Below are 56,041 nucleotides of genomic sequence, written 5' to 3'. Positions count from 1 at the left end.
TTGATGCTTAGCATGCAGTTTGAAAAACCACCAAACCGAACTTGAAAGGGCAGCTATGAGCCAGACGCCGAATGCTCAACCTTTTGCGTGGTTGTCGATGCGGGTGCGGCTTTGCCATCAAAGAACCGGGTCGCGCCGATTGGTGGGGCAATGAAATCGCCATCTGCTATTCCGGCCTCCTTGCGGGCCGCCGCCAACCGGACCGGCGGCTCATCCACCGGCTCGGCCGTCAGGACAAACGTGCCCCAATGAATGGCAAGCGCCTGTTTGACGCCCATTTTCTGCATGATCTGAATGGCTTCTTCGGGATTGCAATGTGCATTGCGCATGAAGTCGCGCGGGTCATAGGCCCCGATTGGGATCAGGCCGAAATCAATCCCGCCGTGGATTGCGCCCATTTCCGTAAACAGGGCTTCGTTCCAGCCGGTATCACCGACAAAATAGAACCGATAGCCGTCAGCGAATTCAAGGATATAGCCACCCCACAGCATTTCCTTTCGGTCCTTGGTGGTGCGGCTTGACCAGTGATTGGACGGCACGTGGGTGATTTTCAGATCATCGTGATGATGGCTTTCATCCCAATCCAGTTCGACATAGCGATCAGCACGAATGCCCGCCTTTTCGAGAAGTGCACCATTTTTCAGCGGCAGGACATAACGCGGCGCATTGCCAAGCTGCGTCAGGCTGGCCAGGTCGAAATGGTCATAGTGATTATGTGACAGCAACACCAGATCAAGCTTGGGCAACTGATCGATGGCAAGGCCCGGCTGTGTATAGCGTTTCGGTCCAACGCGTTTGAACGGTGATGCGCGGTCGGAAAACACCGGATCGGTCAGAATATTAAGCCCGCCATATTGCACCAGAACCGTGGCATGGCCGACCCATGTGACCTGCAGGCGTTTGGGATCTGGGTTGTGGATTGCGTCGTGATCAGGCGTTTCGGTGGGGATTTTACCGACCTGATGTTTGGCCTTCGGCCAGTTATCATCACCGAAATAGCGCCGCTTTAAGAAATGCCGGAACGACCGTTTAACCGGATCAGGCAGGGGGTGACGGTTTTCAAAGCCGCTATCGGTGTGATGGGCTGGTTTTGTTTGCTGCTGCACGTTTGGATCCTGATCCGGTTTGCGTATGATCGCCATTCTGCATTTTGTGCGGGTGACCATAAGGTAACTGGGAATTTGACCTGCGCAAGCGAAAGGCCGGAACGCGGGACACACATTCCGGCCTTTCTTGCTGGTCTGCCCATGCGGGGTGCAGACCAATGCTTTCGCAGTTGCTGGGGCGAGCCTTGCGAAAGCAGGGGGGGACTGAATTTTATTCGATCACGGTCGCATAGGTCTCAAGCGCCGGGCTTTCGGTGATCAGGCCCTGTTTGACCATGTAATCGGCAAAGCGGGCATAGCGCGCCTTATCAAGGGCGGCCGGACGCAGCGCAAAGCGCGGCAGGGTATCGGCCCATGCCTTGATATTGAGTTCATCATCAAGGTTCGGATAGGCGGCAATAAAGGCCTGCCAGCTGTCATCAGGATGGTTGATCAGGTACTGAACACCTTCTTCAAGAGCGGCCAGCATGCGGGCATAACGCGGGTCATCGACCTTGTCGTTGCGCACGGTCAGGATCAGCTCGTCATAGGGCGGAACGCCCTCTTCCTCGACATAAAATGCCTTGCCGGGTTTGCCTTCGATTTCCATCTGGTTGAGCTCGAAATTGCGATAGCCACCAATGATCGCATCGACCTGACCGGAATACAGCGACGGCGAGAGCGAGAAGTTCACATTGATCAGCTCAACATCATCGATCGAAACCCCATGATTGCCAAGCATGGTGCCCAGAAGCGCATCCTCAAATCCGGCCAGCGAATAACCGATTTTCTTGCCTTTCAGATCGGCAATTTCCTTGATCGGGCCGTCTTCAAGAACGATCAGGCTGTTAAGCGGGGTGGCAACCAGTGTGCCGATACGGGTCAGCGGCAGGCCTTCGGCCGCCTGAACATGAAGTTGAGGCTGATAGTTTACGGCAACATCGCCCTGACCGGCGGCAACAAGGCGCGGTGGGGCGGACGGATCGGATGGTTCGATCAGTTCGACATCCAGATCATGATTGGCAAAAAAGCCCTTTTCCTTGGCAACAATCAGCGGTGCGTGATCGGGGTTCACAAACCAGTCAAGAAGTATGACCAGCTTGTCCGCAGCAAAGGCGGTTGAAGACGTTCCAAGAACAAGTGCGCCCAGTGCGGTCGCGGTGATCATGGATTTAAGGCGTGACATGGATGAACCTCCGTAAGATGCGCCATATAAATAGTATGAGGATTAAAACGCTGCCAAACAGGCAGGCGTGTGGTGTCTTACCGAACCGGTTTCAGGCTGTCGGGTTGCCATGGCAGGGCTGCGCGCAGCACGCGATCCACAATGAAATATTGCGTGATCGAAAACGCGCACAGGATCAGAAGACAGGCAAAAACCATATCGATCTGAACCCGCGCATTGGCATGCAGCATCAGATAACCCAGCCCGTGACTGGACCCGACCCATTCGCCAATCACCGCCCCGATCGGGGCAACGGCGGTGGCAACGCGGAAACCCGATGCAAAGGCGGGCAGGGCGGCAGGCAACCGGATATGGGTCAAAAGCCGCCAACGACTTGCCCCCATGGTGCGCGCCAGATCAAGCCAGCCGGTTTCGGTGCGTGACAGGCCATCGAAAAAGGCGACTGTGACCGGGAAGAAAATGATCAACGCTGCCATGGCGATTTTGGAGGCCAGCCCAAAGCCGAGCCAAAGAACCAGAAGCGGGGCCAATGCAAAGAACGGGATCGCCTGCGAAACCAACAGGATCGGCATCAACCAGAAACGTACTGGCGAAAACAGCGCCATCGGAATGGCGGCCAGCGTGCCAAGGGCCGCACCGGCAAACAGACCGATCACGGTTTCCGCAATGGTGTATTTCGCATGATCGAACAGGACGGCATGACGCGCGATCAGCGTGTGCCAAACATCTGCGGGCGGGGGCAGCATGTATTTCGGCGCACCGGTCACAATCACCAACAACTGCCAAGTGGCAATCAGGGCAATGATAATGATCAGCGGCCGCGCAAGGATCAGCCAGCGGCGCTCCGACAGTGCCTTTTTATTTGTATGAGGATTGTTTTGCGTGCTCATGCCGCGCCCTCCGACCGCTCGGCACCGAGTTGGCCAAGCAGTTCGGCCTGCTGTGCCAGGATCTCGGGATCGGCAATATTGCGCGGGCTTTGTCCCTTGGGCGTGATGGCGTCTTGCAATTGTGCCGGGCTGCCAGTCAGGACATGAACGCGGTCGCCAAGGCGCAATGCCTCAAGCGGGTCGTGGGTCACAAGCAACACCGTCTTGCCGCGCAGCACCCGTGCGGCCAGTTCCTGCAAACGCAGGCGGTTGAGCGGATCAAGCGCCGAGAACGGCTCGTCCATCAAAACGACCGGGCGATCTTCCATCAATGTGCGGGCAAGGGCCGCGCGCTGTTTCATGCCACCGGACAGTTCAGCCGGGCGCAGGTCTGCCGCATCACGTAATCCGACTTCGGTCAGTAAATGTGAGGCTTTCTCATAATCGGGTTTTTCGTGGCGTAAAACTGCACCCAGCACCACATTTTCAAGAACACTGCGCCATGGCAGTAACAGGTCCTGCTGCGCCATATAGGCAACCCGACCGTCAAGCGCGATGTTGTCCGAACAGGTGATGGTCCCGCTAACATCGCCTTCGACGAGGCCTGCGAAATAGCGCAAAAGCGTGCTTTTGCCGACACCACTTGGACCGAGTAGGCAGGTAAAGCTTCCCGCCTGCAAGGTCAGGTCAAGATCATGGAAAATATCGACGCCGTTGAAAGCCACGCGGGCCGCACGGAGCGCAATATCAAATCTGGTTGGATTGTCTTGCGCCATCTGGGGCGCGTGTTCTGTGTTGCGCATTCGATCCTTCCTACGCCGGTCTTAACCGGTTCAGGTTCAAAGGGTCGTTCGGCAACACCGAACCTCTCAGCCGATTTACGATCGGCCCCCCCGGAGATCAGGGGACTATGCGCAGACAAATCGCTGACGTCAAGTTTTGTAACAGTTCTTGGACTTGATCCTGATCACAGCTTACCAGTGCGCACCATGACGATGCAGCTTTCCTGCCGGATGATCCCAATGATGTGGTGTTCCTGCGATACTGACCGGAAAGGCGATGCGTCGGGCTGAGCCCCAGTCTGTGACTTCTGGATGCGGGGCAATATCAGCATCGGTTTCCGCGGCGATCATTCCAATGCAATCAGGTGTTGCTGTCTTGCTTAACATATGGGCTGGTCGGGCCAATGAGTGGCGGGCGGTTGTGACTTCGCCATGCGTGGCGCGGCGGATCAGGGCGCGAACAGCACTGGCGGCCATCAAATATCCCGTCGCGTGATCAAGGGCCTGTACCGGAAGCGGTAGGGGCTTTTTCGAGCCTGAATGTGTCATGCCCCAATCGGCAATGCCGCAGCTCATTTGCACGAGGCTGTCAAACCCGCGTCGTTTGGCCCAGGGCCCGGTCCAGCCATAGGCAGACAACGTCACATCAATCAGCGCCGGGTTAATGGCGCGCAGCGTTTTGGCGTCATACCCCAATTCCGGCAGGGCGTCAGGGCGATAGCCATGCAGCAAGATGTCGGCATTCGACAGCAGTTCTTCAAACAGCTTTCGGTCTTCCCGGTCCCGCAGATCAAGTCCCGCGCACCGTTTGCCAAGTGTGACTTCGGGAATGGCCGCACCTTCGTCCCAGCCCGGCGGATCGATGCGCAACACATCGGCACCATAAGCCGCCAGAAAACGCCCGGCGACGGGGTCGGCCAGGATACGGGTCAGATCAAGAACGCGGACGCCACGTAGCGGTCGGGCCGGGTCAATTGATGCGGGGGTGACATTGGTGTTTGCGTGCTGGTCCCAGCAGATCAGTGGATCGGTTGCGATGGATTTTCCTTGCGGATGTGCCTGCCATTCCGCAAGGCTGTGCATGGTTGCGGCACAGCCATTGGCCGCAACAATTTCGTTTTCAAGCATATCACTTTGCCAATCCCTTACCGCCATCGCCAGATCATCGCGGGTTTCGTAATCGCCCAGAACAGAAAGTGCCGCCGCGCGGTGATGTGGCGCATTGGTATGTATCCGGATCCACCCGTCACGCGTTTGATAGTCGCCCGCCAGCGGGTCCCAGACGTTTGGCAATGTCCAGCCCTGTGGGCGGATTGTCATATTGAACCATTTCGACGCCAGCCGCTGATCAACCGTTACCGGTGCGCCTGATCCGGTTTCAAGGGCGCGCCAGTCTGAAATCATCGCGGCGGCCATCCCGATACTCGCGCAGGCGAGTTCGGTGACTGCGAAATAGGACGGCAAGGCATCTGTGCCGATGGTTGTGATTGCAGGTGTTTCAGAAAGACCAAGGGCACTGGCGATCTGGGGTGTGAACCGGTTGGGCATGATGGCGTTTCCTTTCTCAAGGGGCGGAACCAGTAAGGACCAAAGCATCATGCCGGACTGGACAAACCGTCAATCTTGATCAAGATAATCAATATGAAAAAAATCGATGACGGATCATTCTGCACATTGTCAGCAGCGGATGTGTGCGCACAGGTCGGCATATCGCGCGACACGCTTTACGCCTATGTCAGCAGGGGGATTGTGCGCGCTGTTGCCCATCCGGGTGATGCACGCAAAAGCCTGTATGACCGGCGTGATGTCGCCAAACTGCATGATCGCAAACGACGTGGACGGTCGCGGCAATCTGTTGCAGCCTCGACCATTGATTGGGGGGAGCCGATCCTTGTGTCGGGCATCACCCGCATTGCCGATGGGCAGTTTTACTATCGCGGTCAAAACGCCGTCGAACTGTCCCACACCATGACGCTTGAGGACGCGGCCGGTCTTTTGGCAGGGCTTCGATGCGATCCTGTGTTGAATGCCGTGCCGGACTTTGTTCCGGCCAAACATGATCTGGCGCTTCCGCGTATGGTGGCGATGTTGGCAGAGCTTATGACCGGATCGCCCCGTGGTGATGGTCGCCCGATCGCCGCACGGATCATTCGGCTTGGCGCCCTGGCCGCTGCCGGTATCTTAGACGACGGGAAAAGCCCGATCCATTTGGTCCTGGCAAATGCATGGTCAGATCATGAAAGTGCGCCGGACCTGTTGCGTCGGGCTCTCGTGCTTTGTGCCGATCACGAGCTTAATGCATCGGCCTATGCGGTGCGTGTTGCTGCATCGGCCGGGGCGACCATACCGGCATCCCTGATGGCGGGGTTGTCGACCCTGTCGGGTACGCGCCATGGCGGCCTGACACCGAGATGTCGGGCGTGGATGGATCAGGTCGAAAAAGCTGGCGGCAAGATTGATCCCGATCATGTGCCGCCGGGGTTTGGTCATCCGCTTTATCCCGATGGCGATCCGCGCACCCGTGCACTCATGCAGGCCTGTGGTCAGACTGGCGATGCGTTCTGGGCACGCATTGCAAATCTGGTCACGCAAAATACCGGGCAGCATCCCAGCCTTGATTTCGGATTGGCCTTGATCGAACGCGAACTTTGTCTCCCGAAGGGGGCAGGGCTTGGTATTTTTGCCGTCGGGCGCATGATAGGCTGGATCGCGCATCTTTTTGAGCAGCGCAAAAGTGGCAAGATCATTCGGCCACGCGCCATTGCAGGGTAAATCCATATCACTTTAAAGCGGGCCGAACGCGATCAGGCTATGCCAAATGACACGATCAATCGCCTTTAGTCTGTGCGCAGGACGATTGAGCCTGCTGATCGACCGGCCTCAAGATCGTCATGGGCCTGTTTGACATCTGACAGGTTATATTCGGAAGCTGCTGCAAAGTTTGACTGCCTCGCAAAGTCAAACCACTGGTTGGCAAGCCTGTGGTAGCGATCATTGTCTGACAGAAGTGCTAGGATACTGGGCCGGATCAGAAAGCGGTTTTTCAGAAGCTCTGGCGGGATTGGGGCGACGTTACCTGCGATTTGCCCGATACTCATAGTGACACCAAATGGTTTGGTGGACTGAATGGTTTTGAGAAGGTTATCGCCGCCAATGCCATCAATTGCGTAGTCAACACCTTCGCCGTTGGTCAGGCGCGCGACGGCCTTTTTAAAATCTTCCTGTTTATAAAGAACCGTATGGTCTGCGCCCAATGCACGCGCAAGATCGGCTTTTTCGGTGGAGCCAACGGTGCCGATAACCTTGAGGCCGAGATGTTTGGCCCAACGCACGAGTATTTGACCCAATCCACCGGCGGCGGCATGGATCAGTACGGTTTCGCTTGCCTTGGGGGAGAGGCATTCCGTTAACAGCATGCAGGCCGTAAGGCCACGCAAAAATGTTCCTGCGACTTTCTTATCACTCAGGTCATCGGGTATTTTGATCACATGTTGGGCGGGAATATTACGTTCGGTGACGTAACCACCAAGGGGGAAGCCCGCATAAATTACCCGGTCACCAGCAGAGAACCCGGTTATGTTTTTTCCGGCCTCCTTGATCACCCCAATCGCCTCAAGGCCGAGTGTGGCTGGCATTTCAGGCATGGGATAAAGACCTTTGCGAAAATAGATGTCGGCGAAATTAATGCCGATCCGTGATTGTTTTATCCGAACTTCATCATGCGAGGGGGCAGGAATGGTGATTTGCTCAACACATAACTGATCCGAACTACCAGCCTGATGAATTTTTACGGTCGTAACTGTCGTGACTGTAGTTAATGTCATGCGGGGGACTCCAATATAGCGATATAACTCGATTAACTTGATGGAGCTTATTTCGGGTTCGTTTTGTTTGGAATTCCATATATTGTCGACCTTAATGGGGAAAAATGCGCATTGAGGGATTGGGCGATGAATTGGGAAGATTTCCGATATTTTTTGAGTGTTGCCGAAACGGGAAGCTTTTCTGCCGCTGCCAGAAAGCTTTCTGTTGATCACAGCACGGTTGCGCGTCGGGTAGGGCAACTCGAAAAGGACCTCTGTGTCAGGTTAATTGATCGGTTGCCCAAGGCGGTGATGTTAACCGTCGAAGGCAAGCAGATTGCAGACCAAGGGCAACGGGCGCAGAATGAGATGCTGTCGGTTGAAAGATTAACCGCCGCGATGGGGGATACCGTATCGGGAACGGTGTGCATCAGTGTGCCGCCGGCGATTGCAAACATCATGATTGCGCCTCACTTGGGCGAACTGCGGCAAGAGCACCCGGGGATCGAACTTGTGTTATTGGGGGAATCCTCTTTTAGTGCCTTGGATAAACGTCAGGCAGATATTGCCTTGCGTTTGTCGCGTCCGACACATCAAGACCTGATCACGCGAAAGATCGGCAATCTGTCTTTTGGGTTCTATGCCGCCAAAGGATATTCCAAACCTGAAAACGAATGGGAATTTATCAACTGGGATGATGCCAATTCAGAGATCCCGCAATATGCCTGGTTGGAAAAGCATATGGGCCAACGCAGTGTTTCCTTGCGAGCCAATGATATCAGTATTCAGGCCGAGGCTGCGGCGACCGGGATCGGCGTTGCTTTGTTGCCATGCTATGTTGGGGATCATCATCCAATGTTGTCGCGCCTGCGCGAGGCTGAAAGCTTTCCACCACGGGAAGTCTGGATGCTTGTCCATTCCGATATTCGAAAAGCTCCGCGCGTTCGTGCCGTCATGAACTTTCTGATTTCAGTAGTTGGTAGGCATCTGTTTGATCGCGAATAGTTTCATCTGCGATGAATGACGTTGCGTTGCATGCTTTTTCACTCCCTCCTGGTTTCGTGTCGTGAATTCAACTTCTTTTATGTCGGATATGCCTGACAAACGCCCCGCGAATATCCCGCCGCGCATGATTGCGGCCGAGATTTATCGTGGCTCAAGCTATGGTCCCAAGCATCCGCTGGCGATCCCGCGTGTGTCGCTGGTGGTCGATATGGTGCATGCGCTGGGTTGGGTGGATGAAACCACCTATCTGACCGGACCAGTGGCAACGCCAGACCAGCTCGCGCGGTTCCACGACCCGGACTATATTGCCGCCGTCATGCAGGCCGAACGCGATCAGTCGCTGCCCGTCGAGCTGATGGAGCGGTTCGGGCTCGGCAAGAATGGCAATCCGATCTATCCGGAAATTTTCCGGCGTCCGGCGACTGCCGCCGGATCATCGGTGATGGCCGCCAACCTGATCAAGGATGGCGGGATCATTCATCATCCGGCAGGGGGCACCCATCACGGTTTGCGCGATCGGGCATCGGGGTTCTGTTACTTCAACGATCCGGTTCTGGGCATTTATGCCTTGCTCGATAGCGGGTTGGACCGGGTGCTTTATGTTGATATCGACGCCCATCATGGCGATGGCGTGCAGATTGCCTTTGCCGAGGATGAGCGCGTTCTGACCGTTTCCATCCACCAGGAAGACCTGTGGCCCAAGACCGGCGCAATTGATGACATTGCAGGCGGTATGGCGCGCAACCTTCCGATGCCGGGCGGCATGCATGATGACGAGATGCGTTTCATCCTTTTTGAATATTTGATTCCGCTTGGATTAAGTTTTGCGCCTCAAGCTATTGTTTTACAATGTGGATGTGATACTCTTGCAGAGGATCCACTGTCCAGACAGCTTTTGGGCAATCAGTCGATCTGGGAAGTCGTGGGGGCGATGACCCGATTGGCGCCCCGAAGTCTTGTTCTTGGCGGCGGAGGATATAGTCCATATGGCGTTGCACGCTGTTGGTCCGGGGTGTGGGCAACCATTAACGGGATCGAAATACCTGATGTGTTACCCATCACAGCGGAAAATATCCTGCGTGTCATAAAATGGGCGCATAGTCGTGGAAGACAGCCGGCAAGTGAGTTGTTCACAACGCTTGCGGATCCATGGCGGGGTGGCGCCATCCGGGACGAGGTCCGGGAGCGCGTCAAAAGACTAAGAGGATATGGGGTATGAAGTCGTTCTTTCAGATGGCTTTGGTTGTGTGCTTTGTCAGCGCGGCGGTTGTTGCCGGGCTGAATGCAAAGGCAACCGGTTATGAACGGTCGCGTCTTCTTGTTGATGGCGAAGTGTTCAATGTTGAACTGGCCATCACACCCGAAGAAAGGTCGCGCGGACTTATGTTCCGTACCGAAATGGCTGAAGACGCCGGAATGCTGTTTGATTTCGGCGGACCACGCGACATTTCGATGTGGATGAAAAACACCTTTATCTCGCTTGATATGCTGTTCATCGCGGCCGACGGCACTATTGTCGGCATTGAAAAGCGCACCGTGCCGCAATCAGAAACCATCATTCCATCGCCAAGGCCTGTGCGCTTTGTGCTTGAACTGAATGGTGGCTCGTCTGACCGGATGGGGTTTGAGGTTGGCGAAAAGGTCGAAGGACTGCCGCGCTAGGCCGCGCAATCGATACGCCACACAATCAATCAGCAATAGCAAGGCCGCAGGTGATATCTGCGGCCTTTGGTTTTTGCGTCGGTTTTTGTGTCATATTTTCGAGAAAAACACGCAATGCGGTCTTGCCCACCCAGCAAGATGGTGCTAAATCCACATCCGCGTCGGGGAGTAGCGCAGTCTGGTAGCGTACCTGCTTTGGGAGCAGGGGGTCGCGAGTTCGAATCTCGCCTTCCCGACCATTTCCCCTTTTATCGTTTTTCGGATGCCCAACGGGATTTCCAAGTCACGATAAAAGGTGTAAAAGATGAACTGATAGCAGGGGGTAGAGAGACCCGTTTAACTGCCATCATCATCTTATCCCGAAGGTCAAGACGAGGGTCCCGATGAAGGTCCGTGTTTACAAACCTGCCAAGAACGCCATGCAGTCCGGTCAGGCTGCGACCAAGCACTGGGTCATGGAATTTGAACCGGGTGCGAAAAAGGTCGCGGATCAGCTGATGGGCTGGATCGGATCGACCGACACCCGTGGTCAGGTCCGCATGTATTTCGAAACCCTCGAAGAGGCGCAGGCCTTTGCCGCCAAGCACAAGCTGATCGCGGACATCGAAATGCCGAAGCCGCGCAAGCTGCAGCTCAAGGCCTATGCCGATAACTTCGCGTTCAAACGCGTCGTCTGATCTGGCAATCGCCAGCGTAATTGACCAATTCTCGGGGCGGATTTCCGCCCCGTTTCGTCTGACAGGGGACGTTAAAACCTGTGAAAACAGTCGGGCAGGCGCCCAATGCCATGCCCCGGGGTTCGTAACCACCCCACCCAGCGGTCCCTTAGCTCAACTGGATAGAGCAACAGACTTCTAATCTGTAGGTTGCAGGTTCGAGTCCTGCAGGGATCGCCATTTTTTCTAAGAAGAATGCTAAATATATGGTGTTCTTAACGGTCGCGCAGATAGGTTTTGTATTCCTCTTTCTCCTCCCAAAGCTCAGCAAGACGCTTTCTGCAATCCGCAATATGAGATTCTAAGGTTTCAAAGGTGGTCACCGGACCTGCAGCAGGATCATCGGGATAAGTTGTACGCAACATTGGATTTAGCCCATTGTGAGCATTGACGGCCAGCCTTCGGAGTTTGTTCGGTAGGTCTAAATCGTCTGAAATAAGATATGAGAGGTTGGCGTCGCCTAGATAGCGCTTCTTCTTCTCAAGGTCCTGTTTGTTGTTATTCGGTGTCCAATCACGTTGATCTCTATAGCTCTTGCGGAAGATTTTCACATGTCTTTCAAGCTCGTCGCATCCATCCGCAAGTTGCTTGTAAAGAACTTCTACCTTGTGAAGTTGGCGGTTAATTTCCGCCTCTTTCTGAGCTCTTATCTGCCATCTAGTTGCAGTAATTACTAGTAGACCGCCAGCTAAGCCAAGGCTGCCTGCAAGAACAGTTTCCCAACTAAAACCTCTCCACGCTGCACAAGCAGCCCCAGAAATAGGCGTGCAATAATTGTCCACTAGCATAAACGCAACAGAGAGCGATGCTGTGGCGACCATGGCCCAAATGATGGATTCTAGACTATATAGGCGCCTCAATTTTATCTCTCTTCTTAGTTGCTGAATGTTGTCAGCTTATGGAAGAGTAAGTTGTAGGGCAAAGCAATTAAGAGACGTGCCTTTGGTGGTTGCCTATCTCGCAGCCAAATAGCGTCCCGGACGATGGTTGAGTGCGATGATCAGGTTGAGGATGACTGCACCGAGGATCGAGAGCAGGACCTTGTCGAAGGGCAGGGTCAGGAAGGCGCAGACGAGGATCACCATGTCGACCGCGAGCTGGAAATAGCCTGCGCGGATGTTGAAGTTTTCCTGAAGGTACAGGGCGAGGATATTGACCCCGCCAAGGCCGGCGCGATGGCGAAACAGCATGAGCAGGCCAATCCCCATCAACGCACCCCCGGCAATCGCGGCATAGATCGGGTTGAGATTGTTGAACTCTACCAGCATCGGGGTCAGCTTCGAGAAGGCCGAGACAAGACCAACGGCGATGAAGGTCTTGATGGTAAACGCCTTGCCCATGCGTTTGAAAGCCAGCCAGTAAAACGGCAGGTTGATCACAAAGAAGATCACGCCAAACGACAGCCCGGTAGCATGTTCAATCAGAAGGGCAGCCCCGGCGGTACTGCCGGTGACAAGGATGCTTTCACTATAGAGCGTGACACCAAGCGACACCACCATGGTGCCCAGCAACAGGGCCAGAACGTCCTCATACGGGCGATGGGCGATATCGTCCTTTTTGGGTGTTTCGCTGGTTGCGGCTGGTGCGGTTTTATCGGTGGTGTTTGTGGTGCTCATAAGCGGTTTGCTGCCAGTTGGTTGATTAGATTAGGGTCAGGGCCTTGATAAAATACGCTTTTCGCAGGTGCGAAACAAGCGGTGGGCAAAACCGGGCCGTAAATCGCGTGTTTTTGATGTAACGGTGTCGCCAAACGCAAAAGACCGGCTTAAAGCAAGCCGGTCTTGGTAATTTTGTATGTTTGTTCGCCGTTACGCCGGATGATGATCAGGCGGCCTTGTCCCATTCCGGGGCGAAGGACGGATCAATCAGGCGGCCATTTGGATTGGCAAGATCATGGATTGCTTCCATGTCGTTTTCCGAAAGTTCGAAATCAAAGATATCGAAATTGGCCGCGGCATTTTTCGGTGAGCCCGATTTCGGGATCGCCATGACGCTGTCTTGTTGCAGCAACCAGCGCAGGGTGACCTGTACGGGCGACTTGCCGTATTTTTCACCGATGGCCTTAAGCGTTGCGTCCTTCATGACATTGCCACGCGCAATTGGGCAATAGGCGGTCAGCAGCATGTTGTGTGCGCGCACACTTTCGAGCACCTTGGACTGGTCAAGATAGGGGTGATATTCGACCTGATTGACCGTCAACGGCGCATCGGTCAGCGACACGGCCTGATCAATCAGGGCGGTCGGGAAGTTTGAAATCCCGATCAGGCGCGTCATGCCAAGGTTTTTGACCTCGTTCAAGGCTGCCATGGTTTCTTCAAGCGGCACGTCATCATTGGGCCAATGCAGAAGCAACAGATCAACATGGTCAAGATCAAGCTTGCGCAGGCTTTCGACCACGGAGGTCTGCAAATCACCGCTTTGGAATTTGTCGTACCAGACCTTGGTGGTCAGGAAGTAGTCATCGCGTGCAAGGCCGGAATTTTTCAGGCCCTGACCAACGCCCTGTTCGTTGTGATACATCTGGGCGGTATCGAAATGGCGATAGCCGATCTTGGCGGCCTCGGCGATCATTTTCGCCGCTTCATCGTTATTGAGCTCGTACGTCCCAAAGCCAAGGGCCGGGATTTTAGTGTCCTGCCAGTTCCGGTAAATCATACTGGTGTACCCCCTTGTTTCGTTTGATTGTTGTGATTTTGGGTCTTCGCGGTGTCATGTGCAAATGACGATCCGGTGTCAGTTTGCCCGATTTGCGCCAGATTTAGTGCGCATGTCGCCGATCGCAACCTGTACATCAGGATGGTACAGGCTGTGCAATTGGCGAGAGGCCCGGGGTTGCCCCGTGTGCGGGTGGGGATTTTCAGGCAAAGAAAAAGGGCGACCAAATTAATGGGTCGCCCGAAGTTCAGGACTTAGAGTGAGGCTGTATCAAGCCAAGGACGAGATTGCCGCAATTGCTGGTGATGATCCTTGATGTGGCTCAAATGCGGTCGATTATTCTTTGACCGTGTTGCCATCATTGGTTTCGCTGACCGCGGCATTCAGGTGATAAAGCGATTCACGGATCACTTGGGGCCCAAGATCCTTGGTGATGAAGACGATCTTGGATCTATGATCATCGCTTGGCCAGGCGGGCAGGGATGCCGGCGGGTGGAAAACATGCTGCACGGCATGAATGGCCACAGGCGCATCTTCGCCGACCAGATTAAGGATGCCCTTTACGCGCAACAGGCTTTCGCCGCGCATCTGGGTAAAGATTTCGGCCCAGGTGACAAAGGCATCCCAATGGATCGGTTCGTCAAAGGTGATGCAAAATGATCGGATGTGGTCGTCATGGCGGTTGACGTCGTGGCTGTGAGCGTGGTGGTGATCATGGTCATGATGCTCGTGATCGTCGTGATGATGCGCATGATCATCGCCATGTTGCTCGTAGGCTTCATCACGCAGCCATTTCTGCACATCCATGCTTTTGGTTGTCGGATCATACAGCCCGGCATTAAACAGCTTTGAAACCGCAATATCGCCATTGACCACCGGATAAATCGGCGCGGCCGGGTTGAGCGCCCGCAGGCGGGTTTCAAGGGCTGTGCGCGCGGCCTCGTCGGCCAGATCGGCCTTGGTCATCAGGATGCGGTCGGCAACAGCCGCCTGCTTGACACTTTCGGGATGATTATCAAGCTGGCCTGCGCCGTGGATGGCATCGACCGTGGTCACCACGCTATCAAGGCGGAACTTGGTGGTAAGAAGCGGGTCGGTCATCAGGGTGTGCAGGATCGGGGCCGGGTCGGCAAGGCCGGTGGTTTCAATGATCACCCGATCAAATTCCGGGATTTCACCGCGCGTGCGTTTGACAAACAAATCACGCAGACCCGAAATCAGATCACCGCGCACCGAACAACAGATACAGCCGGAATTGAGCAACACCACATCTTCGGACACTTCACGGACCAGAAGGTGATCCAGCCCGATTTCGCCGAACTCGTTGATCAGGACCGCTGTCTTATCCATGCCATCCTGTGTCAGCAGGGCATTCAGCAGCGTGGTCTTGCCACTGCCCAGAAAGCCGGTAATGACGGTGGTGGCGATGCGGTCAAACTGTTCGTTGGAAAGGGCCATGATCAATCAGGTCTTTTGCGCTGGGCGTGGGATTTGGGGTGGGGGCTATTTCTTGCCGTAAAGCTCTTCGGCCGAGATTTCCGGTTCGGAAATCACGACTTCCTTGCCGTCACGTGCGGCGAAATAGAAACAGTTGCGCCGTCCGGTGTGGCAGGCAACGCCAATCTGATCGACCTCGACCAGAATGGTGTCCATGTCGCAGTCATAACGGAAATCGACAAGTTTCTGCACCTGGCCGGAGCTTTCACCCTTGCACCAGAGTTTCCCGCGGGAGCGTGAGAAATAGCACACCCGACCGGTTTCAAGCGTTTCAAGCACCGCATCGCGGTTCATCCACGCCATCATCAGGACTTCGCCACTGTCATGTTGCTGGGCGATTGCCGGGATCAGGCCGTTTTCGTTGAATTTCAGTTTGTCGGCAATCTGTGCATTTGAGCCCGTCATGGGGAAGCTCCGGTCGATGGTGGTTGACTTTTAACGTTTCGCACGTCAGAAAATGATATATTATAACATTTCATCAGATGCCACGGCTTTTTGAAATCGGTTGGGCCGAAACCGCCGAAACCAGATGGCCGTCGATACGAGATATTCAGCTATGAGCGATCTTTTCCCCAAAAAGGGCCATGATCACGACAGATGTGTGCATAGCGCACTTGCGCAGGCAGAGAAAGTCTGTGACAGCGAAAATGCGCGCTTTACCGACATGCGCCGCAAGGTCTTTACCCTGATCTGGCAATCGCACAAGGCGGTTACGGCCTATGAACTGCTTGATGCGCTGACCGCTGAAGGGCAGCGGGTGCAGCCGCCAACGGTTTATCGCGCGCTGGAATTCCTGACAGAGCTTGGTCTGGTGCACAGAATTGAATCGCTTAATGCCTATTTCGGCTGCGACCGGCCTGATTGCGAACATCTGGGGCAGTATTTCATCTGTACTGATTGTGGCCGCGTGGCCGAGGCGGTCAACGAAGATATGAGCAACGCGGTGCGCAAGGCAGCCCGCAGTGTCGGCTTTACCATTCAGGCGACCACGGTCGAGATCAAGGGGCTGTGCCATGACTGCGCCACTCATTGAAGGTCGTGACCTTGTTCTGTCCTTTGGCAATGAGCGCGTGCTTGATCAGGTGTCGCTTGCCATTCATCCGGGCGAGATCATTACCCTGATCGGGCCAAATGGCGCTGGCAAATCCACATTGGTCAAGACGCTTCTGGGTTTGCAGAAAGCCGATAGTGGCGAGGTCGTACGCAAACGCGGGCTTACGATTGGCTATGTGCCGCAAAAGCTTGCCATCGATCAGGTCTTGCCGATGACGGTGAAGCGGTTTCTGAGCCTGACCCGATCCGTGAGCCGTGCGGATTGCGAAGGCGTTCTGGCGCAGGTCGGGGCAGGGCATGTGATCGATGCGCAGATGAGCCAGCTTTCAGGCGGCGAGACGCAGCGTGTGATGCTGGCCCGCACCCTTTTGCTACGCCCGCATTTGCTGGTGCTTGATGAGCCGACGCAGGGCGTCGATGTTTCCGGGCAGGCGGAGCTTTATCGCCTGATCGACGAGATCCGCCGTGAACTTGATTGCGCCGTTCTGATGATTTCGCATGACCTGCATCTGGTGATGGCCAAGACCGATCAGGTGGTGTGCTTTAATCGCCATGTCTGTTGTTCAGGCATTCCCGAAACCGTGCGCCAGCATCCGGAATACCGGTCGCTGTTTGGTGTGCGCGAGGCCGATGCGATTGGCATCTATCACCACGAACATGATCACGAACATGATCTTTCGGGGCATGTTGTTGGCGGATGTGGTCACGATCATTCGCATGATCATCATGCACATGGCCATTCACATGATCACGGAGATGATCACAGTAAAACCGTCAAAGAAGGGGCGGGAACAAACCAATGATGGATGATTTCCTGTTTCGTGCCGTTTTGGGCGGTGTTTTGCTGGCCGTTGTCTGCGGGCCGTTCGGCGCCTTTATCGTCTGGCGACGCATGGCGTTCTTTGGCGACATGCTGGCGCATACCGCCCTTCTGGGGGTGGCGCTTGGCCTTCTGATCGGGGTCGATGTGCGGATTGGCATGATCGCGACCTGTCTGGCGGCCGCGCTTATTCTGGCCTATGGCCAACGGCAATCGCGGATTGGCAGTGACACGGTGCTGGGCATGCTGGCGCACTCCACGCTGGCACTGGGCATGGTCGCGCTTGCCTTTGTGCAAGGTGTTGCTGTTGATCTGATGGCTTATCTGTTTGGCGATATTCTGGCGGTTAATACCGGGGATATCTTGCTTTTGGCGGTTGGCGGGGCCTTTGCACTTGGCATCCTTGCCTGGATGTGGCGGCCTTTGCTTGCGCTGACAGTCAGTCCTGAAATTGCCGCGGCCGAAAGCATTCCGGTTGAACGGCTGCGTTTGATCTTCATGCTTCTGATGGCGCTTGTGATCGGTATGGCGATCAAGATTGTCGGGGTTTTGCTGATTACAGCCCTTCTGATCGTGCCAGCGGCCAGTGCGCGTTTCTTTGCCCGCACACCTGAACAGATGGCGATTGGGGCCGGGCTGTTTGGCGCGGCGTCGGTTCTGGCGGGGATTTCCCTGTCCTGGCATGTCGATACGCCCGCCGGGCCGAGCATCGTGATTTCAGCCGCTGCGATCTTTGTTGCCAGCGGCATTGTGATGACTGCCAAGCGCCACTTTGCAGGCGGTTAAAGCGTTATCACTGCAAACACGGTGATCAAAGTGGCACCCGATTCCGTAAAGCGCAGATAGAACCGCGTGAAAGGATATCGGCGTGCCGCAGCAATCATCAACAGATAGTAACCCGCAATACACATCTGGCCCGCACGCGGATGAGAGCTTCTTTGCGTCCATCCCCGTGCCGGCGCGCTGGTTCGGGCTGACCGGGGCGATCCCGTTTGTTGCCTTGTCGATAGGCGGGGTGTTCTTATCCGCTGCGCATCAGTCGTTGGCCTATTTCACCCTTGTTGCCTATGGCGCGGTGATTTTGTCATTCTTGGGTGGCGTGCATTGGGGACGGGCGATCAAGGTCTTTGATCAGGGAGCTGTTGCCGACAAGTTCCTGTGGGTTTCACTTGGCATCAGTGTGGTGCCGTCGCTTATCGGATGGTTGGCACTGCTTGTGCCGCTGGCGATTGGGTTACCCGTTTTGGCGGCAAGCTTTGCGGCCATGCTGTTGATCGATTTGCAGACCGTCAAGGCCGGGCAGTTTCCGGCGTGGTATGGCAACTTGCGCGTCATCCTGTCGGCGATTGTGATTGCATCGCTTTTGTTTGCGTGGCTGTGAAGCAGCGCTGGTTTGCAGGCTTGAACGGAAAAGGGCGCTGAAAGTTTAGCGCCCTTTGTCATTTTCGGGTTCAGGCCGTTTTAAGTCGCGCGAACCCGGCCGCAAGATCGGCGATCAGATCGTCGGGGTCTTCAAGGCCGATATGGAGCCGGATCAACTGACCATCGTCGTCCCAATTGGTGGCGGTGCGTATTTTGGTTGGATCAGACGGCAGGATCAGGCTTTCAAAGCCGCCCCAGCTAAAGCCCATGCCAAACAGTTCCATGTGATCGACCATATTGGCGAGCTGGGCTTTTTCAACCGGCTGCATGACAAAGGAAAACAGGCCGCAGGCACCAGTGAAATCGCGTTTCCAGATGGCATGGCCCGGATCATCGGGCAGGCCCGGGTGGAGGGCGCGTTTGACTTCCGGTCGGGTTTGCAGCCAGTTCGCAACCTTAAGGCCGCTTTCGTGGTGCTGCTTCAGGCGCACGGCAAGGGTGCGAAGCCCACGCTGGGCGAGGTAGCAATCATCTGGACCAACCGCGTCACCGGAAATCAGGACCTGCTTCTTGATGGTCAGAAGGTCTTCCTCGGTCGCGGTCGTGATGGTGCCCAGCATAACATCGGAATGACCAACAATGTATTTGGTCCCGGCCTGAACCGACACATCAACACCCAGTTCAAACGGGCGGCACAGGATCGGGGATGCCCAGGTGTTATCAAGCATCACCTTTACATTGCGCGCGTGCGCGGCCTTCGCGATTGCCGAGATATCCTGCATTTCAAAGGTCAGCGACCCCGGGCTTTCGCACCAGACAAGGGCGGTGTTATCGCGAATAAGGCCGGAAATGTCGCCGCCAATCGTCGGATCATAATATTCCGTCTCGACCCCGAACTTCTTAAGAAACGTATTGCACAGGTTGCGAGTCGGGAAATAGGTGCTGTCGGTGATCAGGATGTGATCGCCGGGCTTCACAAAGGCGAGGATGGCATTGGTGATCGCCGAAACGCCCGATGACACGCAAAGCGTGCCATAGCCGCCTTCAAGTTCGGCAACGGCTTCTTCCAGCAAAAAGCGCGTCGGCGTCCCGTGGCGGCCATAGGTCGTTTTCCCGGGGACCGAGGCACCAGCCTTTTCCAGTTCTGCCAGGCTGTCAAACAGGATGGTCGAGGCATGCAGAACCGGCGGGTTGACCACGCCGTGATACTGGCTGGAACGGCGACCGGCATGGACCAGTTTGGTTGCGGTATGTTTGGGGCTTTGCGATGACATAACAGGCGGTTCTCCTTGGGCGCGACGTCTTATGCCTCAAAGACAAACCACCTTGGCGGCGGGCGTTCAAGGCTTTTTGCGTCAAAGCCATTGTTAATGCCTGATATCAGGCTATTTTTTACAGGCAATAACAGCAACGAATGACACAGAATACAGCAAGGGGGCCCCGTGATTGAACTTCAGGATTTTCGCACTGCGCGCAAGGCGATATCGGACCATATGCGCCTGACCCCGGTGTTTGAGGTCAGCAATTTTGGCGATACATCGTGCTTTGTCGCGCGTGGTCGCATCCCCGAGATGTTCCTGAAACTTGAAAACATGCAAGTCAGCGGATCCTTCAAGGCACGCGGGGCCATGAATGCCGCACTGGCCCTTGACCCCGAACAAAGATCTGCCGGGCTGTGCACGGCATCGGGCGGCAATCATGGCATGGGTGTGATCAATGCGGCCCGCACACTGGGTGTACCGGTGAAAATCTTCCTGCCGACCAACACCCCGCAGCCCAAAGTGAAGAAACTGCGCGCGCAGGGTGTTGACGTGGCTTTGATCGGGGCGGTTTGGGATGACGCCAACCGTGCCGCGATGGAGCACGCACATGAAAGCGGGATGGCCTATATCCATCCGTTCGCCGATCCCAAGGTGATTGCCGGGCAGGGAACCATCGCGCTTGAGCTTTTAGAACAGCAACCCGACCTTGATACGCTGGTCGTTGCGATTGGCGGTGGTGGACTGATTGCCGGTGTGGCGACAGCCGCACGCTTGTTGCGCCCATCGATCCGGGTGATCGGTGTGGAGCCGACCGGGGCGGCAACCCTGTTTGAAAGCCTTAAGGCCAACGAGGTCGTGACATTACCCAGCGTGAACACGGCCGCCACCAGTCTGGCACCGCGTCAGTCATCCGCTCTTAATGTCGATCTGATTGGCAAGAATGTGGATCGCATTGCGTTGGTCAGTGACGAGGAAATGCAAAAATCTGCCAAGTGGCTTTGGAAAGAGTTCGGCATTTCGGTCGAACTTTCCGCCGCCGCCGGTATTGCCGCCGTTATGAACAATCGCCTCGGTGATCCCAATCCGGGGCGGGTCGGCGTGATCGTGTGCGGGACCGGTATGGATGGTTTTGAGTAGGGATAAATAAAAAGGGATGAAACCAAACGGTTTCATCCCTTTTTAAACCAGACGCCAGTCCGATAGGACTGGCGCGGAAATATATAGCGTCGCAAACCGCCAAAGAGCAAAAAGCTCTCCGGTGCGGAATTACATCTTCGGCTCGACCACCTGACGACCACGGTACATACCGGTGTTCGGGTCAATGTGGTGCGGGCGATGCAGTTCGCCGGTCTCTTTGTCTTCGCGGTACGAGCCCTTGGCGAGCTTGTCATGCGAGCGACGCATGCCCTGACGGGACTTGGTCACTTTTTTCTTTGGCACTGCCATGGGTCATCATCCTCTGGCTTGGGTAAACTCAGGCGCGCTTGTTACCGTGCGCGGTCGGGAAAGTCAACGATCAAAGTGTCGGAATCTGCATTATTTGCATTTTCCGGATCACTTTCGCGATCAGGTGTATCGCTCGCGGGATGACCATCATGATCGACATGGTGATCGATATGCGGGATCAGTCCTGTGTCGCGCGGATCATCGACAATATCGGTTCGGCGATCATATATAGCAAATCCTGCCTTTTGGTAAGCCCCAAGTGCACTTGGATGATCAAGCGTGCAGGTATTGACCGTGATACGGGTGGGCTTGAAGCTCCAGGCGGTATCAATCGCCCAATCCAGCAGGTATTTGCCAAAGCCCTTGCCGATGAATTCCGGCATCAGGCCCATATAGTGCAGATCAATGACGTTGTCAGATTCAAAGTCCGTCAGATCAAGCTCGGCAAAGCCGGCGGGCACACCAGCAACATAAAGCACATAAACATGTGTTTCCGGCTTGGCGAGGATCGCAGAGAGTTCTTCGTCGCTCATCAGGCGGCGTTGCCACCACAGCCAAGGTTCGCCGACCGTATTATATAGGTAGCGATAAAATGACAGGGTCGGGTTTTCAGCCCGGATGATAGCGACCTTGCCGGGCGGGACGATGGCCGGTGCGCGTTCGGGCGGGCTTTGCATTTCAAGGAAGCTGATAACAACTTCCAGCTTGCGCGGATTGGATGGGGTCATTGGACTAAACTCTTGCGCATTATTTTGTTTTGGTGCGGATCAGGATCAGCCTGATCGGTGACGCTTGCTATAAAGTCATAGCCGAGTTTGGCGTAAAAATCACCCGCTGCGGCATTTTCAATCGTGATCCGGATTTCACTTAAGCCCGAAAGACGCAGGATATCCTCGGCCAAACTTACCAGTTCGCGGCCAATGCCGCTGCCTTGGGCGTGCTTGGCGATTGCCAAGTAATGAATCCAGCCAAAGACAGTGTCATGGCCGGTCATCATGGTGGCAAAGATTTGCTGATCATCTGGCATGCGCGCGACAATCAGGCTGCCGTTATCGGCCGCAATGCAGTTTTCGATATCCTGCCGTGCATCGCGGATCGCCGGGATCAGTCCGGTCGCAATCCAAAGGCGGGTGATGGCGGCAATATCGTCGTTAGTAGGGGCTTTAATCTGTTCAAGTCTGATGCCCGCGCCATCGGCGGTATGGTTGGTCATATCCGAACCGAACGGGGATGGGGCGGGCATCGGGTTTCTCTTTTTAAATGTGTGATACGGACGGGGCCAGATGTTCAGGCCGGGCCGGTATCAACCGGGCTGTCTTCCGTGGTGGCCCATTCCGCCCAGGATCCGTCATAGACCGCGACCTGTTTGTGGCCGGAAATATAGGCCCCCATGGCAAGAACACAGGCGGTAACGCCCGAACCGCAACTTGCAACAATCGGTTTGTTAAGGTCGACGCCTGCTGCATCGAATGCAGCCTTGATTTCATCCGCCGACTTAAACGTGCCATCCGCATTCAGAAGTTCGGTAAAGGGCAGGTTGTAGGAGCCGGGAACGTGGCCGGATTTGCCCCACGGATCGTCAACCTCACCACGGAACCGCTCGCCTGCGCGGGCATCCACCAGCTGTTCGCGTTTGGTTTTGACGTTCGAGAGAACCTGATCATATTCACGCAGCAAAAAGCTGTTGGCGCGTGCGGTAAAGTGGCGTTCGCGCGGCGGGGTCGGTGCATCGGTGACCGGGCGGCCTTCCGCGATCCATTTTGGCAAACCACCATCAAGCACGACGACATCATGATGGCCGAAATGACGCAACATCCACCATGCACGGCAGGCTGCAAGGGCGGAGCCCTTCTGGCTATAGACAACCACACGGACACCATCGCCGAGGCCAAGTTTGCGAACCTTGGCGGAAAACTTGATCGCATCGGGCATCATGTGTGGCAGCGGGGCGCTGTCATCGGCGGCAATATCATCAATATCAAAGAAAACCGCGCCCGGAATATGTTCGGCATCGTAGAAGTCGCGGGCATTCTTGTTTTCGGCCGGCATGTACCAGCTGGCATCGACGACGCGCACATCCGGTGCATCAAGGTGATCCGCAAGCCATTGGGTGGACACAAGGGCGTCGGAAAGTGGGTTGGTCATGGACAAGCTCCGATTGACGGTGGTGGATTTCCGGTTGGTTCCGGGATTGTTTTAAATTTGGTCCTGAATCTATTTAAATTTGTAACGGTCCTGCTGCTTGCTGGCAACTGGCTGTCAAACCGGATGGTGATGATCCGTATGTTTGCCGGTTGCCAATTACAAATGGCATCAGTCGTCAAATACGATATTGATCCGGCGGTTCTGGCGGCCTTTCTTTTCGATCTTGGAAACCATGACCTTGCCGATCTCGCCGGTTTTGCGCACATGGGTGCCGCCACAGGGTTGGAAATCAATGCCCTCGATGGTGACGGTCCGGATGGAATGTCCATCCATTGGCGGCTGTACCGACATGGTGCGCACCAGTTCCGGGTTGGCTTTAAGCTCGGCGACGGAGATTTCCCCGTCATAGACATCGGCATCGCGTGCGATCAATTCATTAAGTTTTTCGCTGATTTCATCCTTGTCGAGCGTGACTTCTGGCAGGTTGAAGTCAAGCCGCGCCTTGTGGGCGGCGATATTGCCGCCCGTGACATCGCCTTCGATCACGGCACACAGAAGATGCAGGCAGGTGTGGAAGCGCATCAGCTTGTGGCGATTGTCCCAATCAAGTTCGGCTGTGATCGTATCGCCAACTGCGGGCAGGGGATGGTCATCGGCAATGATGTGCAAGATACGCCCGGTTTCGCGATCCTTGACCGTGGTGACGACCGGAAGGGCTGTGCCATCGCCAAGCGTTAGTGTGCCGATATCGCCCGACTGGCCGCCAGCGGTTGCGTAAAACACCGTTTGATCAAGTTCGATCCCACGATCCGAAATGCTGGTGACGATGGCGTTGCAATTCTTTGCATAGGCGTCTTCGCGAAACATCAGGCGTGTCATGTTTTCTGGTCTCCCGTTGGTGGCGGTTGATGGCGTTCTTGATTTTACCGCCCGGCGTTTGGTGCCGGGGCGTCCGTTCGTCGCGCAGCATTGGTGCGAATGGAATGATTGCCGGGATTATGGTGCGGTGGCGGACCGGCAATTGTCGAGACCAAAGTTAGGGTAATCCTTCGGCTGAAATGTAAGTTAGTATACATAAATGTAATATTGATGTTGAAAATTGTACGTAATGTATGGTATCGCTGCAGTGCAATTCAGGAGTGATATAGCCGTGCCAGCCATTATTCATGTCAAGCTTTCCGGCGAAGGGGACTTCGGGCCAGTCGATCTCGAATGTGCGATTCCGCCTGCGCGTTTGCCGGTGGTGATGGCTGCTTTGTTCGGGCAGGCACCGTCAGTGCCGGGAATGGCTGTTGGGGCGGTGCGTGGTTCTGTACCTAGTGTATCGGATGGCGGTCGCCCGCGCGATAACGGCGCGGTTGATGGCTTCGCCAAGGAAGGTGCGGGGGGCAAGGCGAATGATCGCGCCCTGACCGCAGTCAGTGGCGTGCAGGGGGCAGGCGAGGCATATTTTGCCAATGGAAATACAGGCGATGCGGCATTTTCCGGCGCAATAGATCCCGGCATGTTCATTGCGGGGTTTGTTGGCAGTTTTGCCGATCTGGTCGGACGCCTTCAACCACGTGGCTTTGCCGAGATAATCTTGTTGGCGGCAATCTGGCTGCAATATCGCGATGGCAGGAGTTTTGTAACGCGCGGTGATGTGCGCCGCCTTTTGCGCCGCCAAGATCACCTGCGGATGCCGCGCAATTTTAGCCGGGATTTCCATGCGGCCGTGGCAAGAGGCTACCTTGAAGAAGTCGAGGGCGAAGACGGTTACACCGTTGCAACTGACGGCTTCCGCTGGTTTCGTGATGAGTGTATGAAATAATACAAAAAGTCGAAAAAGATATTGACGTTATGTATGTTTGTTGTATCTTTTTTGGCAGGGACAAACAAAAACGGGTGGGACCAAATCATGAGCGCGTGGGAAGTCAGAAGCAGCTGTCGGGTATGGCGGGGCCGTTATGTCATTCGTGGTGATGTTGATCGTATTGCCAACGACATTGTTGAACTTCAACAAAACCGGTTCCCGGGGCTTGATGCGGAAAAGGTTTCGCTTCGGGTTGTGACCATGGCGGTGATGTCGGTTCTGGCCGAGGAATGCTGTGAAGACGGGGTGACCGCAGCCGAACTTTCCTTCCTTTTGACCACCTGCCTGGGGATGCCGATTTCGCCGACCCGGATTGAACGGGAAATGGAAGGTCTTTCTGGTCTTGTCTGGACCGGACAATGGGGTGGTGAAACCCTGTATGTCATGGAAAAACGTGGTTTGCGCTTCTTTGAAAGTGCACGTGCCAGGGCGCTTTGCGAAGATGGCAATGTAAACGCCAAGGACCGCGAAGGTGTGGCCGCCAGCGAAGCACAGGACGCGGTGAATGCCATGATCGATCCGGCCATCATCAGCGAACCGGCAGTGCATGCACGCTATCGGGTTGTCAGCTAGGATCTTCGCTTTCAGGTCAGGCTATAAATGTTTCGTTGCACCCGCCGGTTTGCTGGCGGGTGTTTTTTTTTGGCTTGGGGTGTGGTCAACAAGCGGCTTGACCAAACGAAAAAAGCGCCATATGCATAAAAGCATGGAAAACATTGTTACACATCAGAACGCCTATTTTACGTCGTGCACATAGCGCGGCGCCTGTTGATGTGTTTGTAAATTAAACCAAGACCGGCTGCCCCAGGGCGGCCTTTGTTTTTTCCATAAACCGGTTTGCCCGAGGTGGCTTCACCAACAAGGAAACCGGAAAATGACCCATATCTCTCTTGCTGATCGCATGCCGACACTCGACTTCACGCCCAATGCCCTGAAAGACGGGATCGGGGTGGTGCCACTTATTCTGATGGCCGGTTTTGCCGAGACCAGTACTGCGGCAAGTGAACTGGTCGCATGTGGTGCTGTCACCATCGAAGGCAAACAGATCATTGATCCCGACCATCATATCCTGAGCTACGCCTTTGATGATGGCGAAGTGCTGCGCCTTACGGTTGGGGGCAAAAGCACGATGCTGATCCGGCGCGCGGACTGAACCGGATGGGGTATCTGTTGCGGGATATGGGCAATGTTGCCGTTGATGTCAGAACAGCGACATTTGCCCGTTCGCGCTGGGACGTTTGAAGCCGCCGCAATCAAGGTTGAGAGACCGGTTGTTCAGGCCGTGCTTTTTGCGCGCAGCGTCAAAACGTTTGGCAATAAGATCGGCAATCGGGCCGGTGCCGCGCATGCGGGTGCCAAATTCCGATTGATAGGTTTGACCATCGCGCATCTGACGGATCAGCGACATCACCTTTGTCTTGCGGTCGGGGTAGTGCGTTTCAAGCCATTCTTCGAACAGATCGGCTATTTCAAGCGGCAGGCGCAAGACGATGTGACCAATCGATTGCGCCCCGGCGTCCTTGCAGGCCGACACGATCTTTTCGATCTCCGTATCATTGAGGCCCGGAATAACAGGCGCACACAGCACTGTGACCGGAATGCCGGCATCTGACAGCTTCCGGATGGCCTCAAGCCTGCGGTGCGGGGCAGAGGCACGCGGTTCCAGAAGGTTTGACAGCCGGTGATCGAGGCTTGTGACTGATACTGCCACCGATGCCCGATTTCGGGCGGCCATCGGGGCGATCAGGTCAATGTCACGGGTGACCAGTGCGCTTTTGGTGATCAGTGAAAACGGATGTTGGCAATCGGCCAGAACTTCGATGATCGACCGCGTCAGTTTCTTGTCACGGTCGACCGGCTGATAGGGGTCGGTACTTGTGCCAATCACGATCGGGGCGGGTTGATAGGCCTTTGACGACAGCTGCTTGCGCAGAAGCTGGGCGGCTTCCGGCTTCCAGAAAAGCCTGGTTTCGAAGTCAAGACCGGGGGACAAGCCCAGATAGGCGTGGGTCGGACGGGCAAAGCAATACACACAGCCATGCTCACACCCGCGATAGGGGTTGATGGACCGATCAAACGGGACATCCGGGCTTTGATTGCGGGTGATCACAGAACGCGCACCATCTATGCCAAGGGTGGTTTTGGTGCGTGGGGCGTCCTGATCTTCCATCAATGTGCCCAGCCATCCGTCATCAACCGCCTGATGGATATGACGTTCAAATCGCCCGTCAATATTGGACACCGCACCGCGTCCCTTTTGTTCGCGGGCGGGCAAGATGTTCAGATCAGATTTCGCGTTTGACCATCCATCATCAAAAATGACAGCGCGGGCGTGGGCATGGGGTTGGCTGATATTGTTCTTCATACACTCACAATAAAGAACAAAAGAAGAACATTCAAGCCAAAGCCGATATGTCCATGTTTCTAAGGTATCACGTTATGGACAGGCGCTGCCGTCTACCGCGGTGCCGTCTACCGTGACTGAGCCAGTAACGGTGGGAAGGGTTCCGCCGCCGTCACCACATGGGTTGAGGTTATTGGTGGTGTTACCTGTCCCTGACAGGTTGTTTATGGTTGATGAATTGGCGAAGAATACAAATCGCTTGTCGAAGCCTGCTCCGCTCACGGAAAGCTTGTTGTCATCGATGCTGATGTTGGAATTGTTGCCGATAATCGCCAGGAATCGGGCACCATTTCCATCGGAGGTAATGGATGAAACATTATTCTTGATAGTAACATCCTGGCTGTCTCTGATTATGATAGCGCCTGCGGTTGAGGTGCCGTTCTGCGTTGTCAGGTTGTTGTTCCGAATGGTAACATTTTGCTTTCCTTCGATGTGGACGATGTATGCTGACCCGGTCGTGTTAACGTTCGCGGTCACACCAACCAGACTGCTGTTATCGGCCATGTTAAAGAGACGTGCACCACCGCCGGCGCCGCCATTGCTGCCGGTGCCCGAGATCGATGCATCCGGAATGGTGACCGTAACCGACCGTCCTGTCCGGGTTTTGATGTCGAGTGCGCCACCCCCGACAATTGTTTGTCCACTCTGAACCGTTGTGACGGAATTGATTGCGGTGTAATTGCCGCTCAGGATCACGGTTGAATTGGCACCTGCATTGGCAATGTCAGTGGCAAAGTTCGCCGCCGATGTCGAGTTGCTGTTCAGAACTGTGATCGTTTCCCCGTCGGCAGTCTGGGTGATTTCAGTTGCTTCTGAAAACTGTCCGGCCTGACTGACCACATCAATGTCGCGAATGATGGGATCGGTCATGCGCCGTTCCATCGCGCTCAGGCGGGGTTTCGGAGTATCGCCAAAGCCCTGCAACGGGATACGAAGGCGGAAGCTGGCAAAGCCCTGCGTGCCCCGTGGGCTGTCATGCTGAATTTCCGCCCCGAGCGAAAAGCGCGACCCTTGCCACAAAAAGGGAACTTCATCAAAGGTCAGATCCAGTCGCCCACGCGGACCCTGTACCGTATCAACACCGTCTTCCGTAAAGCGATAACCACCGGCATAAGCACGGAGTTGCTGTCCTGCATCAGCCTCAAATAACGGAATGCGCCAGCCAATTTCCCCGTCAAAGCCACGTAATGCGCGTTCTTCACCTTGATTATACATCAAGGAGGTACCGCTCACATCAACAGTACTCAGACTGTCTTCCATGTATTGTGTGGTGCCGATTGGGACATAGGCATTGGCGCGAAAATCCCAATCAAGCGACAGGGCCTCTGCGCCGAAGGTCAATTGGTTGAATTTGTTGCCATAGGGGCTGTGGCGGCGGTCAAAGTAACCATAGCCACCAATGTTCCATCCCGAATCAAGCATCTGACGGATGCCAAGACCGAAGTTCCCTTCGTGGCTGTTATTGTCATCCATCCGGGCGCGAAGGCTGGTGAAGGTCAATGTGTCCTCATCCTGCCAAAGCGGAATGAAAAGATCCGTCTCGCCAAGGTTACGATCCGTGCCGCCTTTGCCTTCGAGGTCAATATGCGGTCCCCATTTTGGGCCGGGTGGTTCTGCGGCGGCATGGACAACGGGTGCAGCTAGCAGGAAGGGGGCGCTAAGAAGGATAGAAAGGATGGATCGGGTAACGTGCATGTTTAACCTAGTCAGCAGGGCTCACATTGCGCCTGCTGGGGCAGGCACATTGCCAAGACTTCAGAAGATTTTGCTCGTGGGGAGTTTCGTGCCCCGCCGTTGCATAGCTTTTGCCATATTGATTTTTATTGCACCGACCGTAGTGCCGCCTGATGCTGGCGGCCACTTCTATTCTTTATCATTTTCCCAGAAGTTATCATTTTCCTGATCCCGGCAGGCTGACCGGACCGGGCAGGGAAAATGTATGGTCACAATGATTTTCTTGTTGGTTGATCAAGGCGGGATATAGTCAAGGCAAGGTGCGAAACGTCATCAGTCAATGCGTACCGTTTGATCATTTGCAAAGGATCGCCCCATGGATTGGTCACAGGTTTTGAGTTTTGCGCTGGTTGCGTCACTGCTTGTCATGTCGCCAGGTCCCAATGGCGTGCTGGTCGCCAAGACTGTGCCGACATCCGGGCGCGCGGCCGGGATGGCCAATGTGGCCGGATTTGTGACGGCCTTTTACCTGCACGGGACTTTGTCGATCCTTGGTATTTCTGTGATTCTGGTGCAATCCGCACAGGCCTTCATGATTGTGAAGTTCCTTGGTGCGGCCTACCTCTGCTGGGTCGGTTTTAAGGCATTGCGCGATGCCTGGCGCGGGGTGAAAACGGTTGCCGAAGTATCACCGGCAAAGCGCAAACGCACCCTGATCAAGGCTTATGGCGAAGGATTTCTGACCAATGCGCTGAACCCGAAAGTCTCGATCTTTTATCTGGCAGCGTTTCCGCAATTCATCCCGGTAGGAGAGGGAGCGGTGACATCGGCCTTTATGCTGGTCTGTCTGCACGGGGCGATCAACGCGGTGTGGTTCGGGGCAATGGTCATGTTGCTGGCACGCCTGACGCGTTTTGCCGGGAGTGGTCGTTTCCAGCGTGCGCTTAAGGCAACCACCGGGGCAGTATTCATTGCCTTTGGCGTCAAGCTGGCGGCCCTGCGCCCCTAAGGTTTGCCCAAGATATTTTTGTAAGCCCGTCGGTCAGATTGATCGGCGGGCTTTTTATTTGCGCACGACAATCAAGGCCATGACTGCACAGAACAGCGCAAACAGGATGTCGCTTGCAGCGACGTTGTCTGTCACCAGGGCCTCAAACGCCGCAATCGGTAGAATGATCGAGGTCAGGACCAGAAAGACCGGGTTAAACAATTTCTGTTTCATCTTATGCGCCCCCGTTCATCGTCGTGATCAGAAGGATACCCAGCGCAATGAAACCGCACAGTGCGGTCAGGATGACACCGGTTTTAAGAACTACCGACAGCACTGGTCCTTCCTTGCCTGACAGGCCCACTGTTGAACAGCCAACCAGAATTTTTGACGGGGCCAGCATGCTGCCAAGTGATGCGCCCGTTGCTTGGGCGGCCAGAACAAGGGCAGTTGAAAGGCCGGAAAGTTCGGCGGTGTGGCGCTGGAACATGCCAAAGACAACGTTGGAATTATTCGTGCTGCCGGTCATGAAGGCACCAAGGGCACCAATTGCCGGTGCAATCACCGGATAGGCAATGGCAAAGGCCCCGGAGAAGACCGCAGCGCCACCTTCGGCCAGGGCATAGGTCATGCCCGCATGGTCCATGATGATGGCAAGACCGATCACCGGCACCATGCCGATACTGGTCGGAAGGCCGCTTTTCAGCGTGCGTTGCCAGATGCGTTTGCCAATGCCGTTATCGTAATGACCGCGCAGCTTGAAGAACGTAAAGCTGATGGCGGCGGTATAGAGCAAAAGTGCTCCGGGATGACCAAAGATCGCAATGGCCTTGGCACTTTCAGCCTCGATCACCCAACCGGTTGCGGTGGCCGTTTCCGGGAAATCAAGCGTGAAGCGGATCTTGCCAAGCAGCATTTCGACTGCTGGCACAAAGGTCGCCATGGTGACCAGCACGATAAACACCAGATAAGGTGTGAGTGCCTCGATCAAGGGCATATGCTGATGATCATCAGCTACCTGTTCGGCGACATCATCGGGATGCGGTTTCCAGAACCGGGTCACAATGATGGAAGCAACGAGCCCGGCGATCCCGGCAGTCAGCCCCCCCAGCGTCCAGACACCGTAATTGGCCATGAAATACTGCACCACACCCATGACGCCGGAAATCAGGACCAGCGGCACAATGCGACGGCGAATGGTGCGGAACCCGCCATCGAGCCACAAAACAGCCGCTCCGCACATAAAGCCCGACAGGCCAAGAAGGATTGCCGAATAATGGGTCAGTTCGGTACCCGGAATGCCGGTAACACCAATCAGTGCCTCGAAAGAAGTCGCCATATTGCCAAACAGCACTGACCAGCTATGGCCGATCATCGGGGCGGCAACGGCCAGAACTGGCGAGAAACCCATACCTAGTAAAAGCGGTGCGACAACGGCAATCGGAACGCCAAATCCTGCGACGCCCTGAAGGAAGCTTGCGAACACATATCCCAATATCAAAAGCTGTAGAGGGCGGTCATCGGTGAGTGATCGAATGGCACGCCCGATGGTCTTGATCGCGCCGGCTTCTTCGGCCGCGAAATACAGGATCAGTGCCGCCCAGACGATATAAAGGATGTACAGGGCCAGCATCACGCCCTTAGCCTGGGCGATGATCAGCATGTCGGTTGGCGCACCAAAGAAGAATACTGCCAGGATAACGGTGACAAACCAGGCAGCCGCACCAGCACGCGCAGCGCCCCAGTTGACCTTGATCATCAGAAACAGAATGGTCGCAATTGGCAGGGCTGCCAGCAGGAAGTTGGTCATGAAGGGCGCACCATAACCTTTTGAAACAAGGGGCTATCGTTGAAGTCTTCAACGGGACGCGCATATTGTCCGACCAATGATGCAAGCGCAAGTGGTGTGTTCTGGTATTTCGTATGATGAAAGCAAAATGCCGGATTCACTCGGGAATCCGGCATTTGCAAAAACAAGGTGTCGCTTGGTCTTAGGCGCAGTCTTTGTTCTCGGACTTTGCGTTCATTTCACCGAATAGCTCGGCAGCGATTTCAAAGGATTTCAGGCGTGCCGTCTGATCATAGATGTTGGCGGTGACCATGATTTCGTCCGCCTTGGTCATATAGGCGAATTCGCGCAGTTTCTTGCGCACCGTATCGCGCCCGCCAATCGCGGCATAGCGCATGGCGTGATCAACGCCAGCTTTTTCGACGCGGTTCCAGATTTCGCTCATATCCTTGACCGGTTTTGGTAATTGGCCCGGTGTCCCGCGGCGCAGGTTCAGGAACTGCTGCTGCATCGAGGTGGCCAGATATTCGCCTTCCTCGTCGGTGTCAGCGGCAAAGAAGCCCATCGCGGCAACCGCATAGGGCTTATCAAGCGCTTCGCTTGGCTCAAACCGGTTGCGATAAAGGGTCAGCGCATCCATCAGCATGTCAGGCGCAAAGTGCGATGCAAAGGCAAAGGGCAGGCCAAGGCGTGCGGCAAGATCGGCTGAAAACAGGCTGCTGCCCAAAAGCCACATCGGGACCTGCGACCCATAGCCCGGTACGGCCCGGATCGGCGGATTGCCTTCAAGCGGGGCGAGGAAGGCCTGAACCTGCAAGACATCCTGAATAAAGCGTTCCTCGGATCCATGCATGTCACGGCGAAGGGCGGCGGCGGTCCGTTGATCCGTGCCCGGCGCACGGCCAATGCCCAGATCAATACGGCCCGGATGAAGCGCATCAAGGGTGCCAAACTGTTCGGCAATCACCAGCGGCGCATGGTTGGGCAGCATGACGCCACCTGACCCAACGCGGATGGTCTTGGTACCCGCCGCGACATGGGCCATGACAACGGACGTCGCCGCACTGGCAATGCCGGGCATATTGTGATGTTCGGCCAGCCAATAACGATGATAGCCAAGCTTTTCGGCGTGTTGGGCGAGTGTCAGCGTATTTCGCAACGCATCGGAGGGATGTTCACCCGCATTTACCGGGCAAAGATCAAGAAGGGAATATCTTAGCATAGCCAGACTTTCGGTTTGGCGCGGACATCACAGAAGTCAAATGTCTGCGGCGCGCCTGATTTCACAGTTGGCATTAATCTAGCGTGAAATTGCCCACATGCCAGCCCTGAAAGCCAGAACAGTTGATCCTGTCAGTTCTGATGAGCGGCAAGGGTGCGGCTGACGAAATTACGCAATGCGGTGGAGATATCATTGCTACGATAGGCCAGTGACAACTGCGCAATGGGCACTTCGCCTTCTATTTCGCGATAGGCGACACCCTTTGCCTGAAGCTGCATCATCGGTTTGGGAACCAGTGAAAAGCCAAGTTCGGCAGCAACGAAATTGATCACGGATCCGAGCTGTGGCGCGATCTGACCCATTTGCGGTTCAAACCTGGCTTCACGACAGGCGGTGACAACCTTGTCATAGTGGGTTGGGCCGACCGCACGCGGGGTCAGGATCAGGGCCTCATCGCGCAGTTCTGACAGGGCGACCTTTTCACGTTGGGCAGCCGGGTGACCGGAGGGGAGCACAAGCACCATCGGTTCGCTGGAAATCAGATGCAGGCGAATGCCATCGCCCGCAATCGTATCTTGCCGCAGAAATACAGCATCAAGACGTTCATCGCGCAGGCCGGCGACAAGCTGTGCCGAGTTGGCTTCTTCGAGCGTCATTTCAACGCCGGGATAACTGCGCCGGAAATCACGGAATACGCGTGGGACAGACGGGCTGAAGGCTGCAGAGGCCGTGAAGCCAACCCGGATTGATCCGACTTCGCCGCGCCCGGCGCGTTGTGCGGCACGAATGGCGCGCTCTGCCAGATCGGGGAACTGTGCAACGATTTCAAGAAACGCCGTTCCGGCCTCCGTCAGTTCGGCGCCATGGGGAACACGATGAAACAGGGCCGTGCCGATTTCATTTTCCAGATCGCGGATTTGCTGACTAAGCGGTGGCTGCCCGATGCCGATGCGTGCGGCAGCACGGGTAAAATTTCCCTCGCGGGCGACGGCAAGGAAGTAGCGGATATGGCGTAGTTCCATTGATGGTATATCCAAAACATATCAAAAAAGACACTTCCATATATTGGACGGATAGACGCGATGGTGCAATCATAAGCGTCACCCCACGAACCATTCCAAAAGAGGTCGCAAATGTCTGTTTCCCGGGACACTGACCCAGAAGAACATTCTGATAGTGCTGCTGATACGGCGTCATCTGATGCAACGCCCCCCATACGTTCGCAAGGCCCGCTCGCGTCCACCAACGCAAATGCGTCTGCCGATCCGGTTTGGATTAAACCGGGATCGGCTGCATTTCGCCGTATCAGCATTGCACTGTTTTTGGCCGGATACGCGACCTTTTCGCTGATTTACTGTGTGCAGCCACTGTTGCCGGAACTTGCAAACCACTTTGTGGTCGGGCCGGCTGAAAGCTCGCTTGCACTTTCACTGACCACCGGGTTTCTGGCCTTTGCCATTTTACTGGCCGGTGCTGTGTCAGAAGCCGTCGGGCGCAAGCAATTGATGCTGATTTCCATCTGTGTGGCATCGGTTTTGAACCTGATCGCGCCGTTTCTGTCCGACTGGCACGCCTTTCTTGTGGTGCGCGCGCTGGAAGGTCTGATGCTGGGCGGCGTTCCGGCCGTTGCCATGGCCTATTTGGCCGAGGAAATAGATCCCAAGGGTCTTGGTATGGCGATGGGCATCTATATCAGCGGGACGGCGATCGGCGGCCTGAGCGGCCGTGTCGTGATCGGTTTCCTGACCGATCTTTTCGGCTGGCATGTTGCGCTCGGCGCGATGGGGGCCTTGGGTCTGATTGCCGCCCTTGGTTTTGCCGTTCTGTTGCCGGCATCGCGCAACTTCGTGAGACGTCCCGGCTTTCAGGTGGGCTATCACCTGCGGGCCTGGGGCGGGCATCTGAAACATGCAGGCTTGCCGTTCGTGTTTCTGATCGGGGCCTTTGCCATGGGCTGCTTTGTAACGGTGTTTAACTATGTCGGTTTCCGTCTTTCGGATGCACCCTATGGCCTTTCGCAAAGTCAGATTGGGTTGATCTTTGTGGTCTATTTGTGCGGGTCGGTGACCTCATCGATTGCCGGTGCGTTGTCTGACAAGATCGGACGTGGCCCGGTCCTGGTGGTGGGGCTGTTGTTGGCGGCCCTCGGTGTCGGACTGACCGTATTTGACAGCCTGCCGGTGATCATTGGCGGGATTGTCATCCTGACCAGTGGCTTTTTCGTTGCCCATTCGATTGCCAGTGGCTGGGTCGGGCGGCTTGCCGAAACGGCCAAGGGGCATGCATCATCGCTGTATCTTCTGGCCTATTATCTGGGATCCAGCATCATGGGATCGGTTGGTGGCTGGTTCTGGGATCAGGGCGGATGGAACGCGGTGGCGGGCTTTGCCGGATCGTTGTTGCTGTGCGCACTGTTCTGTGGGCTTTATCTTTGGGCGCGGGCGGCGCAGGACATCCGCCAATCCCGAAGCGAGGTTGCCCGCGCGACCTGACCAAAACAAAACCCCCGCCGGAAACCGGACGGGGGTTTTATCTTTCCACATGGTCTCTGCTTAGAGCCAATCAGGGCTCGGCAGGCCTTTTTCCTTGAGGAACGCAGGGTTCCAGAGCTTGCTTTGATAGCGGGTGCCAAGGTCACACAGAATGGTGACGATGGTTTTGCCCGGTCCCAGTTCACGTGCAAGACGCACCGCACCGGCGATGTTAATGCCCGTGGAGCCACCCATGCACAGACCTTCTTCCTTGAGCAGGTCAAACACGATTGGCAGCATTTCCTCGTCCGAGATCTGGAACGGGTGATCGATCTCAACACCTTCAAGGTTGGCGGTGATACGACCCTGACCGATACCCTCTGAGATCGAGCTGCCTTCGGATTTCAGTTCACCGAATTTGTAGTGGCTGTAAAGGGCTGCCCCCATCGGATCGGCAAGGCCGATCTGGATGTTTTTATTGCGATCCTTTAGTGCCATCGAAACACCGGCCAGCGTGCCGCCGGTACCAACCGCACAGATAAAGCCATCGACCTTGCCGTCTGTCTGTTCCCAGATTTCGGGGGCGGTGGTGTCGATGTGACCCTGACGGTTGGCAACATTGTCAAACTGGTTGGCCCAGATGGCACCATTCGGTTCGGACTGTGCGAGTTCTTCGGCCAAACGGCGCGAAACATGCACATAGTTGTTCTGATCGCGATAGGGGACAGCCGGAACTTCGCGCAGATCAGCACCGAGAAGCCGCAGCAGGTCTTTCTTTTCCTGGCTTTGGGTTTCCGGGATGACGATCACGGTGCGATAGCCCAGCGCATTGCCGACAACGGCAAGACCGATGCCGGTGTTGCCAGCCGTACCTTCGACGATGACGCCGCCCGGTTTCAGAAGGCCGCGCGCCTCGGCGTCGCGAATAATGGCAAGGGCGGCACGGTCCTTGACCGATCCGCCCGGGTTTGCGTATTCCGCCTTGCCAAGAATGGTGCAGCCCGTCAGCTCGGAAACCTTTTTAAGCTTCACAAGCGGGGTGCGGCCAATGGCTTCGATGGTGCCATTGCGAATGTCCATGACAGACTCCAAACATGGTGATTTCAAATGTGTTTGATAGTTGATTGGTCTTTTTGCACACAAAAGTCAAGGCAGATTAAAAAATATAACGTAAAGTTTGTGTGATTATTGTTTTTCTGAATAATTGCTTCGGCTTCCTCAAGCCTCTGAATTCTGCCGAAGTCGGTCGCGGTTTAGCATCAACCACTGAACGGCGATGGTCGTCATTGCATTGCAGAGTTGTCCATTCTGCAACATGGCAAAGCATTCTTCGGCCGTTACTGTGAAGACCCGGATATCTTCACCTTCCTCGGCGACACCATGCAGCCCGCCAACATTGGTGGTATCGACCTGGCCGTAAAAGAGATGGACCGTTTCAGTCGAACAGCCCGGTGTTACGTAATAATGCGAAATCAGTTCTGGCGATCCGATAAGTTCGCATCCGGCTTCTTCAAACGTTTCACGGCGTGCAACAGCTTCTGCCGTCTCGCCGTCTTCTATGATGCCTGCAACGATTTCGGTCAGCCAGACCGGCATTGTTGGGTCGCTGTCGTTGACAGAAATGGCACCGGGGCGGAATTGTTCAATCAATACAACTTCATCGCGGACCGGATCATAGGGCAGGACGGCAACAGCGTGGCCGCGTTCAAGGACTTCGCGTTGCAGGACAGGGCTTTGACCACCATCAAATCGGTCATGTTGCAACTGATAGACATCAATCTTGCAGTAACCGTCCCAGCTTCGATTTTTGGCAATTATTTTAAATTTCATTTCTGTCACGGCGTTTCTCCCGAAAAATGTGACATTGTCGATCTATTCAGTTGATTTATCGTTGCTCTTAATATTTTGTAGTTCTTATATATTCGGGCTGATCTGCTGTTATTTGATACCATGATGTTTCTCATCGTGACCATATTTGCCGGGGCGAGGGTGGCATCCGTCGGTTTCAATTGCATCAAAACTGATGTAATCTTTCGAATATGGTGCGCAGAGAAACAAGTCTTAGATAACTGTGCTTTCATTCAGGGTTTAGATGTGTCGGGGGATACAGGACGTTGATGCGGTTCGAACCAACAGAAATCGCACGTCTGTATGGGCGGTCACGCGTAGGCGTTGTTGTACACAAGGATCTCGAAGCTGTGTATGTCAACGATGCCTATGCGAAAATGCTGGGCCGTCGCGATGTCTCGGACTTTATGAGCGACCCGGACATGCGCCAGTATATTCCGCCAAGTTTCCATCACGAGGCGGACAAGCTTTCCGACAGTTTCCAGAAAAGCAGCGGTTTCCACGGCTGGAAGAAAGTCTACAACATCCGGACGGATGGAACGCCGGTCTGGATGGAAATCAGTGACGAGACCGTCGAATGGGAAGGCGGTAATGCGGTCCTTACCACAGCACAGATGATTGACAATGGTACGACTGCGATGCAGGTCGACCATATGCTGGGTCGGTCTTTCATTGGTGTCATGGTCCATCGCAACATGACAGCATTGTACGTTAATGAAAGCTTTGCCCGCCTGATGGGGGCAAAGGACGTCAGTGCCTTTATGGAAAATCCCAATATCCTTCGCTTTATCCCCGACGAAAATCGTCCGCGCGCAATTCGCCATGTCGCGGCAATTCTAAGCGGCGAACGACGCGGCGACCGGCACCGTGTGCGCGATATTCTCGATGATGGCAGTTCGGTTTGGCGTGATCTGACCGATGAACGCATTCTTTGGTATGACGGCAAGCCAGCGATCCTGACGACTGCCCATGATGTTCGCGACGAAGTCGAAATGCATCAGCAACTTGTCCGGGCCAAAGCAAGCCTTGAACAGGCGGTAACCGAAGTGATCCGGATGGTGCCGTCGGCTGTCGCGATGCTTGATGACAAGCTTGAGGTTATTCATTTCAATCACGAGTTTTCCCGTCTTTTCGGTGGAGAAACAACGGATGGCTCCGAACCGGTATTTGATATTTCGGCACTGCATGAATGTTGTGCCGAGATGATGCGAAACGGGCATGGCCATGCCAATATCGACGAAATGCAGACACCATCGGGCCGTCTGGCCGACATCCGCATGAACATGATGGATGATGGCGGCGTCATGGTATCGGCGACTGATATTACCGATCACAAGCGCAAGGAGCAGATGCTAGACACCTTGGCATCGACCGATGCGTTGACCCGTGCGCTTAACCGTCGCGGTTTTGAAAGCGCGGTTAGCAGATTGCGCGAAATTCGCCATCTCAAGGATAAAAGCTGGCTGTTCGGGTTGATCGTTCTTGATCTTGATTACTTCAAGATTGTCAATGATACCCATGGGCATGCGGTGGGCGACCGGGTTCTTGAAAGGGTTGCAGATACCTTGCGTCAGGCGTTGCGTGACGATGATCTTGTCGTTCGTTTGGGTGGTGAGGAATTTGCAGTATTGCTGCCATCTGCGACTGCGGCGGTCACCAAGCGCATTGGCGAGCGTTTGTCGAACATGATCCGCGAAATCAGGGTGCCAATCGACAAGTCCGGTACGGAATATGTCAATGTCACGGCCAGCTTTGGCGCAACGGTCGGCGGCGAGGGTCGGCAAAAATTCATCGAACTATCAGAAGCGATGAAGGTCGCAGACGAAGCAATGTACGCCGCCAAGGATGCCGGACGTGATCAACTTGTCTTTCGCTTCGCCGGGCAAGAACAAGATAGCTGATCACCGGATCATCGATTATCATCGCTTTCCATAATGTTTTCCTGACATTCGCTGCCGCACCTGTTTGGTAGTTGCGTGGCAGTTTCTGTGCGAGGCCGTAATGCGTGTTCGTTCCATGACCGTTTCTGATGCTGATCGTGTTGTTGAAATCTATGGGCAGGCCATCAAATCGGGCCATGCCACATTTCAGGAAAATCCAGGAACCTGGGAAGACTGGGATCAGGGGCATTTGCCGGAATGCCGACTGGTTGCCTGCGATGATAACGACATCGTCATTGGCTGGGCCGGGTTATCTGGCGTTTCAAATCGCTGTGTCTATCGCGGGATCGCCGAGATATCGGTCTATGTTGACCCCAATCATCACGGGAAGGGTATTGGCAAAGCGCTGCTTTCAGCCTTGATTGCTGCCAGCGAGGAAAATGGTATCTGGTCGCTTGAGGCCGGTATTTTTCCGGAAAACGAAGCAAGCCTCGTCCTGCATAAGGCATTGGGCTTCGAGATCGTCGGCCGTAAGCGTGGGCTGGGGCGCATGGGCTACGGGCCGCTGGCCGGTCAATGGCGTGATGTCATGCTGTTGCAGCGCCGCAGTCAGGTCGTTGGTGTCGACTAACTTAAAATCATATTGCGCATTTTTCCGCTTTGCGTGCGTAAACTGCACGCGGAATGCGGTTTTTTCGAATTTGTATGTGGCTTGGTCGAAAACGTCCTTGGCACGCTTTAAATTCGCGCGGCAATAAGGTAATCAACTGGTCTGGGTAAGTGAGAACCCGTAGACGAAAATTTGCCAGGAGCGCCACCGTGAACGAGATCCGTAAAATTGCGCCTGTCGCAATCTGGGACAATTTCCAGAAACTTTGCGATACACCGCGTCCGTCCAATAAAGAAGAAGCTGTTTTAAAGCTTCTGGAAAAGATGGCCGATGACAAGGGGCTTGCGCATTTCCGCGACAGCGGTGGCAACCTTGTTGTGTCCGTTCCGGCGACTGTCGGCTTTGAAGACCGCAAAATGGTGATCTTGCAGTCCCATGTCGACATGGTGACCCAGGCCAATTCCGGATCGACCCACAATTTTGACACCGACCCGATCCGCATGGTGATGGATGGGGAATGGATTACTGCCGATAACACCACCCTTGGTGCCGATAACGGTATCGGTGCGGCAGCAATGATGGGTTTCATGACCGAAGACGGTCTTGAACACGGCCCGCTTGAACTTCTGTTCACGGTTGATGAAGAACGCGGCCTGACCGGTGCGATGAACCTTGAGCCGGGCCGCCTTAAGGGTGAAATCCTTCTCAACCTTGATACCGAAGACGAGTACGAGCTTTGTGTCGGCTGTGCTGGCGGTGGTGATCTGGTCGCAAGCTATGACTACACCGAAGAAGCGGTTGGCGCAGGGCAGGTGGCCCGTGATATCGCGCTGACCGGTTTGAAAGGTGGCCATTCTGGCATCGACATCATCCTTGGTCTTGGCAATGCCAACAAGCTGATGGCGCGTTTCCTGCGCACCGCGATCCGTGATTTTGATGCGCGTATTGTTAAAATCAATGCTGGGACCGCCCGCAACGCCATCCCGCGTGAGTCGTTTGCGACCATCGTTCTGCCGGAAGGCAAGGTTTCTGATTTCGATGCGGCATTGAATGCTTTCGCCAGCGACATCAAAGATGAAATCGGCGCGATTGAGCCGAAATTTGCCATTGCCGCAACCAATGCAGATGTCCCTGCAAAGGCTATGAGCGCAAAAGACTCCAAGGCGTTCAACAATGCCTGTGTTGGTGCTCCGAACGGTGTTCAGGCCATGAGCACCTCGGTCGAAGGCGTTGTCGAAACCTCGATCAATCTGGCCATCGTCAAGCTTGGCGAAGGTAAAGCCAAGGTGACGCTGTCAGCACGTAGTTCTATCAATTCTGCGCGCGATGCCATGCGCGAGGTCGCAACAGCGGTATTTGAGAATATCGGCGCATCTGTTGCCTGGGGCGATGCCTATCCGGGCTGGAAGCCTGATGCCAACAGCGAAGTGGTCAGCCTGATGAAGGCGGTTCACAAGGACATGTTTGGCAAGGAGCCGGAAATTCGCGTCATTCACGCAGGCCTTGAGTGCGGCGTACTGGGATCGAAATACCCGCATTGGGACATGGTATCGTTCGGTCCGACCATCAAACGCGCGCACAGCCCGGATGAATGCGTCCATGTGCCAAGCGTTGCGCGCTTCTGGGATTATCTTCTGGCTGCGCTTAAGGCGATCCCGGCCAAGGGATAAGGTCTTATTCGAATGTGATGAAGTTGATGCGACTGATCGGGAAACCGGTCAGTCGCATTTGTTTTCAGCACACCACGCATCGCGGGCATCAGAACCATTTCCCGGAACCAGTGCGTCAAGGTTCACAAAGCCGTTTTCACCAATGCTGGTTTCGATTTCGATCCAGAAGCCCTGACTGTCGCCTGCGACATAGACAGTTTCAAAGCGGGTCAGGCGGCGAATGATGGTGTCATTTACACTTGGGCCGTCGCGAAGGTTTAAAAGTTCGCGGTCGACATAATAGGGTTCGCGTTCTTCACCAATCAGGTCCTTGACCTGACGGGTGATTTCCGTGCCTTGGCGGGCAACCAGTTCTGGGATGTCACGGGTGACAAATCCCTGGCCGGGGCCAAAGGCAATCAGGGCGGCAAAGATTAGCAAAAACAGCGGGCTAAGATGGAGCAGGGCATCGAACATGCCCGCACGCTTCCACTCGTCACGAACGCGCCGTGGCGGTTGTCCGTCATCGAGGCGGCGCTGGGTTGCGCGCACCTGTTCAGCAAGGGCAGAGCGGTTTGAGCCGATGAAATCAAGCGCCTGCATCAGAACTGCGCGTGCAAGCGGCTTGTTGCCAGACCGTTCAAATGCATTGGCTTGGGTAAACAGCATTTTGGCGTTGCCTTCCGGCGGGAAAGTGCCGCCGCGCATGTTGCCAACAATCGCCTTCCAGGCCGGCAAAAAGCTCTTCCACCCCCAGAAGCCCCGAAGCCAGGTCTTGAAACTGGCCTTAAGTGCCATGCGCTTTGCGCCCTTGGGGGCGAGGTTGGCGGTGATGGTTTCAATGTTGCAGGAATTCAGAAAACCGCGCACGACCTTGAATTCGACCTGACGCGGTTGGGCTGATACCACGCCTGTGACCGCGCACTGAATAAAGCCTTGTGCATTGGGTTCGGTCTTTTTGCCTTTGTGGCGACGCGCGCCTGGATGAATGTTGCTTTTGCGCGCATTGGCCTTGGCCTGCTGTTCGCGGTAGGCCTGATTGGCGCGGGCAAACTTTTCCTCGGCAGTTTCTTTGGCTTTTTCCTGTTTGCGCCCTGCGCCGGCAAAGCCCTGTTTCTGGCGGTTCGCGTTTTGCGGACCCGCTGCATTCGGGCCATAAGCGGTCGATGTCCCGTTGCTGGCAGTGGAGGACTTTTGGGCTCCCGAGGGCGCATTGCCTGATTGTTTGGGCGGTTTGCGTTCGCCAATCAGGATTTCATAGGCTTCGGTAATGTCCTTGAACCTGTCCTCGGAGTCCGGGTCTGTGTTGCGGTCCGGATGAAATTCAAAGGCCAGCTTACGATAGGCCAGTTTGATTTCCTTTGCGCTCGCCCCCGGCGCAATGTTCAGCATGCGATAATAAATGCCGAGGTTGTCGGTGTTCATGATGAATGAAAATTCCTGTCAGGCATGCTTGTCAGCGCAGTAATCCAGCAAACGACAATTTTATCGATTGTATTTCGCGGTGCAATCATATGCTGGAAATCTTAACACGTTGTCACTTTTGGCTAATTGCCATATTTTCAGGAATCGCAAGTGCACGCGATGCGAACAAACAGGTAAACGCCTTGAAACTGAAATTTTGGCAACGCAAGTCTGATGCGGATGGTGATGCGCCCGAAAAGGGCGGAGGTTCCGTTGGCGTCGCCCAAGGCGAGGCACCCGAATTCGAAATGCCGCCGGGACATCACCTTGATTTCGGCACGCGGATGCGCGCGAAGTGGGAAGGGTACGACGACCCTGTTGAATACTATCTTCTGCAGCTTGAAATCGATGCCTATGCCGACTGGTTGCGCAAGATGCGTGTCTGGCTTGCCCGTCCGGTCGAGCCGGAGCTCAGTGAACTTGCGCTTGATGACGAAATCGGGCGCTGGCCGCCGGATCGTATCCGGCTTTATGACAAGCTGTTTGATCACGGGATCATGATGCCGGGCGGTCATGAATACGCCCTAGAGCTTGCCAAGCCGCTGGCACTTGATGAAACACTCAGTTGTCTTGAAATCGGTGCAAAGCTTGGCGGTGTGGCCCGCTTGCTGGCGGATCGTCTTGGCGTTTGGGTGACGGCGCTGGAGCCGGACGGCGAGCTTGCGCTTCTGGGCATGGAGCGATCTGTTCAGGCCGGTGTTCAAAAGAGAGTCCCGGTTCAAACGCTTGACCCGCTTCAGCCAGAGCTTCGCAAGGGCTATTTCAACGTCGTTTATTCCTATGGCGAGCTTTATAAGATCCCGGAAAAGGAAACCTTTCTCAAAGCTTTGGCCGAGACGCTGCGCGATCACGGGCAGCTTCTGGTTACGGATTATGTTCTGACGCGTGATCTTGATGAAAATGAGTTGGCGAACTGGGCCAGGCTTGAAGGTGAAGAGCTGTTTCCGTGGACAGCACAGGAGTACAAATCCCGTCTTGGTCAGCTGAAATTCGATATCCGTATTGCCAAGGATGAGTCGGAAACGCACCTGAAGCATATCAAACTGGCGTGGATGACGATGCTTTCAGACATCCAGAAAGCCGGTCTGGACCCCGATATCATGGATTATCTGGAGCCAGAGATGGAAATGTGGATGAATCGCGTAAAAATGCTTGAAAATGGCAGCCTGGCCTTTTATCGGTTCTACGCAACGATCAACTGAGTGCTCAGGTTTAAGATCCTGAGCCGAGACTGCTGCTGGCGACGCAGAGGGGATTTGTTCCACTTTCTGTCGCCGCAACCTGTTTTAGGTGTTGACAGGGGCATGTCGTACTTCTATTTTCCGGCTTCCTCGAAGGGGCCAAGTTTCTAAGGTTTAAGATTATGAAGATCCGGAACTCATTGAAATCCGCGAAGCTGCGGGAAAAAGGCTGCCGTATCGTGCGCCGCCGTGGCCGCGTATACGTGATCAATAAAAAGAACCCGCGTTTCAAGGCGCGCCAGGGTTAATTCCCGGTACCTTGTTCTACGGTTTTACAAAACGCCGCATCGGTTTATCCAATGCGGCGTTTTGTTATTTGTATTCCTTGAATGATGAAGGGGGCAGCGAGTGCCCCCTTTGCTTATTTGTCGGGCCGGGTTGTAAACAGCTCTGTCTTGGTATGACGTCCGCGCAAAAGCACATCGCCTGCCTTGGCAACACGATCAGGATCAGCCAGCAGGTTGCGGGTTGTCTCCGAGATCAGGATTTGTGTTCCCAGAACCTTGTTTTCCTGTTCAAGGCGTGACGCCGTATTGACGGCATCCCCGTGAACAGTGAATGACAGACGGGCTTTCGCGCCGACATTCCCGGCAACCATCGGTCCGGTATTCACACCACAGCGAACCTTTAACTCAAGACCCTCGAACTTGCGCTTTTCGACTTCGCTTTGCAGGGCAATGGCGCTATCGACAGCGGCATCTGCGTGGTTTTTTAGATCATCAAACACGTTATAGACCGCAAGGATCGCATCGCCCTGAAACTGGGTGATGATGCCGCCATGGCGTTCGATGATCTGCGTCGCACAGTCGAAATAGTCATTAAGCATTGCAATGATCTGTTTCGGATCAAGGCTTTCGCACATCGAAGTGAAACCGACGATATCGACAAAAAGGACGGTGGCTTCGGACGTTTGTGGCGGCAGAACGCCGGAATCATTGCCCGATGCCAGAAGCTTTTTGGCAATGGATTGCGGCACGAACTTACCAAACAGGCTGGTAATGCGTTCACGATCATGTACCGCCATCATCATGTGATTGAATGATCGCGCGGCGTCGTCATATTCGCGAATGCGGCTGCCTTTGAGTTGCGGCACATCGATTGATGCGATGTCTTCGTCTTCAAAGGCGCGCGCTGCACTGGCAAACCGGCGGATCGGCTTGGTGAAGTGTCGCGACAGGACGATGGCAACGATCACCGACAGGATAAAGACAGCACCGCCAAGAACAGAGGCCAGAACCAGTCTGTCCCACTCATCGTCAAATAATTCCTGGTCAAAATACATGCCGATTACGACCGGTGAAATTGGTGCGGTTTGAACCTGGCGCGTGACGATCAGGTGATAGCGATCGTTGTACTCAAGCCCTGAAAGGCGAATGCCGCTATTGTGGCGTTCGTCATCGGGATCAAGCCGGATGCTTTCGGATTTTCCGATGTTGGCAAGAACAGGGTCGCCAATGTCATGAATGGTGGGCAGGGGAATCGGGCTGCGTGCGATGTCGTCGCCATTAACCAGCTCGGTTGACGTTTTCTCCCCCCAGTTGCGCAATCCAGGATGGGCCATGACCCGATTGCCGCCAATCAGGACAAAGGGCGTGCCTGGCAAATCTTCGCGCCCGCGGATCAGGCTTTCCGACAAATTTGACAGCGACAGATACTGAATGAACGTTCCCAGATACTGCCCGTCATAAAACAGCGGTACCCAGAGCTTGTCAGGACGGTGCGGTCAAAATAGGGGTCCCAACGGGGATAGCCCGTGCGGTTGCTTACAGGACCGCGGATATGCGCAAGCTCGGAAAACAGCATGTCGTCTTCGGGCAGGGTTCTTCGGATGTCACTCATGTCTTCGGGATTAAAGCCGATAAATTCACGTTCCCCGGTCACAAGCCCATAGGCCATCACACCCATGTCTGCCGCCGCAAGTGCGCGCATTGTGCTGGTCCAGCCATATTGAAAACTTGGATCAAGTGCGCCACTGGCAACCTGTTCTGCGACCCAGTCAGAACGTTGTTCGACCTCGTCCATGCGTTCGTGCATGGTGCGCTGCACTGATGTCAGGTCAACATCAGCCAGCATCACCCACAGATTGCGGGTGTTTTCATAGGCTGTTCCAAGACCGACATAAAGGGATAGTCCGACGCCAAAGACACTGGTGGCGATAAAACCGGCAAGCAGTACAGAAAGGACTGAATATCTGCGTTTTGATTTCAATCGGTTTTCTTCCAGAAAAGAGGTTTTCCCCAACCCCGCGCCGATCTTAGCGGCGATCGAACTTTGTTGAAAGGATGATTGAGCTTGATGTGCGTTTTATCCCTGACATTTCCCCGATCCGGTCAAGCACGCCATCAAGTTCCTCGGGCGTGTTTGCGGCGACCTCGGCAATAAGGTCATATTCGCCTGAAACCGCAAGGCATCGAATGCAGTGCGGGACTTTCTGAAGCGCGCCAACCACGCCCGCCGACTGCTTTTGTTCAAGCTGTATCAGGACTTCTGCCAGCAAGACGGGCTTTGCCACATCGCCAAGCTGAACGGTGTAACCCTTGATAACTTCTGCCTTTTCAAGGCGCTCCAACCTTTCCTGAACGGCACTGCGTGACAGGCCGACTTCACGCGCAAGAGCAGCGGTAGGAATGCGGGCATTTTCCTGCAGGCGTGCGATCAGTTGGCGGTCAACTTCATCAATCTGACGTTTCATCGGTTTTACCCATTAAAATGACGGGGGTTTATTGTGTTTTGACAGTATTGCCGGGTTGAAAGCGTTCGTCCAGCGGCGGAACATAATTGGGCAAAAACAAAACATGATCAGGGCAGGTACGACATCGACGGTGAAGGTGTCTGCTCGTTCGGGAGTTAGAGAAAATGAAAAAGATTTTGATCCTCGGCGCCGGGAAAATTGGTCGTATTGCTGCGGTGATGCTTAATGAAAGTGGCGATTATGCGGTGACGCTGGCCGATGCCAGTGGCGAAATGCTGGAAATCTGTGCCGAAGACAACGCAGCCACCCTGGTAAAAGTTGATGTCACAGATGAGGCCGCACTCACCGACGTTGCCAAAGGGCATGATGCGATCCTGTCGACATGCCCGTTCTTTTTGAACGTGGCGATTGCCCGTGTCGCACGCGCGGTTGGGGCATCCTATTTTGACGTTACCGAAGATGTTGAAACCACCCGCGCCATTCGCGAAATTTCCAAGGGTGCGCAATGCGCCTTTGTGCCGCAATGTGGTCTGGCGCCGGGATTTATTTCCATCGCGGCTCATGATTTGTTCAAGCGATTTGATCACGTAAACAAGCTTCGTTTGCGCGTCGGGGCTTTGCCGCAAAATCCGACCAACCGTTTGAAATATAACCTGACCTGGTCGACCGACGGGCTGATCAACGAGTATCTGAACCCGTGCGAAGCGATCCTGAATGGCAAACGGGTCGAAGTGCTGCCCCTCGAAGGCTATGAGCGCTTTACCATCGACGGTACGGAGTATGAGGCCTTCAACACATCGGGTGGCGTGGGCGCGCTGTGTGACATGCTTGAAGGCAAGGTTGATAACCTTGACTACAAGACGGTGCGGTATCCGGGGCATCAGGAAATTCTTAAAATCCTGATCGAGGACCTCAGACTTGGCGAACGCCCGGAGATGATGAAGCAAATCTTCGAAAATGCCCTGCCAGTCACCAAACAGGACGTGATCGTTATCTTTGCCGATGCTGTCGGCACGCGGCGCGGCGAGCTTTGTGAAGAGAGCTTCATTCGCAAGGTCCATGGCACGCGCGTTGGCGATATGGACTGGTCTGCGATCCAGATTACAACCTCGGCCGGATTGTGTGCTGTGATGGATATGGTTCTGACCGGTAAATTGCCGGCAACCGGTTACGTCCGACAAGAAGAAGTCAGGCTGGAAGATTTTCTGGCAAACCGGTTTGGTCGATACTACAGCCATGCTGGTTGAGTACGCCCGACGATCGACATTTGATATTTTGTGCTGAAACCCTCCGGAGGAAATTCCGGAGGGTTTCTTTATTTTTCAATGCTGTATGTGGGGAAGTTTTCCTGATTTCTCAGAAAAAGGTGTTCTTACAACCGATTAGAACAGCGATGACTTCGCCGCCATGAATTGTTTTGAAAAATTCCATCAAGGACGTGGTTTGTTAACGGTTGGACATTATGGTGGGACGAAATCTGCTTTCTCTTGGGTAATAGGTATTCCTTGTCTGATTTTGCCGACATCTACCGTTCTGCATTGAACCTGTATGAGGCAGGTCGATACGCAGAGGCAGAAGAATCCTGTCAGCGAATGATCCGATCATTCCCACAGGCCGCAGAGGCAATGCATCTGGCCGGTCTCGTTGCGATGCGCCACGGTAATCAGTCCCTGGCAGCAGAGCGTATGGGGCGCGCCGCCATTGCCGATGCCAATAGTGCAGAAATTCAGCATGACCACGCGCAGGCCCTTAAGGCCATCGGCAAATTGCGCGACGCAGTTGGTGCGTTCAAGCGGGCCATTCGTCTGTGCCCGGATGCCCCGGCTCTTTATTGCAATATCGCCAATACCTATCGCCAGCTTGATGAACTTGAAGATGCGCGGGAAAATTATGAACGCGCGCTCGAACTGGCCCCGGATGTCGCCGAAATTCATGCCAATTATGCCGCCTGCCAATATGCAATGGGCGATATCGAAGGCGCTGAGACGTCTTGTTTGACCGCGCTTAAGATGCGTGACGACATCGTCAATGCATTGGTTCTGATCGGCCAAATCCGCCTGGATCAGGGGCGCACAGTTTCCGCAAGCGAACCGTTGCGTCGTGCGCTATCGCTTGAACCCGGTCATCCGCGCGCATTGACCGCCTATGGCGATGCACTTTTCCAACTGGGTCAGTTTGCCGGTGCGCAACATTGCCTTCGGCAGGTTCTGGCCCTTGATCCGGATGACGCCAAGGCCCGCAGGACGCTTGCGTTGCTTAATTTGCGCGTCGGGCAGGGGCTGGAGGCGATTGGTGCGCTTGAGCCGCTATTGACCCACAGTCCGGAAGATCCGCAATTATTGCTGATGATGGGCGAGGCGCTCAGTCTCGTTGGCCGTCATGGCGAGGCTGTTGAGCAGTTTGGCGCAGCCATCGGGGCCGGTGGCGGTGATGACGCGGTTTTCCGTCTTGCCGTCGAACTGGCCGAAGAAGGCGACACTGGCTCTGCACAATCGGTCCTGCAAAGCGGGATAGATCGCAAAATTGCCGCGGGCGAGAATACCGCGCTGTTCCGCACAGCACGCCGTTTGTTGTTTGCCCCTGTGCCGACCGATCTTGCGGCCCAGAATGATGAAGTTGTGCGTGATCTTCTTGATGATACGCTTGATGAAGACGCGCTTGAGCCGGATCTTGAATTTGTCGGTTCTGACCGGATCGATCCCATTGTTCTGACCCGCTTTCCGCCGGTGTGGCGCGCCGCATTGCGCCCGGAAGGTGACAAACAGTTACGCGCGGTTGGCCATTACTGGGAACGTCTCGTGTCCGGTTATGATGTGCCGGAAGTCAGTGCATCTGCCACGCGGCTCGGTGGGAAAATCCGGATCGGCATCGTTTCGGCCAATATGTGTGACAATGGCGTGGGGCGTTGGATCGAAGGCCTTGCCGAGGCAATTGATCGCGACCGGTTTGATGTGACAATCATCCGTCCGCCGACGGGCGAAGACGACATTACCGCCCGCATTGACGAACATGCCGATCTTGTCGTGCCATTGCCGCTTGATCCGTTGCATTCGGCACGGGTGATTGCCGGTCTTGGTCTTGATGTTCTGCATTATGTCGATCCGCAGGCGGATGCCTATACGATGTTGCTGGCAAGCTGGCGTTTGGCGCCGCTTCAGATTTCAGGTGGCGGGATTGCCGCGACCAGTGGTCTTTCAAACATTGATTACCATTTGATCGCAGAGGATTGGGAAACAGCCGGCGGTGAAAAGCGCTTCAGCGAGACGCTGGTTCGCCTTCCGGGTCTGTTTGTGAATGCCACCCCGCCCGAACCTGTCGAGATGTCGACAACGGAGTTGCAGCGGCGCTGGCGGTTGGCGCAGGACCGCAACACCTATTTGTGCCCGCAGCCGCTTGATGTCCTGACGGCCGAATTTGATCCGCTGATTGCCGAAATCTTGCGGCTGGATGAAACCGCAGAGCTTTTGCTGATTGCGCCAGAACGCGATAGCTGGGATGCAGCATGGGGACGCCGCTTTGCCATTAATCACGCGGATGTTGCCGGCCGGATGCGGTTTGTGAATGTGCGCAACCGGTCCGATTTGTTGTCGCTTTTATGTGCTGTGGATGTCGTGCTTGAAAGTCCGGCATGGAATGATGCGATGCTTGCCTTTGATTGTCTGGGGCTTGGTGTTCCGCTTGTTACCTTGCCCGGGAATGCTGCGCGGTCCCGGCGCAGCCATACCTGTTATCGCCAGATATCGGTCTTTGATTGCGTTGCCTATCATTCGGCCGACTTCGTCGACACGGCCCTGACGCTTGCTACCGATAAACGCCGTCGCTCGGTCGTTTCGCACGCCATCAAGAGCCGGTCGCACATTCTGTTTGGCCAGAAATCATCCTTTGATGCCTATATGCAGTTTCTTGACCGATCAATCGCAATGCCAGCCGATAAAGTGATTTAATTTCCGATAGATAACCTTGAAACTACCCAATCGACTCACAAATTCTAAGGTGATGTTTGTATATGGCAGTGATGCCAGACCCGGTTGAGGTAGTTTTATGGCCTTGCGTTTTTCCAAGGGGCAGATCGTCCGTCTCACTGTCGCCTTGGCTATTGTCGTTATTGCGATCTGGCAACTCGCACCACTTACCGTTTCTGATATTCGCCCGAACGGCGTTGTGAATGCTAAATTGGTGACCATTCAGGCCCCAATCAGTGGTCAGCTTGTTCGCGCAATCCCGGATGTCGGAGAGCCCGTTTCGGCCGGGTCGATTGTGACAAGAATAACCGATGACACCGAACCCCAGGCGCTGCTTGCCCAGCTTGATGGTGAATACCAACTGCTGCGGTCACGAAAAACGGCGTTGGTCGAAAAGCTGTCGACCCTGAATGGCCTGCGCCGCGAACTGGGCGAGCGCGTCCGTGAAATGGTGACCGGCTCAATGGAAAGCCTGCATTACAAAATGCTTGAGGCAGCAGCCCGCCAGAAAGGCTGGATGTCGGTAGTTAAGGAACGTGATCTGAGCCTTGCACGGCAGAAAACCCTGTTGGCGGATGGCCATGTTGCCAAGGCGCGTGTGGAAGAGGCCGAAAGCCTGCTTGAACAGGCACAGCAAGAGGTCGAGCGCGCACGCGCAGATGAAGAACGTTACCGCAAGGAGTCCGGGGCGCTTGAAAAAGGTGTCTTTGTCGGGGACGGGCAAAATGATGTGCCATATTCCCAGCAGCGTCTTGACGAAGTCGTTCTTGCGATTGCCGATTTGAATGTGCAACTGACCGAAACCAACGGGCGCATGGCATCACTTGAAAAGCAGCTCCGAGATGAAAGTGCGCGTGCGGGGCGTCGCGAATCCATGCTGGTGCGCAGCCCGATTGACGGGCTGATATGGCGGCGAATGGCGACCGAACTTGCGACGGTTACCAAAAACAATGACTTGGCAAAAATTCTGGATTGTTCGGACATTCGCATCGAAGTTCCGGTGGATGAAAGCCTGTCTGATCGGATGGAAATCGGGGCGGTTGTTTCTGTTCGCCTGCAAGGATCACCCGAAACGTTTGAAGGGATCATCAGCGGCGTGATCGGCACCCGTGCGGTATCGCCGGAACTTGAATATGCAGCCTTGCCGCCGTTGCTTAAGAAGGATGAAGTTCTTCTGGTCGTCAATATTCCCGATTCCGGCTTTGAAGATCGTCCTGAGACCTTCTGTAATGTTGGTCGTCGTGCCGAAGTCAGCATTCCAAGCCGACTTCATAGCTGGTTTGGCGAGAGCGACCCGTCATAATGAACGCGATGGCGCAATTCGCACCGCTGGCACTTGTTGTCGGTGTCATGATGCTGGCGTCACCCTTTCTGCGTCGTGACCGGTTATGGGCGCGTTGGCTGGTTGTCTTTTTCCTGATCGCGCTGATTGCGCGGTATTTGCCGTGGCGGATCACCGAAACAGTTTTGCCAGCCGATCTCACCACGTTTCAGGGCTGGTGGATTGTTTTCCTGTTTGCGATCGAAATCGTGTTTCTGTGTGACATGCTGCGTCAGTCGCTTATTCACTGCAAAATCGTTGATCGCAGTGCCGAAGCCGATCAGGCCTATGCCAGACTGTCCGCCCGACCAGTCGAAAGCTGGCCAAGCGTCGATGTCTTCATTCCAAGTTACAACGAACCGCTTGATGTGCTTGAACGCAGCATTGTTGGCGCATTGGCGATTGATTACCCGAACAAAACCGTTTGGGTGCTTGATGACGGCAAGCGGGACTGGTTGCGTGATTTCTGCAAGGAAAAGGGGGCCAAGTACCTTACGCGCAAGGACGGAACCCATGCCAAGGCCGGTAATGTTAATAACGGGCTGGCACATTCCAGTGGTGACCTTGTCTGCATTTTTGACGCAGATTTCGTGGCCTATCGCCATTTTCTGAAACGCGTGGTCGGATTTTTCGAAGACCCGACAATTGGTATCGTCCAGACGCCACAGCATTTCTTCAACAAGGACCCGATGCAGCGCAATCTTTGGATTGCCGATCGGTGGCCGGATGAGCAACGGCTGTTCTTTGATCATATTGCGCCGTCCGTTGATGCATGGGACTCAATGTTTTGTTGTGGATCTTGCATGGTCATGCGGCGCAAGGCGCTTGATGCCATCGGTGGTGTGCCGACCGCATCCATCACCGAAGATATCCTGACATCGCTTGAGATGCTGCGCGAAGGCTATCGCACCCGTTACCTCAATGAAAAACTGTCGATCGGTCTTGCGGCTGAAAGCCTTCTTGCGTTCCACACCCAGCGCGAACGTTGGTGTCAGGGCGGTATTCAAACATTGTTTTTAAAGGCGGGGCCGTTGGGGCCGGGGCTTTCGCTTTGGCAGCGGATCTTGCTGTTTCCGATCTATTGGGTGTTTCATATCCCGGCGCGCTTGCTGGTGATCATGATCCCGATCTTTTATTTCTGGTTTGGCCTGCAACCGCTTGAAAATGCCCGAAGTTGGGAAATTTTCTATTGGCAATTACCGGTTTTGATCGGCGGCTGGGCAACGGCGATGTGGCACAATGGCAGGCAAGCCTATCCTATCGTCAATGAAGGGCCCGCAGTGCTGGTATCCCTCAGGCTGTTTCCAATTGTTGTGTCATCTTTGATCCGGCCATTCGGGCGCCCGTTCAAGGTTACGCCCAAGGGATCCCAGTCCGGGGTTGGGAACTCCAGGACTGAGGCAATCATTCTTGGCGTGCTGTTCGTTTTGACGATTGGCGGGTTCTTTTACAACATCAACACCGACATCCGGATCATCGATAACGCCGACTTTTTGCTCGTTGGCGGATTATGGGCCGCGATCAATTCGCTGACATTGCTTGTTGCGATTTTGATTTGCTTTGAAAGCCCGGTGCAGCGCCAACAGGAACGGTTCCCGACCAGCTTGCGGGCAAAGATCGCGACGAAAAGTGACGATGAGCCGCTTGATATGACGATCACCGATATGTCATTGGGCGGCGCACGCGCGATGTGCCCTGCAACGGATATTGATCGCGACAGGTTCCAGAAGGGGGCATTGATCAAGCTCGATGCTGAAGAACTGCCGCCCTTGGAAGCCAAACTGGCGCGGGTCTTTGTGAATGATCAGAAACAGCTTGTCCTGACACTCGACTTCACGCCGGAGCCCGCCGGCGAAGTACGCGATGCGCTGATCCGTGTGCTTTACACAACCGGGATTGATAACGCATCAAAGCCGGCAGGCAGTTTTGCGCTTTGGGGCGCGTTGTTGCGCCGGATTTTCGGACGCGGTCCTGTCAAAAGCTAGGACGCCAACGACGCGGGTTGAGGTTAGCTCAACGCGTCAATGTCGGCTTCGGAAAGGGCGGCTGGCACAATGGTCAATGGCAGGCGCAATTGACCGACGGTGTCACTTTTGGTCAATGCCGTGATCAGCGGGCCGGGGCCTTCACTTGTTGTGCCTGCGGCAAGGACCAGAATGGAAATCTGTTCTTCTTCGTCAAGAAGGTTCAGCAATTCGTCCTTGAGGCGTCCTTCGCGGATGAACAGAAGCGGCATGCTGCCGGTCTGTTCATGGACATACGCCGCAAGTTCGTTCACACGGGATTCGGCCTCGTCACGGGCTTCTTCCTTCATCAGATCGCCAACCGCCATCCAGTGCTGGAACTCGGCAGGTTCAATGACGCTCAGAAGGGCGACACGACCGCCGGTATGTTGTGCGCGACGGCAGGCATAGCGCAATGCCTTGGTCATCTCGTCGCTGTCATCCACGACAACAAGAAATGTCCTGTTCGAAGTCGCGCGAAGTTCCTGATCGGCATCAAAAGAAGGCATATGGGTTCTCTGAACAGTTGCACTCTACCGCTGCGGCACTGAACAGATGTGGGACTGTTGTTACGAGCGGACAGTCAAATTGTGCCGCAACTCAATGCCGGTTTCCAAGTGATTTTTGGTAATAGCGACAAAGATTTATGCGTTGCGTTATTGATTGAGGTAATGCTGCGGCTGCGAAGTCGCAAGGACCTGGAATGCGCGTTTTGAGGGTGAGCAGGCCCGCACACTGTTAGCGTTTGCGGAATACGACACTGGCAATCCAGCCCGCAACCACGGCAATGATCACGGCAATAATGCCGTAAAGAGCCGAGTAACGATGGGCGAATTCATAAACCTCGGCACTGATGCCGGTTTTTGAAACAACCAGTGGCGTGGTTTTGACGCTGGCAACACGGCCATCCCGGATCAGATACACATTGATGGTGTAGGTTCCCGTCGGGGTATTGGCCGGAAAATGGATATCCGTTCGAAACAGCTGATTGGACAGAAAACTGATTTTGGCCGGGCGTTCCCCAAACAGACCCGCACCTTGCATATTGCGAACCAGCGCCTCGCGATAGACTTTCTGATCATCATCGCTCAGCTTGCTTTCGCCTATAAAGCGCTGATTTTGAAGTCCAATGCGGTAATCGAGCAAGACTTCCGGGGATGCGATGATGTCCATGGGGCGGTTTGATGCGCTGGCATAATAGGCTGGCACGTTCTTATAGCGCGCGCTTTCGCTGTTGACCCAAATGCCAACTTTACGCTCTTTTTTTCGGACCACCATGTCTTGGTCTGGGCCGCGAACGGTAACAACGACGTCACCTTCTTCCTCTACCGCGCCAAACAACAAAACATTGGTGCCGGTAAAGCCGGTGGTGATGGCGACAAGATGGTTGGATAAATCCACAACCAGCGGATCAGCCGATGCCTTTTTGGGGCCAGCCCCGATGGTCAGGAACGGCAGCGCCAAGGTAATCATAAATGCGACCCGAATGGCTGAGGGTACTGTCATCACAGATCCCCCGGCATAACGGAATAAAGGTCGCTTGGTGTAATCACCAGATCAAACAGAAGCTTCAGGCAGACCGACAAAACCAAAAGGCCGAGCAGGGCACGAAGATGTTCCGCC

General features: G+C 54.9%; 56 protein-coding genes, 2 tRNA genes and 1 riboswitch (1 of these 59 only partly in view). Of the genes, 26 read left to right on the top strand and 32 right to left on the bottom strand.

The annotated features are described in order from the left end of the window. Positions 1–53 precede the first annotated feature (53 nt). The 5 genes from AUQ41_RS19090 to AUQ41_RS19070 all read right to left on the bottom strand — a co-directional run bounded on the left by AUQ41_RS19090 (position 54) and on the right by AUQ41_RS19070 (position 5,470). Positions 54–1,106: an MBL fold metallo-hydrolase gene (locus AUQ41_RS19090; protein ID WP_232308469.1), complete on the bottom strand. Its 1,053-nt coding sequence runs from the start codon at positions 1,104–1,106 to the stop codon at positions 54–56. Between the two features lie 211 nt (positions 1,107–1,317). After that, a complete protein-coding gene (locus AUQ41_RS19085) occupies positions 1,318–2,271 on the bottom strand; it encodes an ABC transporter substrate-binding protein (RefSeq protein ID WP_063090012.1) in 954 nt (317 codons plus the stop codon). Positions 2,272–2,348: 77 nt separating this feature from the next. Further along, a complete protein-coding gene (locus tag AUQ41_RS19080) occupies positions 2,349–3,161 on the bottom strand; it encodes an ABC transporter permease (protein WP_063090010.1) in 813 nt (270 codons plus the stop codon). Continuing rightward, complete coding sequence (locus tag AUQ41_RS19075; RefSeq protein WP_063090008.1) at positions 3,158–3,943, bottom strand: ABC transporter ATP-binding protein; 786 nt, start codon at positions 3,941–3,943, stop codon at positions 3,158–3,160. Before AUQ41_RS19075 ends, AUQ41_RS19080 begins: the two co-directional genes overlap by 4 nt. Further along, a riboswitch (TPP riboswitch) is annotated at positions 3,934–4,045 on the bottom strand. It overlaps the preceding gene by 10 nt. 69 nt (positions 4,046–4,114) lie before the next feature. Continuing rightward, a complete protein-coding gene (locus AUQ41_RS19070; protein WP_063090157.1) occupies positions 4,115–5,470 on the bottom strand; it encodes a CoA transferase in 1,356 nt (451 codons plus the stop codon). 93 nt (positions 5,471–5,563) lie between these two features. Between AUQ41_RS19070 and AUQ41_RS19065 the strand changes: the two genes are divergently transcribed. After that, entirely contained in the window at positions 5,564–6,694 is a 1,131-nt protein-coding gene (locus tag AUQ41_RS19065; protein ID WP_063090005.1) for a citrate synthase, read from the top strand. 65 nt (positions 6,695–6,759) lie between these two features. Here AUQ41_RS19065 and AUQ41_RS19060 read toward each other — a convergent pair whose 3' ends face one another. Further along, positions 6,760–7,986, bottom strand: a complete 1,227-nt coding sequence (locus AUQ41_RS19060) for a quinone oxidoreductase (protein ID WP_232308468.1) — start codon at positions 7,984–7,986, stop codon at positions 6,760–6,762. Between AUQ41_RS19060 and AUQ41_RS19055 the strand changes: the two genes are divergently transcribed. The 6 genes from AUQ41_RS19055 to AUQ41_RS19030 all read left to right on the top strand — a co-directional run bounded on the left by AUQ41_RS19055 (position 7,873) and on the right by AUQ41_RS19030 (position 11,288). After that, positions 7,873–8,730 carry a LysR family transcriptional regulator gene (locus AUQ41_RS19055; RefSeq protein WP_063090001.1) on the top strand — a complete coding sequence of 286 codons (858 nt, stop codon included), beginning with the start codon at positions 7,873–7,875 and terminating at the stop codon, positions 8,728–8,730. The genes AUQ41_RS19060 and AUQ41_RS19055 overlap by 114 nt on opposite strands. Before the next feature lie 61 nt (positions 8,731–8,791). Further along, positions 8,792–9,949 carry an acetoin utilization protein AcuC gene (locus AUQ41_RS19050; RefSeq protein ID WP_083952760.1) on the top strand — a complete coding sequence of 386 codons (1,158 nt, stop codon included), beginning with the start codon at positions 8,792–8,794 and terminating at the stop codon, positions 9,947–9,949. Continuing rightward, complete coding sequence (locus tag AUQ41_RS19045; RefSeq protein ID WP_008890893.1) at positions 9,946–10,392, top strand: DUF192 domain-containing protein; 447 nt, start codon at positions 9,946–9,948, stop codon at positions 10,390–10,392. The genes AUQ41_RS19050 and AUQ41_RS19045 overlap by 4 nt, the downstream gene beginning before the upstream one ends. Positions 10,393–10,554: 162 nt before the next feature. Continuing rightward, positions 10,555–10,631, top strand: a tRNA-Pro gene (locus tag AUQ41_RS19040). A gap of 144 nt (positions 10,632–10,775) precedes the next feature. After that, complete coding sequence (locus tag AUQ41_RS19035; protein ID WP_063089999.1) at positions 10,776–11,069, top strand: ETC complex I subunit; 294 nt, start codon at positions 10,776–10,778, stop codon at positions 11,067–11,069. 142 nt (positions 11,070–11,211) lie between these two features. Continuing rightward, positions 11,212–11,288, top strand: a tRNA-Arg gene (locus AUQ41_RS19030). 35 nt (positions 11,289–11,323) lie between these two features. Here the strand turns inward: AUQ41_RS19030 and AUQ41_RS19025 are convergent. The 5 genes from AUQ41_RS19025 to hisI form a co-directional block, all read right to left on the bottom strand. After that, a complete protein-coding gene (locus tag AUQ41_RS19025; protein WP_083952761.1) occupies positions 11,324–11,929 on the bottom strand; it encodes a hypothetical protein in 606 nt (201 codons plus the stop codon). A 132-nt stretch (positions 11,930–12,061) separates the two neighbouring features. Then, on the bottom strand, positions 12,062–12,724 hold the full coding sequence (locus AUQ41_RS19020; protein ID WP_063089995.1) for a YitT family protein: 663 nt from the start codon (positions 12,722–12,724) through the stop codon (positions 12,062–12,064). Between the two features lie 208 nt (positions 12,725–12,932). Further along, positions 12,933–13,763, bottom strand: a complete 831-nt coding sequence (locus tag AUQ41_RS19015; RefSeq protein WP_063089993.1) for an aldo/keto reductase — start codon at positions 13,761–13,763, stop codon at positions 12,933–12,935. A gap of 336 nt (positions 13,764–14,099) precedes the next feature. Continuing rightward, entirely contained in the window at positions 14,100–15,221 is a 1,122-nt protein-coding gene (locus AUQ41_RS19010) for a GTP-binding protein (protein ID WP_063089991.1), read from the bottom strand. Between the two features lie 45 nt (positions 15,222–15,266). Further along, positions 15,267–15,665, bottom strand: coding sequence for a phosphoribosyl-AMP cyclohydrolase (gene hisI, locus AUQ41_RS19005; protein WP_063089988.1), 399 nt, complete (start codon positions 15,663–15,665; stop codon positions 15,267–15,269). A 151-nt stretch (positions 15,666–15,816) separates the two neighbouring features. Between hisI and AUQ41_RS19000 the strand changes: the two genes are divergently transcribed. From AUQ41_RS19000 to AUQ41_RS18985, 4 genes are all read left to right on the top strand, one after another. Continuing rightward, positions 15,817–16,293, top strand: coding sequence for a Fur family transcriptional regulator (locus tag AUQ41_RS19000; RefSeq protein WP_008890884.1), 477 nt, complete (start codon positions 15,817–15,819; stop codon positions 16,291–16,293). Beyond that, positions 16,274–17,116, top strand: a complete 843-nt coding sequence (gene znuC / locus AUQ41_RS18995) for a zinc ABC transporter ATP-binding protein ZnuC (RefSeq protein WP_063089986.1) — start codon at positions 16,274–16,276, stop codon at positions 17,114–17,116. The genes AUQ41_RS19000 and znuC overlap by 20 nt, the downstream gene beginning before the upstream one ends. Continuing rightward, a complete protein-coding gene (locus AUQ41_RS18990) occupies positions 17,113–17,919 on the top strand; it encodes a metal ABC transporter permease (protein WP_198155656.1) in 807 nt (268 codons plus the stop codon). Before znuC ends, AUQ41_RS18990 begins: the two co-directional genes overlap by 4 nt. An 82-nt stretch (positions 17,920–18,001) precedes the next feature. Then, positions 18,002–18,514 carry a DUF3429 domain-containing protein gene (locus AUQ41_RS18985; RefSeq protein WP_063089984.1) on the top strand — a complete coding sequence of 171 codons (513 nt, stop codon included), beginning with the start codon at positions 18,002–18,004 and terminating at the stop codon, positions 18,512–18,514. A gap of 70 nt (positions 18,515–18,584) precedes the next feature. Here the strand turns inward: AUQ41_RS18985 and metC are convergent, their stop codons facing one another. Next, on the bottom strand, positions 18,585–19,769 hold the full coding sequence (gene metC, locus AUQ41_RS18980) for a cystathionine beta-lyase (protein WP_063089982.1): 1,185 nt from the start codon (positions 19,767–19,769) through the stop codon (positions 18,585–18,587). Positions 19,770–19,937: 168 nt separating this feature from the next. Here metC and AUQ41_RS18975 point away from each other — a divergent pair, with 168 nt between their 5' ends. Further along, the gene (locus AUQ41_RS18975) at positions 19,938–20,894 is read left to right on the top strand and encodes a threonine/serine dehydratase (RefSeq protein ID WP_063089980.1); all 957 of its coding nucleotides are present in this window, start codon (positions 19,938–19,940) and stop codon (positions 20,892–20,894) included. A gap of 129 nt (positions 20,895–21,023) precedes the next feature. On the opposite strand, the gene rpmF is transcribed toward AUQ41_RS18975, so the two are convergent. From rpmF to AUQ41_RS18950, 5 genes are all read right to left on the bottom strand, one after another. Continuing rightward, the gene (gene rpmF, locus AUQ41_RS18970; RefSeq protein ID WP_007090029.1) at positions 21,024–21,203 is read right to left on the bottom strand and encodes a 50S ribosomal protein L32; all 180 of its coding nucleotides are present in this window, start codon (positions 21,201–21,203) and stop codon (positions 21,024–21,026) included. A gap of 41 nt (positions 21,204–21,244) precedes the next feature. Beyond that, the gene (locus tag AUQ41_RS18965; protein ID WP_063089978.1) at positions 21,245–21,931 is read right to left on the bottom strand and encodes a GNAT family N-acetyltransferase; all 687 of its coding nucleotides are present in this window, start codon (positions 21,929–21,931) and stop codon (positions 21,245–21,247) included. Beyond that, positions 21,928–22,446, bottom strand: coding sequence for a GNAT family N-acetyltransferase (locus AUQ41_RS18960; RefSeq protein ID WP_063089976.1), 519 nt, complete (start codon positions 22,444–22,446; stop codon positions 21,928–21,930). Before AUQ41_RS18960 ends, AUQ41_RS18965 begins: the two co-directional genes overlap by 4 nt. Positions 22,447–22,490: 44 nt before the next feature. Next, on the bottom strand, positions 22,491–23,348 hold the full coding sequence (gene sseA / locus AUQ41_RS18955; RefSeq protein WP_063089974.1) for a 3-mercaptopyruvate sulfurtransferase: 858 nt from the start codon (positions 23,346–23,348) through the stop codon (positions 22,491–22,493). Positions 23,349–23,516: 168 nt separating this feature from the next. After that, positions 23,517–24,227 (bottom strand): alanyl-tRNA editing protein, encoded by a 711-nt coding sequence (locus tag AUQ41_RS18950; protein ID WP_063089972.1) that lies wholly within the window; start codon positions 24,225–24,227, stop codon positions 23,517–23,519. A gap of 271 nt (positions 24,228–24,498) precedes the next feature. Between AUQ41_RS18950 and AUQ41_RS18945 the strand changes: the two genes are divergently transcribed. The 3 genes from AUQ41_RS18945 to AUQ41_RS18935 all read left to right on the top strand — a co-directional run bounded on the left by AUQ41_RS18945 (position 24,499) and on the right by AUQ41_RS18935 (position 26,353). Then, the gene (locus tag AUQ41_RS18945) at positions 24,499–25,158 is read left to right on the top strand and encodes a hypothetical protein (RefSeq protein WP_063089970.1); all 660 of its coding nucleotides are present in this window, start codon (positions 24,499–24,501) and stop codon (positions 25,156–25,158) included. 87 nt (positions 25,159–25,245) lie between these two features. Then, on the top strand, positions 25,246–25,773 hold the full coding sequence (locus AUQ41_RS18940) for a hypothetical protein (protein WP_040823776.1): 528 nt from the start codon (positions 25,246–25,248) through the stop codon (positions 25,771–25,773). 301 nt (positions 25,774–26,074) lie between these two features. Continuing rightward, a complete protein-coding gene (locus tag AUQ41_RS18935; protein ID WP_063089968.1) occupies positions 26,075–26,353 on the top strand; it encodes a hypothetical protein in 279 nt (92 codons plus the stop codon). Between the two features lie 48 nt (positions 26,354–26,401). On the opposite strand, the gene AUQ41_RS18930 is transcribed toward AUQ41_RS18935, so the two are convergent. Together AUQ41_RS18930 and AUQ41_RS18925 are read right to left on the bottom strand one after the other, a co-directional pair. Beyond that, a complete protein-coding gene (locus AUQ41_RS18930; protein ID WP_063089966.1) occupies positions 26,402–27,565 on the bottom strand; it encodes a PA0069 family radical SAM protein in 1,164 nt (387 codons plus the stop codon). A 72-nt stretch (positions 27,566–27,637) separates the two neighbouring features. Next, positions 27,638–29,299, bottom strand: coding sequence for an inverse autotransporter beta domain-containing protein (locus AUQ41_RS18925; protein WP_063089964.1), 1,662 nt, complete (start codon positions 29,297–29,299; stop codon positions 27,638–27,640). A 355-nt stretch (positions 29,300–29,654) separates the two neighbouring features. On the opposite strand from AUQ41_RS18925, the gene AUQ41_RS18920 reads away from it, so the two are divergent. After that, complete coding sequence (locus tag AUQ41_RS18920; protein ID WP_063089963.1) at positions 29,655–30,287, top strand: LysE family translocator; 633 nt, start codon at positions 29,655–29,657, stop codon at positions 30,285–30,287. 54 nt (positions 30,288–30,341) lie between these two features. Here AUQ41_RS18920 and AUQ41_RS20785 read toward each other — a convergent pair whose 3' ends face one another. The 4 genes from AUQ41_RS20785 to AUQ41_RS18905 all read right to left on the bottom strand — a co-directional run bounded on the left by AUQ41_RS20785 (position 30,342) and on the right by AUQ41_RS18905 (position 34,299). Next, on the bottom strand, positions 30,342–30,500 hold the full coding sequence (locus AUQ41_RS20785; RefSeq protein WP_157092651.1) for a hypothetical protein: 159 nt from the start codon (positions 30,498–30,500) through the stop codon (positions 30,342–30,344). 1 nt (position 30,501) lies between these two features. Beyond that, a complete protein-coding gene (locus AUQ41_RS18915) occupies positions 30,502–32,076 on the bottom strand; it encodes an L-lactate permease (protein ID WP_063089961.1) in 1,575 nt (524 codons plus the stop codon). 181 nt (positions 32,077–32,257) lie between these two features. Then, complete coding sequence (locus AUQ41_RS18910) at positions 32,258–33,277, bottom strand: LLM class flavin-dependent oxidoreductase (RefSeq protein WP_063089959.1); 1,020 nt, start codon at positions 33,275–33,277, stop codon at positions 32,258–32,260. 131 nt (positions 33,278–33,408) lie between these two features. Then, positions 33,409–34,299 (bottom strand): LysR family transcriptional regulator, encoded by an 891-nt coding sequence (locus AUQ41_RS18905; RefSeq protein ID WP_063089957.1) that lies wholly within the window; start codon positions 34,297–34,299, stop codon positions 33,409–33,411. Positions 34,300–34,410: 111 nt separating this feature from the next. Here AUQ41_RS18905 and AUQ41_RS18900 point away from each other — a divergent pair, with 111 nt between their 5' ends. Then, complete coding sequence (locus tag AUQ41_RS18900) at positions 34,411–35,769, top strand: MFS transporter (RefSeq protein WP_198155655.1); 1,359 nt, start codon at positions 34,411–34,413, stop codon at positions 35,767–35,769. A 60-nt stretch (positions 35,770–35,829) separates the two neighbouring features. On the opposite strand, the gene AUQ41_RS18895 is transcribed toward AUQ41_RS18900, so the two are convergent. Both AUQ41_RS18895 and AUQ41_RS18890 read right to left on the bottom strand, forming a co-directional pair. After that, complete coding sequence (locus AUQ41_RS18895; RefSeq protein ID WP_063089955.1) at positions 35,830–36,828, bottom strand: cysteine synthase A; 999 nt, start codon at positions 36,826–36,828, stop codon at positions 35,830–35,832. Positions 36,829–36,966: 138 nt separating this feature from the next. Then, positions 36,967–37,578: an NUDIX domain-containing protein gene (locus tag AUQ41_RS18890; RefSeq protein ID WP_063089953.1), complete on the bottom strand. Its 612-nt coding sequence runs from the start codon at positions 37,576–37,578 to the stop codon at positions 36,967–36,969. 287 nt (positions 37,579–37,865) lie between these two features. On the opposite strand from AUQ41_RS18890, the gene AUQ41_RS18885 reads away from it, so the two are divergent. The 3 genes from AUQ41_RS18885 to AUQ41_RS18875 all read left to right on the top strand — a co-directional run bounded on the left by AUQ41_RS18885 (position 37,866) and on the right by AUQ41_RS18875 (position 41,756). Beyond that, positions 37,866–39,497 (top strand): diguanylate cyclase, encoded by a 1,632-nt coding sequence (locus tag AUQ41_RS18885; RefSeq protein WP_063089951.1) that lies wholly within the window; start codon positions 37,866–37,868, stop codon positions 39,495–39,497. Between the two features lie 100 nt (positions 39,498–39,597). Continuing rightward, entirely contained in the window at positions 39,598–40,107 is a 510-nt protein-coding gene (locus tag AUQ41_RS18880; protein ID WP_063089949.1) for a GNAT family N-acetyltransferase, read from the top strand. A gap of 188 nt (positions 40,108–40,295) precedes the next feature. Continuing rightward, positions 40,296–41,756: an aminoacyl-histidine dipeptidase gene (locus AUQ41_RS18875; protein WP_063089947.1), complete on the top strand. Its 1,461-nt coding sequence runs from the start codon at positions 40,296–40,298 to the stop codon at positions 41,754–41,756. A gap of 48 nt (positions 41,757–41,804) precedes the next feature. Here AUQ41_RS18875 and AUQ41_RS18870 read toward each other — a convergent pair whose 3' ends face one another. Next, positions 41,805–43,160, bottom strand: coding sequence for a DnaJ domain-containing protein (locus AUQ41_RS18870; protein ID WP_063089945.1), 1,356 nt, complete (start codon positions 43,158–43,160; stop codon positions 41,805–41,807). 182 nt (positions 43,161–43,342) lie between these two features. Between AUQ41_RS18870 and AUQ41_RS18865 the strand changes: the two genes are divergently transcribed. Beyond that, complete coding sequence (locus AUQ41_RS18865) at positions 43,343–44,401, top strand: methyltransferase domain-containing protein (RefSeq protein WP_232308466.1); 1,059 nt, start codon at positions 43,343–43,345, stop codon at positions 44,399–44,401. A 161-nt stretch (positions 44,402–44,562) separates the two neighbouring features. Beyond that, a complete protein-coding gene (gene ykgO, locus AUQ41_RS18860; protein WP_007090004.1) occupies positions 44,563–44,688 on the top strand; it encodes a type B 50S ribosomal protein L36 in 126 nt (41 codons plus the stop codon). A 113-nt stretch (positions 44,689–44,801) separates the two neighbouring features. Here ykgO and AUQ41_RS18855 read toward each other — a convergent pair whose 3' ends face one another. From AUQ41_RS18855 to AUQ41_RS18850, 3 genes are read right to left on the bottom strand one after another with little or no spacing between them, the layout of a single operon-like run. Continuing rightward, complete coding sequence (locus AUQ41_RS18855; protein WP_232308465.1) at positions 44,802–46,076, bottom strand: adenylate/guanylate cyclase domain-containing protein; 1,275 nt, start codon at positions 46,074–46,076, stop codon at positions 44,802–44,804. Beyond that, complete coding sequence (locus AUQ41_RS21255) at positions 46,061–46,648, bottom strand: hypothetical protein (protein WP_232308464.1); 588 nt, start codon at positions 46,646–46,648, stop codon at positions 46,061–46,063. The genes AUQ41_RS18855 and AUQ41_RS21255 overlap by 16 nt, the downstream gene beginning before the upstream one ends. Before the next feature lie 46 nt (positions 46,649–46,694). Next, entirely contained in the window at positions 46,695–47,132 is a 438-nt protein-coding gene (locus tag AUQ41_RS18850) for an Lrp/AsnC family transcriptional regulator (RefSeq protein WP_008890855.1), read from the bottom strand. Between the two features lie 140 nt (positions 47,133–47,272). Between AUQ41_RS18850 and AUQ41_RS18845 the strand changes: the two genes are divergently transcribed. The 4 genes from AUQ41_RS18845 to AUQ41_RS18830 all read left to right on the top strand — a co-directional run bounded on the left by AUQ41_RS18845 (position 47,273) and on the right by AUQ41_RS18830 (position 54,400). Further along, complete coding sequence (locus tag AUQ41_RS18845; protein ID WP_255356222.1) at positions 47,273–48,379, top strand: saccharopine dehydrogenase family protein; 1,107 nt, start codon at positions 47,273–47,275, stop codon at positions 48,377–48,379. Between the two features lie 240 nt (positions 48,380–48,619). Continuing rightward, positions 48,620–51,076 carry a tetratricopeptide repeat protein gene (locus AUQ41_RS18840; RefSeq protein ID WP_369813538.1) on the top strand — a complete coding sequence of 819 codons (2,457 nt, stop codon included), beginning with the start codon at positions 48,620–48,622 and terminating at the stop codon, positions 51,074–51,076. A 97-nt stretch (positions 51,077–51,173) separates the two neighbouring features. After that, positions 51,174–52,397, top strand: a complete 1,224-nt coding sequence (locus tag AUQ41_RS18835; protein WP_063089940.1) for an HlyD family secretion protein — start codon at positions 51,174–51,176, stop codon at positions 52,395–52,397. Further along, complete coding sequence (locus AUQ41_RS18830) at positions 52,397–54,400, top strand: glycosyltransferase (RefSeq protein ID WP_063089939.1); 2,004 nt, start codon at positions 52,397–52,399, stop codon at positions 54,398–54,400. Before AUQ41_RS18835 ends, AUQ41_RS18830 begins: the two co-directional genes overlap by 1 nt. A 23-nt stretch (positions 54,401–54,423) precedes the next feature. Here AUQ41_RS18830 and AUQ41_RS18825 read toward each other — a convergent pair whose 3' ends face one another. The 3 genes from AUQ41_RS18825 to AUQ41_RS18815 all read right to left on the bottom strand — a co-directional run. After that, positions 54,424–54,927, bottom strand: a complete 504-nt coding sequence (locus AUQ41_RS18825; protein ID WP_008890850.1) for a universal stress protein — start codon at positions 54,925–54,927, stop codon at positions 54,424–54,426. Between the two features lie 229 nt (positions 54,928–55,156). Further along, positions 55,157–55,924 (bottom strand): TIGR02186 family protein, encoded by a 768-nt coding sequence (locus tag AUQ41_RS18820; protein ID WP_063089938.1) that lies wholly within the window; start codon positions 55,922–55,924, stop codon positions 55,157–55,159. Continuing rightward, positions 55,924–56,041, bottom strand: partial view of a sulfite exporter TauE/SafE family protein gene (locus AUQ41_RS18815; RefSeq protein ID WP_008890848.1) — the 3' end only. It continues 806 nt past the right edge of the window; the window shows 118 of its 924 coding nt (coding positions 807–924); the start codon falls outside the window, past its right edge; it ends in the stop codon at positions 55,924–55,926. Before AUQ41_RS18815 ends, AUQ41_RS18820 begins: the two co-directional genes overlap by 1 nt.

Origin of the sequence: Thalassospira sp. MCCC 1A02898 (assembly GCF_001618185.1) — a bacterium.
Taxonomy (GTDB): domain Bacteria; phylum Pseudomonadota; class Alphaproteobacteria; order Rhodospirillales; family Thalassospiraceae; genus Thalassospira; species Thalassospira tepidiphila.
This window is presented reverse-complemented; position numbering and strand designations above follow the sequence as displayed.

Bases quoted from the DNA above. Each gene is read 5' to 3' on its own strand.
- AUQ41_RS19085 (WP_063090012.1), bottom strand. From the start codon at position 2,271: ATGTCACGCCTTAAATCCATGATCACCGCGACCGCACTGGGCGCACTT.
- AUQ41_RS19080 (WP_063090010.1), bottom strand. From the start codon at position 3,161: ATGAGCACGCAAAACAATCCTCATACAAATAAAAAGGCACTGTCGGAG.
- AUQ41_RS19075 (WP_063090008.1), bottom strand. From the start codon at position 3,943: ATGCGCAACACAGAACACGCGCCCCAGATGGCGCAAGACAATCCAACC.
- AUQ41_RS19070 (WP_063090157.1), bottom strand. From the start codon at position 5,470: ATGCCCAACCGGTTCACACCCCAGATCGCCAGTGCCCTTGGTCTTTCT.
- AUQ41_RS19065 (WP_063090005.1), top strand. From the start codon at position 5,564: ATGAAAAAAATCGATGACGGATCATTCTGCACATTGTCAGCAGCGGAT.
- AUQ41_RS19055 (WP_063090001.1), top strand. From the start codon at position 7,873: ATGAATTGGGAAGATTTCCGATATTTTTTGAGTGTTGCCGAAACGGGA.
- AUQ41_RS19045 (WP_008890893.1), top strand. From the start codon at position 9,946: ATGAAGTCGTTCTTTCAGATGGCTTTGGTTGTGTGCTTTGTCAGCGCG.
- AUQ41_RS19035 (WP_063089999.1), top strand. From the start codon at position 10,776: ATGAAGGTCCGTGTTTACAAACCTGCCAAGAACGCCATGCAGTCCGGT.
- AUQ41_RS19025 (WP_083952761.1), bottom strand. From the start codon at position 11,929: ATGGTCGCCACAGCATCGCTCTCTGTTGCGTTTATGCTAGTGGACAAT.
- AUQ41_RS19020 (WP_063089995.1), bottom strand. From the start codon at position 12,724: ATGAGCACCACAAACACCACCGATAAAACCGCACCAGCCGCAACCAGC.
- AUQ41_RS19015 (WP_063089993.1), bottom strand. From the start codon at position 13,763: ATGATTTACCGGAACTGGCAGGACACTAAAATCCCGGCCCTTGGCTTT.
- AUQ41_RS19010 (WP_063089991.1), bottom strand. From the start codon at position 15,221: ATGGCCCTTTCCAACGAACAGTTTGACCGCATCGCCACCACCGTCATT.
- hisI (WP_063089988.1), bottom strand. From the start codon at position 15,665: ATGACGGGCTCAAATGCACAGATTGCCGACAAACTGAAATTCAACGAA.
- AUQ41_RS19000 (WP_008890884.1), top strand. From the start codon at position 15,817: ATGAGCGATCTTTTCCCCAAAAAGGGCCATGATCACGACAGATGTGTG.
- znuC (WP_063089986.1), top strand. From the start codon at position 16,274: ATGACTGCGCCACTCATTGAAGGTCGTGACCTTGTTCTGTCCTTTGGC.
- AUQ41_RS18990 (WP_198155656.1), top strand. From the start codon at position 17,113: ATGATGGATGATTTCCTGTTTCGTGCCGTTTTGGGCGGTGTTTTGCTG.
- metC (WP_063089982.1), bottom strand. From the start codon at position 19,769: ATGTCATCGCAAAGCCCCAAACATACCGCAACCAAACTGGTCCATGCC.
- rpmF (WP_007090029.1), bottom strand. From the start codon at position 21,203: ATGGCAGTGCCAAAGAAAAAAGTGACCAAGTCCCGTCAGGGCATGCGT.
- AUQ41_RS18965 (WP_063089978.1), bottom strand. From the start codon at position 21,931: ATGACCCCATCCAATCCGCGCAAGCTGGAAGTTGTTATCAGCTTCCTT.
- AUQ41_RS18960 (WP_063089976.1), bottom strand. From the start codon at position 22,446: ATGCCCGCCCCATCCCCGTTCGGTTCGGATATGACCAACCATACCGCC.
- sseA (WP_063089974.1), bottom strand. From the start codon at position 23,348: ATGACCAACCCACTTTCCGACGCCCTTGTGTCCACCCAATGGCTTGCG.
- AUQ41_RS18950 (WP_063089972.1), bottom strand. From the start codon at position 24,227: ATGACACGCCTGATGTTTCGCGAAGACGCCTATGCAAAGAATTGCAAC.
- AUQ41_RS18940 (WP_040823776.1), top strand. From the start codon at position 25,246: ATGAGCGCGTGGGAAGTCAGAAGCAGCTGTCGGGTATGGCGGGGCCGT.
- AUQ41_RS18935 (WP_063089968.1), top strand. From the start codon at position 26,075: ATGACCCATATCTCTCTTGCTGATCGCATGCCGACACTCGACTTCACG.
- AUQ41_RS18930 (WP_063089966.1), bottom strand. From the start codon at position 27,565: ATGAAGAACAATATCAGCCAACCCCATGCCCACGCCCGCGCTGTCATT.
- AUQ41_RS18925 (WP_063089964.1), bottom strand. From the start codon at position 29,299: ATGCACGTTACCCGATCCATCCTTTCTATCCTTCTTAGCGCCCCCTTC.
- AUQ41_RS18920 (WP_063089963.1), top strand. From the start codon at position 29,655: ATGGATTGGTCACAGGTTTTGAGTTTTGCGCTGGTTGCGTCACTGCTT.
- AUQ41_RS20785 (WP_157092651.1), bottom strand. From the start codon at position 30,500: ATGAAACAGAAATTGTTTAACCCGGTCTTTCTGGTCCTGACCTCGATC.
- AUQ41_RS18915 (WP_063089961.1), bottom strand. From the start codon at position 32,076: ATGACCAACTTCCTGCTGGCAGCCCTGCCAATTGCGACCATTCTGTTT.
- AUQ41_RS18910 (WP_063089959.1), bottom strand. From the start codon at position 33,277: ATGCTAAGATATTCCCTTCTTGATCTTTGCCCGGTAAATGCGGGTGAA.
- AUQ41_RS18905 (WP_063089957.1), bottom strand. From the start codon at position 34,299: ATGGAACTACGCCATATCCGCTACTTCCTTGCCGTCGCCCGCGAGGGA.
- AUQ41_RS18900 (WP_198155655.1), top strand. From the start codon at position 34,411: ATGTCTGTTTCCCGGGACACTGACCCAGAAGAACATTCTGATAGTGCT.
- AUQ41_RS18895 (WP_063089955.1), bottom strand. From the start codon at position 36,828: ATGGACATTCGCAATGGCACCATCGAAGCCATTGGCCGCACCCCGCTT.
- AUQ41_RS18890 (WP_063089953.1), bottom strand. From the start codon at position 37,578: ATGAAATTTAAAATAATTGCCAAAAATCGAAGCTGGGACGGTTACTGC.
- AUQ41_RS18885 (WP_063089951.1), top strand. From the start codon at position 37,866: ATGCGGTTCGAACCAACAGAAATCGCACGTCTGTATGGGCGGTCACGC.
- AUQ41_RS18880 (WP_063089949.1), top strand. From the start codon at position 39,598: ATGCGTGTTCGTTCCATGACCGTTTCTGATGCTGATCGTGTTGTTGAA.
- AUQ41_RS18870 (WP_063089945.1), bottom strand. From the start codon at position 43,160: ATGAACACCGACAACCTCGGCATTTATTATCGCATGCTGAACATTGCG.
- ykgO (WP_007090004.1), top strand. From the start codon at position 44,563: ATGAAGATCCGGAACTCATTGAAATCCGCGAAGCTGCGGGAAAAAGGC.
- AUQ41_RS18850 (WP_008890855.1), bottom strand. From the start codon at position 47,132: ATGAAACGTCAGATTGATGAAGTTGACCGCCAACTGATCGCACGCCTG.
- AUQ41_RS18835 (WP_063089940.1), top strand. From the start codon at position 51,174: ATGGCCTTGCGTTTTTCCAAGGGGCAGATCGTCCGTCTCACTGTCGCC.
- AUQ41_RS18830 (WP_063089939.1), top strand. From the start codon at position 52,397: ATGAACGCGATGGCGCAATTCGCACCGCTGGCACTTGTTGTCGGTGTC.
- AUQ41_RS18825 (WP_008890850.1), bottom strand. From the start codon at position 54,927: ATGCCTTCTTTTGATGCCGATCAGGAACTTCGCGCGACTTCGAACAGG.
- AUQ41_RS18820 (WP_063089938.1), bottom strand. From the start codon at position 55,924: ATGACAGTACCCTCAGCCATTCGGGTCGCATTTATGATTACCTTGGCG.